The organism is Exiguobacterium sp. EA-TM-5 (assembly GCF_053878415.1).
Window position 1 is genome coordinate 170,255 of sequence record NZ_CM132670.1, and the last position, 56,964, is coordinate 227,218.

Consider the following 56,964-nt stretch of genomic DNA (forward strand, 5'->3'; position numbering starts at 1 on the left):
CTGCTGTTCGTTTAATTGGCGGATTTCACGAATCGCTTGGACACTACCCGCTGCATCATGTGCCAACTGTTGCATCGCCACATCAACCTGACTGAAAGAATCCTTCGCTGCGTCGACCGTCTCACTCATCTCTTCTGTGAACGTCGTTACTTCTGTTGCGGTTGCCGCCGTTTGCTCTAGGGCGACTTGAGACGTTGCCGCGTAAGCTTCCGACCGTTCTTGTTCTTGGCGGACTGCCAGCATGACGTTTCGTCCGAAGACGGCAACGAAGACAGCAGCCGAGAAAATCATCAAGTAGATGACATAGGCGACGATCAAGTCAAATGTATTCGAAAAGACGATGGTTCCAAGTATCGTGAACATTACTATCTCGAGAAGTCCTAAAATTCCAGCAAGAATGACGAGGCTTGGAATCAAATAGACGATTGAAATCGTCAAATAGAGATAAACGATCGTCCAGATACTCGGCGACGGTAATGTCGTCAAGACTAAGGCGAGTACGAAATAGGTTAACGTCACTTGGACGTACTTCCCACTCGGACGATGTCCGAGCAGACGGTTGCCACCAAGCAACGCGACCGTCAAGATCAAACCACCGACTAAAAACTGATAAAACACACTGATCGGAACATAATTCATTTGGGCAAATAAAAAAATCAATGGATGTGCAATTGTAATTAACGTTGCAATCAGGCGGGACAAAATCTTTGTACTTTGTTGCTCGAGGGCAGATACCATCTTGTTCAAACTCCTTCACCTTATTAAAGTCATACAGTTGTTCATCGGCAGGAGCGATTCAATCGTTAAGTACCTCGCGTGACTTTTTTTCTTGACGCTTTCTTGAGAACGGGAGTACGTTTAACGTAGACTTTTTTCAGAAAAGAGGATTCCTATGCTCTATGTACTCGTAGGTCTCGCAGGTGTTCTCGGTGCCTCTGCTCGTTATGGACTCGGGCTGCTGATTGGCGACTTGACGACCGGTCCTTTCCCATGGTCGACGCTCGCTATCAACTTAATCGGGAGCTTTCTCTTGGGCTATGCGACCCACTTTTTATTTCGAACGAAACTCTTACACCAGTATGCAATTACAGCCATCGGCACGGGCTTTATTGGATCATTTACAACATTTTCGACGTTCAGCGTAGAAACCGTGACCTTAATCCAAACACATCATATAGCAGATGCCCTTTTATATGTTCTCATCAGTCTGTTTGGTGGCTTATTCCTGTCTTATCTCGGTTATACGCTTGGGACAAGACGGCTGCGTCGCGTGACGAAAGGACGTGAGTGAATGGAATTAATCGCCCTCGCTATCGGTGCTTTTTGTGGTGCTATTAGCCGGTTCGCCGTCAGTCAATGGATGAAGACGTTTTGGAAACGTGAATTTCCACTAGCCACATTTCTGATTAACGTAATCGGTTCATTTTTGCTTGGACTCGTAATCGGGGCGCATCTCGATACGAGTTGGACCTTGTTACTCGGTACCGGCCTCCTTGGATCGTTCACGACGTTCTCGACGTTTAAGATCGAGACGTTACAACTCTTGCAAGATGGAAATCGAAAAGTACTCGTCCTCTATCTCGTCGCGAGCTATAGTTTCGGAATTATTGCAGCCTTCCTTGGAGTCACACTGACAGCTTGAACGAAAAAAAGGCGACGGATTTTCATCCGATCGCCTCTTGTTGTATCCATTTCAGCTTAGTCATTCATCCAGAACAAGCCGACTGTTTCTGCTCCAGCATGCGTTCCGATCGCAGGACCGAATGTCCCTTCAAGAATCGTCAAATCCGGGAACTTCGCTGCGACTTGTTGACGCAGTTCCGTCGCCATTTCCGGTGCCATCGTCGTCGCGACATAAATTCGATTTTTATAAAACGTGTGCTGGCGCATTGACTCATCGATTTGTTTGACCATTTCGATATAAGCTTTTTTCAGCGAACGTGCTTTTTTGAACGGAACGACTTTTCCAGCTTCATCCGTCGTGATGATCGGCTTGATGCTGAGCAAGTTCGCAAGGAATAGGTCTCCCGACGAAACACGTCCACCACGACGCATCGTCTCCATATTTCCGACGATCATATAGAAATGCGTCTTCTTTGTCAGCGCTTGTAATGCTGCTACGATTTCCTCGACGGATTTACCTTGTGCCTCGAGTTCCATCCCGTAACGAATGAATTCCTGCTGGTTCTCGAACGCTGTATGAGAGTCAATGATGTGAACGGGGAAGCTGGCTGCTTCCGCTGCAGATGCTGAACTTTGAACAGTACTTGAGAGTCCATTTGTACAATGCACCGCAATCGCACAGTCATAGCCTTCTTCTTTTAGCCGTTCATATGTTCCAACGAACTCACCAAAGATTGGTTGCGATGTCTTCGCAATCAGTTTCTTATCCGCGTCAAGCGCACGGAACAGTCGCTCGACTGTGATCGCATTCTCTTGATACGCCGTATCGCCGAGCAAGATTTGAATCGGTACGACATTGACGCCGATTGTTTCTGCCTCTTCCTTCGCGAAATAGGCCATACTATCGGTCACCCATGCTATTTTAGTCATTTCCCTAGCCTCCGTTAGATTCTTCTCGCTTTATCCTACCATATACAGAAGGGGAAATCGCAAGAAACGTCATGACATCACCTGAAAATGAAACGATGTGTGCTTATGATAACGCTCGCCAGCATGCAAGACGACAGAAGGGAAATTCGGTTGATTGATCGCATCCGGTAACCCTTGTGTCTCAAAACAGATTCCAAGGTATGGTGTCGCCCGGCGACCACAAATCGTGAAGTCGCCTGACAAGTGATTGGCAGTGTAAACGACGACTCCCGGTTGATCGGTCACAACCCGTAATCGTCGACCACTGATTGGTTCGTCAAGAACGATTTCCCCACCCTCTTTGAGCAAGAAGGGATGATCAACACCACTACCTGCTTGGCGTAGTTCTTCGTCTGGTGCGTGTGTCACTTCATGTAGCGGACGCGCTTCCGAAAAATCAAAGACAGTTCCTGCCACAGGGAGGATGTCACCAGTCGGTACAGCCTCTTTCGTCAACGGGACATAAAAAGGTGCATCCATTTGTAGGATATGCTGTTCGACCGTCGTTTTTGCTTCACCCGTCAAATTAAAATACGTGTGGTTTGTCGGACTGAATGGGGTCGACGCCGTCGTCTCCGCCTCATAATGAACCTGAAGAACATCCTCATCCGTCCATTTAAATGTCAGCGTGAACGACAAATGACCGGGGTATCCGTTCTCGCCGCTCGGACTATCTAAGCGTAGGATCAGATCGTTCTCGTTGATTTCGTGCGTGAACATCCGGTTCGCCCAGTTTTCGCTTCCACCGTGCAGATGATGTTCACCTTCATTTTGCTCAAGGACATATGTCATCCCCTCAAGTGCGAACGCTCCGTTCGCAATTCGTCCCCCGACACGTCCAATCGTTGCGCCTAAATGATGTGGATCATCCTGGTATTCCGACAGGTCATCAAATGCGAGTACGACGTTTTCAATCGTTCCTTGCTGATCCGGAACACGTATGGCAAGAATCTTCGCCCCTCGGTTCAAGATATCGATGCTATGTCCGTGCGTATTCTGTAAGGTGAAGCAGAGCAAGGACTCATCACCGAACTGTCCCACTTTAGTTGTCGTAATCATCATTCGTTTCCTCCTGTACGTTACATTTTCCTGTTTTCCTTTTTACCCTTGGAACGATACAAAAAAACAACAACGGCGAAATGCCATTGTTGTCATAGGGATGGAAGAGGTAATCGTACTTCGATCCGTGTTCCTTGATGGATGATCGAATGGACATGTAATGTTGCAGCCGGACCGTATGTCACGTCTAATGCACGTCGAATCAGGAACAGGTTCGAATCCCCCGCGTCTTTTTGATCTAGTTGTTGCATCACAGTAAACGGTACGCCTTGCCCATTGTCCGTGACTTCGATGACCCAGTCGGTTGTCGCCTTAAAGGCACGAACATCAATCCGATGATGCCGTCCTGCCTTTACGAACGCATGACGCAGCGCATTATCGACAAGCTGTGTCACGAGAAATGGAAAGACGAAATATTCCTCAACGGCAGTCTCGATATCGAGATCGACCGTGATATCAGCGGATGTCAGTTGATTCGGACGGCGTCGTGTTCCTTCGAGTGACAAGTATGCTTTTAAGGTCGCTAATTCTTCACGTAATGGATGTTCATCATGCCGCGTAGCTGCCGTCAGAAGCTCTAATAGTGCATTCAGTTGATGTTTCACAGGAGTTCCCGGATCAGCTGTCCGTTGAATCTCTTCGATGATTCCTTTGAGATAGGTCACATGTAACATCGGTTTCATTTTTCGTCCACTTACTCGGCTCAATTGCTCTTCCCGGTGTATATTCAGCTCTCGTACTAATAACCCGACGAGTTGTTCCGTCATCCGCTCCGCCGTGTCGTCAAATAAATCTTTGGAAAAGTAACAGATCACACCGGCTTTTTGACCGTTAATGCGCATCGGATGAAAACTCAAAATTTGTCCTGTTTGCTCATCTTCTTTTCGTACAGGTTCTTCTGCCTCGATCCATTGTTGTTCCTCACGTCTCGGCTGCTCGCCACAGACCGCAAGTTTCTGATTAGTCATATCGATAACGACCTCTGTCGCCCCGATCAATACGATCCGTTGCATCTTTGTTTCTTTTAATAACGTCGCCCCAATCTGTCGTGCCACTTCTGAAGTCAATCCCTGCTTCCGTAATGGTTGCAAAGCTTGCAGTAGGCGATCGGAACGTTCGGTTTGTTGGACGAAGAGCGCTCCTTCGAGTCGAAGCTGCGTTCGTAAAATCATGATGAACAGGACGACACCGCACGTGTTGGCGAACAGTAACGGAAAAGCGGCACGACTCATCAAATCAAGCGCTTCTGTCGTATCCGGTGCAAGTAATAATGTGATACCACTCTCAAACAATAAGGCCGTCAATACGATACCAACCGGTGGAACGAGCGCATGGTTATCCCGTAAACGCCATCGCTTTCGGTACCAGCCGCTCGCGAGTCCAGCGATCATCGCGATGATCCAGCCAGCTTCCGCCCCTAACGAACCAAGCACGTAACGGTGTAGACCGACTAAGCATCCCGTGATCCCACCGACCACCGGTCCACCAATCAATCCACTTGTCACAATGACAGCCAGTCTTGTATCGAGCACCAGGGCATCTTTTTCGACTGCTAATCCGAGTAATGGATCAATCGTCGTATCTTTCGAAAGTTCAATTCCTGCGTAGTTCATCAATATACCAGATGACACAAAAGCGAAAAGAAGTGGAAGATTCATCCCGCGGTCCATTTTAAATATGTATCGAGAAATGCGCCACTGGGATAATAAAAAGGCTAACAGTGCTAACATACCTAAACGACTTAGTAAAAATGGAATCTGCTCGAGCACGGAATACCTCCTCGTTTCATGGGACACCAATCAACAATAAAGTAATACTAGATTAGATTCCCGTTCACCTCGGCATTCTCCTATCACGACTGTCGAAAGTTCGCACAATCCGTCCATTCTTGATTTTTTGACTGATGTGATGCAAAAAAGCCGGCTCCTCGATGAGGAACCGACCATCTTATGCTTCTGCTTCTACCTGTTCAGCTGGATGCAACCAAATCTTGACGCGATTGATTTGATAATTCTCCATCTCCATCACTTCGACTGAAAAGTCTGGTGTGTCGATGTGTTCACCCGGTTGGAGATCGATGTTGTGCATCTGAATCCAGCCACCGATCGTATCGACATCTTCGACATTCGTAAAGCGAATATTGAAGCGGTCTTCTAAGTCAGCGAGCAGGACTGTACCGTCGAGTAGGAACTCATCCGATTTAACCTGTTCGATTTCCTCGATTTCATCCGCATCGAATTCATCACGAATCTCTCCGACGATTTCTTCAAGTAAGTCTTCCATTGAAACGAGGCCTGCTGTCCCACCATATTCGTCGACGACGAGTACGAGATGGGTCCGCGTTCGCTTCATCTTCCGCAACGTATCTTGAAGTGACGTCACTTCAGAAACGACTGGTAATTCTTTGACGTAGTGCGTGACAGGATGTTCGTTGCCGTTCGCATAATCCGTCAAGACTTCTTTGACATTGACGTATCCAAGGATACGGTCTTTATCGTTTTCTTCTGTGACCGGATAACGCGTATACGGATTATCCATGAAGATCTCCATTAATTCATTCTTCGTTAAACGTTCCGAGATCGTTTCCATACGCATCCGTGGGACCATTAAATCTTTGACGATATGCTCATCAAACGCAAAAACATTCTGCATGAGAGCAAGCTCCGTTTGGTTGATTTCACCACTTTGGAAACTTTGCGCCATGATGATTTTCAATTCATCTTCCGAGTGGGCTTGTTCGTGCCCTGCCGGTTTGACGCCAAACAGACCAAGGAACAAGCGAGCTGAACCGTTGAGTAACCAGATGAACGGATACATGATTTTACCGAACACATACAGCGGACGGGCAAATAGTAACGTCATCCGTTCTGCATACTGAATCGCAAGTGTCTTCGGAGCGAGTTCACCGATGACGACGTGTAAGAACGTCACGGATACAAACGCGATACCAAACGACAAGAGTGTTGAAACCGCAGCAGAGATACCGAAGTCATCGAAGACAGGATGTAAAATCTTTTCGACTGTCGGTTCACCAAGTGCCCCAAGACCAAGTGCTGTGACTGTGATACCGAGCTGACAGGCTGACAAGTAGTAATCGAGGTCACCGGCAATTTTCTTTGCAAGCACGGCACTTTTATTACCTTCTTGAATCATCTGATCCAAACGCGACATCCGAACTTTAACGACAGCAAACTCCGAGCCGACGAAAAAAGCCGTCAACACGATCAACAACACCACTAAAAATAAATTGATGAATAATATAGTATCCAAAATCCCCTAAACAGGGGTCACCTCCATTGTTTTGTATTAAAGCTGTGCAATCAAGGAAGCAATCAATGTGAGACGCCGTGACAGTTCTAAGCGGATCGCTTGTTTTTCGACGTCTGTCGAATTTAGCAAACGTTGCTCAAGTCCTTCAACCGTCGCCTGTAATTGTTTCACTTCCTGATAAATCGTCTCCCCTGTTTTTTCTTCCCGTTCCGTAAAAGAAGCAAGAATCTCTTGCAGGGAAAGTCGTTGAGACTTCAAATATTCAATCTGTTCGATTTGATGAATGACCGATTCGTCATACAAACGGTAACCAGATGCTGTACGCTCTGGTGTTAAGAGACCGAGTGATGTGTAATAATCGATTGTTCGTTTTGATAAGCCGGTGGTCTCCGCGACCTGACCGATTCGAAGTAACGCCTTCCCAAAAGATTCTCACCTCCTTTCCATAGCTAGTCCTTTTATCTTATCACGTCAAAACCATACAGTAAAACGTCGCGCTTTTTCGAAATAAAACGGCTACTCCCTTTTATTAAGAGAGTAACCGTCCATTGCTTTCCATTTTTTAGACTGTCGCAACTGGTTCTTCGACTGAAGTACCGACGATCGACCGTTCTAGCAGTTCGACGACGTCGTACGTGGCGACTGCCTCGTCCACTTCCTTCGCCTTCGTTCCGTCACTGAGCATCGTCAAACAGTACGGACATGCTGACCCGATGACAGAAGGTTGAACCGTCAGTAATTGCTCCGTCCGTGCAACGTTGACCCGGGCGCCGACTTTCTCTTCTTGCCACATCATCCCGCCACCAGCACCACAACACATTCCTTTTTCGCGATTGCGTTCCGTCTCGACGAGCGTGATGCCCGGAATCTTCTCGAGAATATAGCGCGGTGCGTCATAAATATCATTGTAGCGACCAAGGTAACACGAATCATGATAGACGACACGCTCCTTGACCTCGTGGAGCGGTGTAATCCGTTTCTCGTCAATCAAGCGTGCAAGTAACTCGGTGTGGTGATAGACTTCGACGTCCGGACTGAGTCCGAAGTCGGGGTACTCATTTTTAAACGTATTGTAAGCATGCGGATCGATCGTAACGATCTTTTTAACGCCATACTTTTCAAATGATTTGATGTTTGCTTCCGCGAGTTCTTGGAACAAGACTTCGTTCCCGATTCGACGTGGTGTATCGCCCGAGTTCTTCTCGTCATTTCCGAGAATCGCAAACGAGATATCGGCCTCGTTCAGAATACGCGCAAACGCCATCGCGATTTTTTGACTCCGGTTATCGTACGATCCCATCGCACCGACCCAGAACAGGTACTCGAAGTCTTCGCCAGCCTTTTTCTTCTCCTTCGCTGTCGGAACGACGAGTTCATCGCGGTTCTTACGCCAGTTTTCACGTTCTTTCCGGTTCATCCCCCACGGATTACCTTGACGTTCGATGTTTGCCATCGTCCGTTGCATCTCCGGATCCATCTTCCCTTCCATCATGACAAGATGACGGCGAAGATCGATGATTTTATCAACATGTTCGTTCATGACCGGACACTGATCTTCACAGTTTCGACATGTCGTACATGCCCAGATTTCTTCTTCCGTGATGACGTTCCCAATCAATGAATCGGGAACGATATCCATCTGTCCAGCTGCTGCGAGTGAAGCGATTTGATTGCCTTGCGATCCTTCGAACGCAAAGGCCGGTGCCCACGGTGAGCGTTGTGTGATTGCTGCCGTTTTCATGTTGAGATGATCTCGTAACTTGACGATTAAATCCATCGGCGACAACATTTTGCCTGTACCGCTCGCCGGACACATATTCGTACAGCGTCCACACTCGACACAAGCATACAAATCAACAAGTTGTTTCTGGTTGAAATCTTCGATTCGGTTAACGCCGAAGCTAAATTCCGCTTCGTCGTCTTCTGCTTCTTCCATGACTGATAGATCAATCGGTGCTAACCGTCCGACTTTCGACGTTCGACCAAGCCAAACGTTCGCTGTACCGGCAATCAAGTGAGCATGCTTACCTTGCGGGATATATACCATGAAGCTAAGTAAGAACAGCAAGTGCGCCCACCAGAAGAAGACGAATAATCCGAAAGCGACTGATTCTGGTACCCAGCTAAATAAGAACGCGATGCTTGAAGCGACCGGTTCTCCGAATGTCGAATGATTCTCATAGACAAGGAAGAATCCGTTTCCGAACAGGACGGCGACCATCAAGCCACCAATGAAGATTAACGCAAGACCTGCCATGAAATTTCGCTTTAAGCGAACGAGCTTCTCGACATACCGGCGATAAAATCCCCAAACGACGGCAATCAGGATGACGAGCATGACGATTTCTTGGAAGAATGTAAAAAACGGATAGAGCGGACCGAGCGGGATATGCGGAAAACGCTGACCGACAGCGAGTCCTTTCCAAATAAAATCAATCGCTCCGAATTGAACGAGTAAGAATCCATAGAACATCATGACGTGAATGGCGCCACTTTTCTTATCCTTTAACAATTTCTTTTGACCGAAGACGTTTACTAAGACCGCGTCTAGTCGTTCTTTGTTCGTCAGTGTCCACTCCGCCTTTTTCCCCCGTTTAATAGCAGTGTAACGACTTTTGACGAGTGATGTGAACAGATAGCCCGCATATCCGATAACGAGTAGGAAGGCAATCCAGTTGATGATTAAAAACGTATTCATGTTCGAACAAACCCCTTTCCCCCTAAAGCAGTTGTGTTGAAATGAGTATAGCACAGAATGAATGACTATTCATTCATAAAATTTCAAATAAATTTCCTCTTTATTTATTGACTTAATCTTACAAAAAATGATTACATCCATAAAAAGTAAGTCATCTTAGATATGGTTGTTTTATTTATATACATATTAGGAGGTTTCATCATGCAAGGTATTCTTCAACATCCAAGCGGTCTAGTCAAAGAAGTCAAAGCAGGCTTTTCTTGGACAACATTCTTTTTCGGCTTTTTTCCGTGGCGATTTTAAATGGGGATTGATTCAACTCGTTCTCGCAATCGTCGTCGGTACGGCTACTGTAGGTTTTGGTACAGGTCTCGTCAGTCTCGTTTTTTCCTTTATTTATAATAAAATCTATATCAACGAGTTGATTGAAAAAGGCTATCGTCCAATCGATACCTCATTCCAACAAGCATTAAAACAACGTGGTATCCATGCACGTCTACTATCTGAAACGTCTGCTCCTCAAGAAGCAGCATTCTAAGCAAAAAGAACGGATCGATCCTTTGCAGGAGCGAATCCGTTCTTTTTGCTTACCACTTCATCTCTTCAAACATATAATACCTCGTATATTGTTTTTCTAGATATGTACACAACGGAAGACGAATGTGCTCACTTGTGATGTACTCCGCTAGCTCTCTTTGGTTGATCCACTTCGTCTCGATGATTTCTTCATCAGGATCATTCGGATCAAGTACTCCGCTCACCTCACAATCAAAATAAGTCACGAGGCTGTGCGCTTGATGCGTTGGCATGAAGTTCTCCGTCAAAAAGGCAAGCGTTGACGCAGTGACCGTTAAACCAGTCTCTTCAGCGACTTCGCGACGAAGTGCTTGCTCGAGTGTCTCCCCGTCTTCAATCTGACCGCCGGGTAAGCTCCACCGGACATCCAGTCCCGATTGATTGTTGACGATGAGCAGTTGATCGCCCTTGCGGATGATTGCGACGATGATTCGATAAAGTGGATACATGACTCTTCCTCCTAAAAAGACCACCTTGCTAAAAAACAAGATGGTCTGATTAATTGTTTACTCCAAGCCGAGTGATTGTGGCAGACGGACGGCACGTGCAAAAGCATTTTTATAGTCTTTTTTCGCGACTAACTTTTCGACTTCACGGATTGCTGGATGCTGTTCGTCCGCGAATGCACCAAGGATCGTCAAGTAACGTTCGTATACTTGATCGTCTTCCTGACGTGCTTTCAAGAGCGCCGTATACAGCATGACGATATCTTCGCCGTATAAGACAGGTAGTTCTTCGTTGATTAAAAGAAGCGTATCAATCGCTTCCGGATCGACCTTCGGATTATATTCCGTGATGACCTGTTCTGCGAGTCCTTCAAGTTGATCACGCCATTCGTTGTAGCGCGGCTCATCGTTTTCGAGCCACTCGAACCACTCCTCTTCCATCATCTGTTCCATTTGACGTACTGTTTGTTCAAATGCCATTCGTCTCACTCCGTTTCCAAGTTAAATCAATCGTATACGTACCGACTGCTTGTCCATTCATCTTCAATGTATAGCGGAACTGCATCTGTTGTGGTTTCATCTCAATTGTCTTCGTGTCTGTTTCCATCAACATCTGACCGAATTGACTACCATACTGGCTTTTTGTCGTCTCCCCTAAAATGAAGACGTGATGCATCGCAACGGGTCCTTTTCGATTCAACGCAATTTGATCTTTCGACCATTTGATCGTCGTATCGATCGGTTGTTCATCCGGCTGAACGAACTTCACGGCAAAGCCGTCTTTTGTTTCGAACAGTGTTCCGTCCGCCTCAAGCTCGACCGATTCACGCATCGGACCGTCTTCAATCGTCGTCACTTGGCGTAACGCCACCGGGTACTGTGCTGGTTTCACTTTTATCACCTCACCGTTTAGCGTACACGATTTTTTCGTCTCATGCACCTTCTGCTTATGGACATCAAAAAAACGGATTCGATCTGTATCGAATCCGTTCAAAAAATAGCTTAATACTTAACGTACACGGTATAGACGTGCTTCGAATGGACGAAGTTCCAGTTCTGTTCCTTCGTGATGCATCGTCGGATAGTTGCCGAGCAACATATTTTCCGAATGCAAGATAATGTCCGTATCGATTTCTGCCGTCTCCCCTTTTAAGTTCGTGACGACCAAGAATTGCTCGTTACCAAGCGTCCGTGTATACGCGTAGACTTTCTTATCTTCCGGTAAGAGGAGATCGTATGCCCCGTAAATCAATGTCTCTTCCATCTTACGGATTTGAATCATTCGTTTATAGAAGTTCAAGATTGAATCTTCGTCTTGTTCTTGCGACGCAACGTTGATATCCGCGTAGTTCGGGTTAACGCCGAACCATGGGGATTGATTCGAGAACCCACCGTTTTGCTCGTTCGTCCATTGCATTGGTGTCCGTGAATTATCACGGGACGAGTTCCAGATGACTTCCATGATTTCTTCATGTGTTTTCCCGGAAGCGAGTTGCATCTCGTACATGTTCTTCGTCGCAACATCGTCATAATCTGAGATGTCCGGGAACTGAACGTTCGTCATGCCGATTTCTTGGCCTTGATAGATGAACGGTGTACCTTGCATAAAGAAATACATCATCGCAAGCGACTTCGCACTCTCTTTCCAGTACTGTTCTTCGTCACCCCAAAGGGAAACGGAACGTACCTTATCATGGTTTTCGAGGTACAGTGCGTTCCACCCTGTTGCTTCAAGTCCTTTTTGCCATTTCGTCAACACTTGTTTGAGTTTGACGACGTCAACGCCTTTTTCAGCATCAGCACGCCAAAGATCCATATGTTCGAACTGGAAGACCATGTTCATCTTGCCGTTCTCTTCTCCGACCCAAAGGTCTGCTTCTTCCGGTGTCACGCCGTTCGCTTCCCCGACTGTCATGATGTCGTATTTCGAGAACGTCTCATCCTTTAACTCTTCGAGATACGCATGGATCCCTTCAACGTTCATGTGCATATCGAATGACGGCACATACGGCATACCGAGTGGATTCGGGAGGTCTGCGAACGACTGATCTTTATTGATGTGACTAATTGCATCGATGCGGAAACCATCGATTCCTTTATCGAGCCACCAATTGATCATCGTATAGACCGCTTGACGCATGTCCCGATTTTGCCAGTTCAAGTCCGGCTGACGACGTGAGAAGACATGCAAGAAGTATTGCTCTGTCTTTTCATCATATTCCCATGCTGATCCACCGAAAATACTTTCCCAGTTATTCGGTTCACCACCATTAACAGCATCTTTCCAAATGTACCAGTCACGTTTCTCATTGTCTTTTGACGAACGCGATTCAAGGAACCACGGGTGCTCATCAGACGTGTGGTTGACAACGAGATCAAGCAAGACCTTAATATCACGTTTATGCGCTTCTTCCATTAAGAGATCGAAGTCAGCCATCGTACCGAATTCATCCATGATGTCTTCATAATCACTGATATCATATCCGTTGTCATCATTCGGCGATTTGAACATCGGACAAATCCAAAGCACGTCAACACCAAGATCTTTCAAGTAATCGAGTTTTGCGATGATACCCGGAATATCGCCGATTCCATCGTTATTTGCGTCATAAAAGCTGCGTGGATAGATTTGGTAAGCAACTGCTTCTTTCCACCAAGCTCGTGTAATTGTTTGTTGGGCCGTTTCAGGGCGCGGTATCATTTGTGTCATGTGTCATGAATCCTCTCGTAGGTCAGTCTTTTGGTGTTGTTTTCATCTGTCATTTAACATTTATGCATATAGCGCAACCGATTGCGCAAATCCTCTACCTTTATCTTATCAAATCCACTTCCAAAGTCAATGTTTCGGGGGTCATTCCACCATTTCACATCAACTGCTGTCACTCTTTGTTTACGCTGAATATTTCATCTCGTTTTACATTACATTTACTGAATTATCCTACACTGTTTATCGGTCGATTTCTACCCTTTTGCATAACCTTTCCTTCCCAAAGTGAATCTTTTTTTCGTCGTTCGGGTATACCCTTATCAATGCACGTAAAAAAAGGGGGATTTTTAGGATGAATGGACAATTTTTCATCGGTGGTCAATGGCTCGATCATGACCGTGAACGAACGGACGTTACAAATCCAGCGACCGGGGAAGTCGTCGGCAGCGTACCAAACGGCACGAAATCAGATGTCAACGATGCAGTCGAAGCAGCGCGAAAAGCATTTCCCGATTGGTCAAAGCGAACAGTCTATGAACGAGCTGAACTACTCGAAAAACTGTATGCGAAGATGATCGAGAAAAAGGATGAACTGGCCCGTCTGATGACACTTGAGATGGGGAAACCACTCGCCGAATCAGAAGGTGAAGTCCAGTATGCGGCAAACTTCGTCAAATGGTTCGCAGAAGAAGGAAAACGCGCTTATGGTCGTGTCATTCCGACTCATGATGCGGGCAAACGATTACAGGTCATCAAACAGCCGGTCGGTGTCGTTGCTGCGATCACACCGTGGAACTTTCCGGCGGCCATGATTACACGAAAGCTTGCTCCGGCACTCGCCGCTGGGTGTACGTTTGTCCTAAAACCACCAACAGCGACTCCGTTAACTGCCCTTCGTCTCCTTGAACTCTGTCAGGAAGTCGGTATTCCTGAAGGTGTCGTTAATGCAGTGACGGGCAGCGGGAAAGCACTCGGTGAATCGCTCGCAACACATCCACACGTTGATAAAATCACCTTCACCGGTTCAACAGAAGTCGGACGGACGTTAATGGCACAAGGAGCAGAGACGATCAAGGCGATGTCGCTTGAACTCGGGGGTCACGCACCGATTCTTGTCTTTGATGACTGTGACCTCGATTTAGCTGTCGCTGAGACGATTAAATCGAAGTTCCGCAATGGCGGACAGACATGTGTCTGCGGAAACCGGATTTATGTATCCGACTCGATTTATGACGCGTTTGTTGAAAAACTCGGGCAAGAAGCTGCGAAGTTGAAGACCGGAAATGGTCTTGAGGCTGAGACGAAGATTGGACCGATGATTAATAAGTCAGGTTACGATAAAGTCAAAAAACACGTTGACGATGCGACATCCGCTGGTGCCCGAGTCGTCACGGGTGGCACCGGTAATGCCGATGAAGACAATGACGTCTATTACTATGAAGCAACCGTTCTAGCTGATGTCACACCAGGCATGTTGATTATGAACGAAGAGACGTTTGGTCCGGTCGCACCAGTACAACGTGTCAGTTCAGATGAAGAAGCGGTCCATTATGCGAACCAGACTCCATTCGGTCTCGCTTCCTACGTCTTTACGAAGGATTACGCACGTGCGATTCGTGCGATTGAGGGACTTGATTACGGCATTGTTGGTTGGAATGATGGGGTTCCTTCAGCAGCACAAGCACCATTCGGTGGCATGAAGCAGTCAGGTGTCGGTCGTGAAGGTGGTAGCGAAGGTCTAGAAGCCTATCTTGAGACGAAATACATCTCAATTGGCGGTCTAGCATGAACGCGGCAGACTGGTTCGTCCAATGTTTAGAAGCAGAGGGTGTCACGCATATTTTTGGTGTTCCTGGAGAAGAAAACATCACATTGCTCGAATCACTCAGTCGTTCATCGATCACCTTCATTACGACACGCCATGAAACGAACGCTGCTTTCATGGCTGCGATGTTTGGTCGTCTTAGCGGGCGCCCGGGTGTCTGTTTATCGACGCTTGGTCCTGGTGCAACTAATATGATGACCGGTATCGCGAGTGCAACGATGGACCACTCCCCTGTCGTCGCGATTACAGGACAAGGTGCAACGGCACGGCAGCATAAGGCATCACATCAAATGTTTGATCTCGTTGATCTGTATCGTCCCGTCACGAAATCAAGTACGTCCGTCCTGACGCCAGAGATCATTCCGGAAATCGTACGTCGTGCCTTTGCGACAGCAAGCAGTGAAAAGCCGGGAGCAACACATATTTCTTTTCCGGAAGACATCGCAAAACAAGAACGCGATCAACCCGTGACACCGCTGCAAAGTGATAGTGCGCCGACCTATCTTCATTCCTTAACGATTGATGATCCTGATGTTTTACGTCTGATTGAGCGAGCAAAACAACCGGTTATCATTGCCGGCTTCGGTATCCACCGGCAACAGGCAATCGAGTCGTTTCGAGCATTCGCTGAAAAACTACAGGCTCCTGTCGTCGAGACAATGATGGGCAAAGGGGCGATTTCCTCACAGCACCCACTTGCTGCACATACAATCGGCTTACCCGACGTCGACTACAATCAGCAAATTCTTGAGATGAGTGACCTCATTATTACGGTTGGCTACGATATTACTGAGTTGCCACCACAAAAATGGAACCCAAAAAAGACACCTGTTGTTCATCTCGATACGAATCCACATGAAATCGATGCGCACTACCCGGTCGTCGCAAACTTAGTTGGACCACTTGCCGAATTACTGACTGTGTTGACTCCGTTACTTCCTGAGCGCGCGTGGGACGGCTGGCAACATGATCGCGATAAATTACGCGAAGAAATCCAAGAAACGTATTCGCTCGCTCTTCCTTTACACCCGCAAAGTATCGTTCGAGAACTCGAGCGAACTGTCGGAGAGAATGGCATGGTCTTCTCAGACGTCGGTGCCCATAAGGTCTGGCTTGCGCGTCATTATCAAACGACGCGTCCAGATCAATTATTCATTTCGAACGGTTTTGCTTCGATGGGCTATGGTTTATCGAGTGCACTCGCAGCCAAACTGTTATATCCAGATCGGCGCATCGTCTGTGCCGCTGGAGACGGTGCTTTCTTGATGAATGGACAGGACCTAGAAACTGCCGTTCGTTTGAAACTTCCGCTCGTCGTACTAATTTGGCGTGACGGCACCTACGGACTAATCGAATGGAAACAGCAACAAGCTTACGGACGTTCATCCTATATCACGTTTGATAATCCGGATCTCGTTCAACTGGCTCATGCCTTCGGGGCACTTGGTCTTCGTGTCGGTGAAAATGGTTCCCTTGCACACTGTCTTGATCAAGCATTTGCGAGCGATGGACCCGTTTTAATTGACTGTCCGGTCGATTACCGGGAAAATCTAAAGTTAAGTGAACGTCTCCGGACGTATGGAGGGTGAAAATATGACACAACCACGTAAACTGCAATCGATTTCTGATTTTGATCAATTTGCTTCCGAACACACAGCGTTCGTGATCTGCAAACACAGTACGACTTGCCCGATCAGCGCTGCTGGCTTTTCTGAGTATACGAAGTTCGCAGATGTAACATCTGTCCCAACAGCATATCTCTTCGTTCAAGAAGCTCGGACATTGTCGAACCATATTGCCGAACATTACAACGTTCGACATGAATCACCCCAAGTCTTATTCATTCAAGATGGTAAGTCTGTTTGGACAGCATCTCATTATGACATTACGAAAGATGCGCTCGAAACGAACGTCCAATAACGTCGAATATGAAAACAGCCTCCAGGCTGTTTTTTTTATTCTCTTTTCATAAGAACGCTTTCAATGCTACACAAAAAATAAAATTATCTTTCTTAGCTATTATTATTTGTAATTCGAACTAAATCAGATTAAGATAAACTACAGATAGAACGACCGTATAGAAATCTGTACCGTTAGTTTAGTTAGGAGGATACTCATGCAACAAAGCGCTACTCACACAGCTCGACCTCCCTACGGCATCCTTGCCGTTTTGATGATCGGGGCATTCATTGCTTTCTTAAATAACACCTTGCTTAATATCGCTCTTCCTTCGATCATGAAGGACCTAGCGATTGAACCATCGACGGCTCAATGGCTCTCGACTGGTTTCATGCTCGTCAACGGTGTCTTGATTCCGACATCGGCTTTCTTGATTCAAAAATATTCGGTCCGTCGTCTCTTCTTACTCGCGATGACCCTCTTCTCGACCGGAACGATTCTCGCAGGATTCGCTGAAGTCTTCCCTGTTCTTCTCGCAGGACGAATGATTCAAGCGTCCGGTTCTGCGATCATGATGCCATTACTCATGAACGTCATGCTCGTCAGTTTCCCGATTGAAAAGCGCGGAACCGCGATGGGGTTCTTCGGACTGATCATGATGGGAGCTCCGGCAATCGGACCGACACTGTCTGGTTGGATCATCGAAAATTATGACTGGCGGATGTTATTCCACTTCATCACACCAATCGCCTTGATTGTTCTTGTCGCTGGTTTCTTCTTACTTCGTGACGTTAAGGAACGGTCTGCAGCTCGTATCGATCTCGCTTCCGTCGCGCTGTCGTCGCTCGGCTTCGGTGGCTTATTGTACGGATTCAGCTCTGCCGGTTCTAAAGGATGGGATAGCTTCCACGTCTACGGAGCTCTAATTGTCGGTGTGATCGCACTCGTGACATTCATTTACCGTCAACTCTATATGGAACGTCCGATGCTCAACTTTAAAATTTACCGTTATCCGATGTTCGCCTTGTCTTCTGCCATCTCGATGGTCGTGACGATGGCGATGTTCTCCGGGATGTTATTACTGCCGATTTATGTTCAGACGATTCGCGGTATCTCACCACTTGATGCCGGTCTCATGTTGTTGCCGGGTGCGATCTTGATGGCGGTCATGTCACCAATCAACGGAAAACTGTTCGATAAAATCGGTGGTCGTCCTCTTGCGTTGACTGGTCTGTTCATCACAGTCGTCACAAGTTATTACTTCAGTCAACTTGAGATGGATACGACGTATACGCATCTGATTGTCCTCTATTCACTGCGGATGTTCGGGATGTCAATGGTCATGATGCCGGTTTCAACGAACGGTTTGAATCAGTTACCAACGCGCTACTATCCACACGGAACAGCGATGAATAATACGTTGCAACAAGTATCCGGTGCGATTGGAACAGCATTGCTCGTTACGATCATGTCGACGCACGCGAAGACACGAGGAACGGAACTCGCAGCGGACGCGGCAAAAAACATGACGAGTCAACCGACTGCCGAAGCGGCTGCTGCTTTGAAACAGCAGATCACGATGCAGGCAACGCTTGACGGAATCAACTATGCTTTCTTCATCTCGACGTTCATTGCTGGTCTCGCATTCGTCCTTGCTTTCTTCATTAAGCGCGCTTCACAAGCAGAGGACATCATCAGCGATCAACGCTCATTGAACGAAACCATCGTCAAACCGCAAGTTTCCAATCAATGAGAGTAAAAGCAATCGCCTACGTGCGATTGCTTTTTTTATTAAACAGTTTAAATACTGGTACCCCCTATACCTATATGTTAGAATGAGAGTAACCAAGATAAACATTAAAGGAGGTACGCTCATGACACACGATCATCCCGTCGTTCCACGAACGAACGAAGAACAAGATGCCTTAATGAAACGATTAAAGCGCATCGAAGGACAAGTCCGTGGCATTGCCAATATGGTTGCTGAAGACCGGTATTGTATCGATATCTTAACGCAAACGGCATCGATTCAAGCAGCACTTCGACAAGTCGAACTACAAATCATCGAACGCCATGTCAAGATGTGCATGCATGAAGTCGCGACTCGTCAAGATAGCACAGATGATTACGTCGATGAGTTGATGGCAGTCATTGCCCGTCTGAAAAAGTAAGGAGGGTTTTCTGATGTCACAAACGATTGAGTTTGATATTGAAGGGATGACATGTGCTGCCTGCTCCGCTCGGATCGAAAAAGTTCTCAATCGGATGGATGGCGTTGAAGCAACGGTCAACTTACCACTTGAAACCGCTCGTGTCTCGATTTCCGATGCCTATGACGATCAGGCAATCATCGAAAAAATTCGAAAAATCGGCTATGGAGCAACAGTCAAACAAGCACCTCATGAAACGAAGACGAATCGTCGCATGCTTTACCGATTCATCATCGCAGCCATTCTATCGCTACCGTTACTTGCGAGCATGTTGACACATATTCCGAACAGTCCGTTCCATCTTCCATTCTTGATGAATCCATGGATACAGTTCGCTTTAGCGACACCGGTTCAATTCATCATTGGTGCACCGTTTTATAGCGGAGCGTATAAAAGTTTACGAAGCGGTAGCGCAAATATGGACGTCCTTGTCGCGCTTGGAACATCGGCTGCCTATTTCTATTCCGTTGCCGAAATGCTACTTGTCTCTGACATGCCGCACCTCTACTTTGAGACGAGTGCGATTCTGATTACACTCGTCTTGCTTGGTAAGGTTCTTGAAGACCGCGCCAAACAACAAACGACAGGAGCAATTAAAAGCCTGCTTTCCTTGCAAGCGAAGGAAGCCGTCGTGTTAGAAGATGGACAGGAACGAACTATCTCTATTGATTCGATTCAGACCGGTATGATCTTACTCGTAAAACCTGGAAATAAAATTCCGACTGACGGTATCATTCGTGCAGGCGATGCGTATCTCGATGAAGCGATGTTGACGGGTGAATCCATCCCTGTTCACAAGACGATTGGTGCATCTGTCATTGGCGGTACGTTGAATACAAATGGATCGTTACAGATCGAAGCGACAAAAATCGGACAAGCAACGGTGCTTTCACAAATCATTCGCGTCGTCGAACAAGCGCAAACGGAAAAAGCACCGATCCAGCGACAAGCCGATCGTATCTCTGGTGTGTTCGTGCCGATTGTCGTCGCGATCGCGCTCTTGACATTAGCCGCTTGGTGGATGATCAGTGGATCCTTCGCAGAAGCGATTCGTCCCGCCATCGCGGTCCTTGTCATCGCCTGTCCGTGTGCGCTTGGACTTGCGACACCGACTTCCATCATGGTCGGTACCGGAAAAGGTGCGGAGCGAGGCATCCTCTTTAAAGGCGGTGCTCAACTTGAGAACCTTCAACATGTCGACGCCGTCGTCTTTGATAAAACCGGAACGTTAACGGTCGGTCGTCCCGTCGTCGTCGAGACATTCGGTACAGATGCTGCACTCGATTTTGCTGCTGCGCTCGAACGTCAATCCGAACACCCACTTGCTCGCGCCATTACAGCAGAACGAGATGTCGTCTTTGATATCGAGCAGTTTCACGTCGAGTCTGGACGAGGAATCACGGGGCAGATCATGGGACAAGATATTATCGTCGGCTCAGCCCGCATGATGCAAGAGCGTGGGCTCACGCTTCCCGACTGGACATCCCTTGGGGCAACACTCGTGTACGTCGCTGTCGACGAGGAAGTTACAGCAGGATACGCGATTCGTGATGCCTTGAAAGACTCAGCAAAAGAAACAATTCATCGATTGCGCCAGACAAAAGAAGTCTATTTGCTGACAGGTGATCGTCGTGAAGTTGCTGATCATCTAGCGAAAGAACTCGGTTTGGACCCAGCGTTCGTTTTTGCTGACGTTCTCCCCGTTGAAAAGGCAGATGTCATTCAATCTCTTCAACAAACGAAACGTGTTGCGATGGTCGGAGACGGTATCAATGATGCGCCTGCTCTCGTAACTGCGGATGTTGGCATCGCGCTTGGTAGCGGAACGGATGTTGCGCTTGAAGCAGCCGATGTGACGTTACTCGGACACGATTTAAAGCAAGTATTGCTTGCAATCGAACTCAGTGAGCAGACAATGAAAAACATTCGCCAAAATCTCGTCTTCGCACTCGGTTACAACACGATTGGTATCCCGGTCGCTTTTCTCGGTCTTCTTGCCCCATGGCTTGCGGGTGCAGCGATGGCATTCAGCTCTGTCTCTGTCGTAACGAATGCGTTACGATTAAAACGTACCCCATTATCTGAAGGAGGAACATCATCATGAAAGAAACAACGTTATCTGTTATCGGTATGACATGTAATCACTGTAAAGCGAGTGTCGAATCTGCTTTATCTGAAGTCGAAGGTGTACACAGTGCTTCTGTTTCACTCGAGCAAAATCAAGTCACCGTTCAACACGAAGATGTTGCGCGCGAGCGTCTCGTCGATGCAATCGAAGAGATCGGCTACGATGTACCAACTGCATAATTTTTTACGCCAAGCTGCTTCTAATACGCAGTTTGGCTTTTTTATTTTTTGAAAATCGGGAATGTACGGAGTAAGGAGGGGTTCGTATGGTACCGAAAATCGAATTCGTAGAACACTTCGACGACAACAAAGGAAAACGATTTAAAATCGAACTTTGGAATCTCGGAACCTTCACATTCAGTGCCGAGTCAGCTCGTGGACCTGTCACCCGTTTTACCTCCATTGACATTCAATTCGTTCAAACCTGCGTTCAACGGATGCGTTCGATCGTGGACGCCAAAAAAGCATTCCAGGAAGATCAACCGGTCTAATCCTGTCCTTTTTCTATTCTCCTCATGGCACTTGCTGCCATGAGTTTTTTTGTTTCGGGTCAATGTTTTTCAATATTCCCGTCTTTTTTTCGAAAATTGATATCACTTTACTGAGATGAACCGATAAGAAAGAGACATCTTTTAATTCACATCTTGAGTACTGGAGGCAACTACGTGCGCAACCCTTTCAAAAGTAAAATGACTTCAACTTATGAAGCTACCATCGGTTTTCCTGATTCCCGTCTTATCACGAAGACGGCTGATCCTGCTTTAACGTCCCGTCTCGTTTATATGGGCTATACGGAAGAACAATTGCAGACACTCAAAACAATGGCACCTGTCGTTCAAGGTATACTAGATGAGGTACTTGAACAAGTCCTCGATCATCTCCTATTGAATCCGGAGATGGCAACCATCGCAAAACAATCGTCAACACGCGAACGCTTGAAAAAAGTCTTCGCAGACTATTTTACGAGTTTATTGACTGGGAATATGGACGAGTCGTTCCTCGCGATGCGAACACGGATGGGACAAACGCATAAACACAATTTTGTTCCGGTCACATGGTTCATCGCCTCTTACGCAGCGTTTCAGACGTTGTTGATTCCTAAAATCGTCGAGCATTATCAACATGACCCAGCACAACTGACGACAGCCGTGCTTGCTTTGACACATGCGATGAATTTAGATGCTCAGATCGTGACAAGTCAGTACGTCGACTCCCGTCTCAATGAAGTAACGGCTGCTAACGAGTCACGCCGTCAACTTTTAACAGACGTCGTTCGTGTCAGCCAAGAAGTCGCAAGCTCGGTCGAACATACGGATCATGCCATCGTTGAAACGAGTCGTCGGGCTTCTCAAGTATTAGCAGAAACAGCTCAGACAGAACAAACGAGTCAGCAACTCGTCCAAATGACGATTGCAAACGAACGACAAATGCAACAGATGGAGCAACAATTCGCACAATCAACGCAACAAGTCGGTACATCGCTCGAAAGCATTCATGAATTGAAGACGACATCAGACGATATCGTCCAGATGACACAAAGTATCGAAGCGATCGCCAATCAGACGAATTTGTTAGCATTGAATGCTTCGATTGAAGCAGCTCGTGCGGGTGAGCATGGTAAAGGATTTGCCGTCGTTGCGACAGAAGTCCGGAACCTCGCTGAAAATGCGAAGTCGTTGAGTAGTAGCATCAACGGTCTGATTCAAAAGAACAATGGCAATATCACACAATTGGTGTCTCAAATGGAAGATATCACACGTGCGAATACAGCTTCCCAACAAGAGCTGCAACAAGTCAAACAAGGAATCCAGACAGTCAAGAGCGAGATGGAGAACTCCCTCACCTTGTTTGGTCGCAACAAAGAAAACCTCGGCCAAATCGTCGATACGATTCAAGGTCTTAGTAAAACGACGCAAGGCTTGACGACACTGACGACAGATCTTGTCGCTGCTTCTGAAACTCATTAAAAAATAGGCATTTCTTATTCTCGGTTCTAACCGAAATAAGAAATGCCTATTTTGCTCTACTCGTCTTGTTCTGCTGTGACGACAAGACGCTGATCGTATCCTTTTGATGTTGTGAACGTACCAATGCATGAAATGAGCGTCAGTTTATTCATGACGGTCGCACCGAAGATCGATCCGACAGGTGCTTCATCGACAGGATAGGACATGACGTTCGTCACCACGTATGACACCTGTTGTCCTGCTTTTCCCGTCACTTCAATCCGTTGCCCTTTTTTCAGCTTGGCTAAATCATAAAAAACAGCGGGACCTTCTTTATCATCCAAGTGTCCGGCTAGTACGACATTTCCGGTTTGTCCAGCTTTTGCACCGTACTTATACCAAGCAACTTGATCGGTTTGTTTCGGAACATCCATCCGTCCTTGTTTATCCTTCCCAACGACTTCGATGTTCGCTTTCACATCGAGCGTCGGAATTGTAATACGCGTTGGTACGAATGCTTCTTCATCCACCTTTTCGGATGGAGTGGACGAAGAAGAAGGTGTTGTTTCGGTTTGTTTTGGTTTTTCCGGCTTTGTAGCATCTGGAGGTGATCCTGATTGACATCCGGCTAATACGAGTAAGAGAAGAAGACTACTCTTAAGCGTTTTGTTTACGACGGACGACATACGCTGTACCTACTAACAAGGCAGCTGCTGCTGCGACTGCCCATGGTGTAGCAGAAGTCGTATCAGATGAACCACCAAGTCCCGTTTCTGGCATCGATGCCATTTCACCACCGTCTGGGATCAAGAGGACATCAAATGCTGGTTCACCTTCAAGTAATCCGATTGCGAGTGCTGTATAGTTTTTACCACTGTCAAGTTTGATACCATCAAGTGCTTTAACGACATCTGTTGCGCCTGCAGGACGGACTTCAAGGTCATACGTTCCTGCATCGAGTGTACCGTAGTCAGAGACTTTCGAGAATTCAAGGTTGCTGAAGAGTGGATCTCCACCTTTTGGTGCAACATCAACAGCTGGTGCATCTGGTGCAAAGTGTGCGACACGAACCATTGATTTTCCATCTTCACCTTTACCGTTGTCTTCCATGACTGCGAGTTTGATATCAGCTAATTTGCCGATTGCTGCAACTGAATAGAATTTACCAGCTTCAACGTTGAGTGTTTGAGAGAGCACAGGATCTTTTGTTGTTCCTGCAGCGAATACTTCTACTTTATGTTCGCCAGCTGGTAGTGTGAGGTAATCTGTGACATCTTTGAATTTTGCTCCTGATACCGCTTTTTTGCCATCGACCGCGATATCAACTGCCGGTGCATCTGGTGAAGCATGAATGACACGAACCATTGCGTCATCTGCTGCGCCTACTGGTAGCACGAATAGTGCAAACAGCAACGTAGCGGTCACAAACGATAAGAGTTTCTTCATCTTTTTTCCACCTTTCTGATTGTCAAATGTACATCGCTCTCAAACCAATATTCTTACACTTCAGAACATTTCCTTCGTGGTGACATCTTAAACTTAAGATACTTCCGTAAATGTGTAAAGATTTCAGTGTGCTATGAACTTGTTTCGAAAACACATTGACATTTACTTTCTTTTGGAAATAAAATATGAAATAAAACAATCGAAAAGAAGGTTTAAAATGAATGATTCTTACGATTTAAAAATTATTGAATTATTGAGAAGTGATGCTCGGATGAAATGGTCAACACTTGCACAGCACATTGGCTTATCAGCACCAGCAGTGGCAGAACGTGTTGCACGTTTACAAGAACAAGGTATTATTCGTCAATTGACGACAGTCTTAAATCCCGTTTCTTTCAACTATAGTCTTGCTGCGTTCGTCGCTGTTTCACTCGAACGACCGGAACATCGGGCACCGTTTCTTGAACGGATTCAACAGCTCGAACATGTACTTGAATGTCACCATGTTGCGGGTGATGATGATTATTTGCTCAAAATCCGCTGTCGCGATACGGAACAGCTTGATGAAATCATCACCTACCAAATCAAAGGGCTACAGGGGATTTTACGAACGAAAACGACAATCATCATGCGGACGGAAAAGGAATCGCTTCATTTTCCGTTACCTGAGGCCGACTAATGTTTTTAAACGGTTTTGGAATCGGATTTGCACTAGCGGCACCCGTCGGTCCGATTGGACTCCTATGTATGCAACGAACACTTCGATATGGACGAATTACTGGTATCGTTTCAGGACTCGGAGCCGCAACGGCAGACTTCACTTACGGATTGCTCGCGTTGTCCGGTTTTTCGCTCGTCCAATCTTTACTAACTCAAGCATCCTGGATGCAACTGATTGGTAGTCTATTTTTGTGTTACATCGGCTGGTCGATGTTTCAATCTTCTTCGAAAACAACGATTTCCGATACGGCTTCTTCACGTAGAAGTGCCTACCTATCCGTCTTATTGCTGACATTCTTAAATCCGATGACAATCACACTGTTCCTCGCGTTGTTTGCACGGTTTGAATTGACGATGACGAACGGGCAAGATGCCGTTTTATTTTTGATCGGTATTTTCCTCGGTTCTGCCGCCTGGTGGATCACCTTGGCGAACATCACACATTTGCTCAAACATCAGCTCGCGACACCCGTATTACGAGTCATTCAGTGGACGTCTGCTAGTTTGATTGTTGGATTCGGTGTATTCGGGATGATCCAGTTCTTCCTCTGAGCAAAATAAAAGAGACCGACAGCAAGTATCGGTCTCTTTTTGTCTATTCACTTATTTGATGAATCCGATCATCATTTCGCGTAGTACTTTTGCTGCTGCGATTGCTGTCATATCCGACTGGTCGTACGCTGGGCATACTTCTACCAAATCAGCACCGATGACGTCGACATCTGCTCGCGCGATCATGTGCACGACTTCGAGTAATTCCTTCGTCGTCACCCCACCGATTTCTTGCGTCCCTGTTCCTGGTGCAGCTGACGGATCGAGAACATCGATGTCGATCGTGACATAGACCTTTTTACCAGCCAGTGTCGGAAGGACTTGACGAAGCGGCTCGACGATCTCGTATTTGAAAAGGTTGTAGCCTGATGTCTTCGCCCATTCGAACTCTTCTTTCATCCCTGAACGAATCCCAAACGAATAGCAGTTTTCTGGTCCGATCAAGTTCGCGATTTTCTTGAGCGGTGTCGAGTGCGATAATGGCTCTCCTTCATACTCGTCACGCAAGTCCGTATGCGCATCAAAGTGAAGTACGACGAAATCATCATAGTGTTTATCGAATGCTTTGACGACCGGCCATGTAACTAAATGTTCGCCACCCATACCGAGCGGGAATTTACCTGCCGTCAGTAACGAATCAACGTATTCTTCGATCATATCGAGTGATTTTTGGGCATTCCCGAACGGTAACGGGATATCTCCTGCGTCAAACAATTTTGCGTCCGCGATATCGCCATCTAAGTACGGGCTATACTCTTCTAAACCAAGTGAGACTTCACGGATACGCGCTGGACCGAATCGTGAACCTGGGCGGAAACTGACCGTCCAGTCCATCGGCATGCCGTATAAAACTCCTTTTGCATCTTCGTGAGTCGATTGACTCGCGATAAAGACTTTTCCTGAATATGCTTCATCAAAACGCATGATCCATTCCTCCTGTTCATCTGTCGTTTGTCTATTCAAACGCCTGTTTACCTAACAACAGAGCGATTTCGAAAATCGAAACCGCTCTGTTCGTGTATGCTATAGTGACTGAACTCAGCCGTTCGTCAAATCTTTAACGAACTTCGGAAGCGCGAAGGCTGCCGTGTGAAGCTCAGGCGTGTAGTACTTCGTATCGATCTCGTGGAAACGCTCTGGTGCAACAGCAAGCGGATCATGTTTCTTTGATCCAATTGTAAACGTCCAAAGACCACTTGGGTACGTTGGCACGTTAGCAATGTAGAGCTTCGTGATCGGGAAGATTTCTTTGACGTCACGTTGGACATCACGGATCAAGTCTGGTGTGAACCATGGGTTATCCGACTGTGCGACGAAAATACCGTCTTCTTTTAACGCTTTTGAAATACCAGAGTAGAAGCCTTTCGTGAACAGGTTGACCGCCGGGCCAACTGGTTCTGTCGAATCGACCATGATGACATCATACTCGTTTTCTGCTTCTGCGATATGCATGAATCCATCCCCAACGATGACTTCGACGCGTGCATCGTCCAATCCACCTGCGATGTTCGGGAGGTATTTTTTCGAATACTCGATAACTTTACCGTCGATTTCAACTAAAACCGCTTTTTCAACGGACGGGTGTTTCAAGACTTCACGGATGACTCCGCCGTCTCCTCCACCAACGACCAGAACCGATTTCGGATTCGGGTGTGTGAACAATGGGACGTGCGCGACCATCTCGTGGTAAACGAACTCGTCCTTATCTGTCGTCATGACCATTCCGTCAAGTAACAACATCGTACCGAACTCGTCCGTTTCAACCATCTCTAGGCGTTGAAACTCCGTTTGTTCGCTCTCATAAACGTGGTTGACACGGAATGTGATACCGTAATCTTCCGTTTGGTGTTCCGTGAACCATAACTTTAATTTTTGTTCCATTTGCGATAGAACCCCTTTCTTTCATCAAGACAAAAGTTGTTCGTATGCGAGTGGCGTTTACGGCGCTTCTTAATCATACAAATGCGAGTATACCGAATTTCGAAAGAAACTTCTATATAATTCGAAAATTTTTGTCTTCCATACTTACTCGACAAACGTCACGATTTCATCAAGCGGACGACGTTGTTTATCACGTTTTGGTTCGTCTGCTCGGTAACCGAATGCAACCATAACGGGAACCGTAAAAACAGAACGATCTAATAACCCACGATCGACGAGCAATTGCTCAACTGCTTGTTGGTCGAATCCTTCGATTGGACAGGAATCGATCCCGATTTGTGCAGCCGTCGACATCATGTTTCCGAGTGCGATATACGCTTGTTTTGCTGCCCAGTCTTCCATTGCTTTTGGGTTATTACCGATTGCAAAATCCTCTTCTAAGAACAGTCCATATCGTTTCGTCCGTCCAGCTTTCGCTTCTTCTGATAACCCAAGGAAATCCATCATCTGCGTGACATGCGGACCGTCTGCCTGCATCTGTTCTCCTGTCCGAGCGAGAAACAAGACGAAATGACTCCCTGTTGGTAATTGTCCTTGTGCACCCCACGAAATTTCTTTTAACGCTTCGCGGATTTCTGGATTTTGAATGACGAGCATGTTCCATGGCTCATATCCGAACGAGCTTGGTGACAGACGCGCTGTCTCTAAAATAAATCGGAAATCGTCTTCTGGGATCACCTGACCGTTAAATTCTTTTGTTGCATGACGAGCTTGAAACGCTTCGAGAATCGCTTGTTTTTTCTGTTCTTTTTCCATGAGAAATGCCTCCTTTGAATTAATGCTGCCTTTGTTATAACAAATCTGATTTCCGCCTGCTTCTAATTTGCTCATTTGAGGCTTCGCGTTAGTTTTAAGATAAAACGGGAAATAACAGTATTAACGTTTCCTCTTTCTTTATTTCCAAATTATTTTAAGAACGCATGAATCCACTCTTTCTTAAGCTCTTCTTCCTGTAAACCAATGGTTTCTTTGTTCTCATTTCCCGGTTGATTTGCTTTTTCACCCAAGTATTTGTTACGGTAGTACCCTGCGTGATTAGGTTTTGTTATCGGATAAGCAGGGAATCATTAATGTCGTTGTTATCATTCGATTCAAAACAACCATGTAAAATTCGAAAGAAGGTGTGGAACACGATGGAAAATAATCGAAAAAGTAAGATCACAAAAGTCTTTATGGTATCCGTCATTTTCTGTGTGCTCTTTACCATATGGGGAATCTTACCGGAATCCCTAATCGGTGCAGCTAGTCTCGGAAATGTCACAGCCAAAGCGCAGTCTTTTATCTCTAATGGATTCGGATGGCTCTATCTTCTCGGCATGAGTGCCTTTTTAATCATTGCTATCTTTTTAATCTTCTCCCGCTTCGGTTCCATCCGACTCGGTAAAGATTCAGACCGCCCTGAATACGGTCTTATTTCTTGGTTTGCCATGCTCTTCAGTGCTGGTATGGGGATCGGTCTTGTCTTCTGGGGTGTCTCAGAGCCATTGACGCACTTCCATACACCGCCGGTCGCAACAGACGATCCGACGGAAGCAGCACGTCTTGCGATGCGCTATTCATTCTTCCACTGGGGATTACACCCATGGGCATTGTATGCAATTGTCGCGCTTGCGATTGCTTACTCCACATTCCGCAAAGGACGTCCCGCTACAATCGGTGACACTGTCGCTTCATTAATGAAGCCGCGTTTCGCATCTGCCGGTAAAGGTACCGTCGAAGTACTCGCCATTGTCGCAACAGCATTTGGTGTCGCGACGTCACTCGGTCTTGGTGCGCAACAAATCTCAGGTGGACTGAACTTCCTATCAAGTAGCATTCCGAACTCATTCACAACACAGATCATCATCATCGTCGTCGTCTCTGTCCTTTATATGATGAGTGCTGCGTCTGGTCTCGATAAAGGGATTGTTCGTCTCAGTAATGCCAATATCGTCTTGGCTGTTCTATTGATGATCGGTGTCCTGTTCCTTGGACCATTCAGTTTCATCATGGACTTATTCGTCCAAACCACAGGTGCCTACTTGCAAAACCTACCGGTCATGAGTTTCCGAGCATCTGCCTTCAACCCAGATGAACGTGAATGGATTAACGGCTGGACGATCTTCTACTGGGCATGGTGGATTTCATGGTCACCATTCGTCGGTACATTTATCGCCCGTGTCTCAAAAGGGCGGACGATTCGTGAGTTCGTTATCGGAATCATGCTCGTCCCAACGATTTTTGGTCTTCTTTGGTTCTCCGTCTTCGGTGGTTCAGCGATTTGGAACGAACTGTTCCAAAACGTCGACTTAATCTCGACTGTTAACGATAAAGGGGTCGAAACTGGTATGTTCGCCTTATTTGAGACATTCGGTGGTTTAGGAACGTTCCTCAGTATCGTTGCCGTCTTCTTGATCACGACGTTCTTCATCACTTCAGCCGACTCCGCGACATACGTCCTTGGTATGTTATCGTCTGGTGGTAGTCTTATGCCAAGCTTACGTATTAAGCTCGCTTGGGGAGTCATTCAGTCTTCGATTGCTGCCGTCTTACTTTATGCGGGTGGACTAAGCGCCTTACAGGCAGCAGCTGTTCTGGCCGCTTTTCCGTTCATCTTCGTCGTTGGAATGATGGTCATCGCTTTGTTCAAAGATTTATCACAAGAGCCTGATGCCCAAAAAGAAGTCACAGACTTAAAACAAGACGCATAAAACGTTTTGAATTCCTCCTTCCGTCGCATACGGAAGGGGGTCTTTTTTGTTATCCTGAATTATGCTTAGTAGAAGAAATGAGGTGGCTTATGCGTAAACGTACACGCTGGTTGGTATCCCTCAGCATCCTAGCCCTAGGAAGCTGGTTTTTATATCGTGAGAATAACGTCATTGATGTCTCGCGGATGACCGTCACGTCGAATCGTTTACCGGAAGCGTTTGACGGCTATCACGTAGTTCAGGTCGCCGATTTACATGGCAAAGCGTTTGGATCTGAACAACAACGATTATTGAAAAAAATTGATCGTGCCAAGCCAGATCTCGTTGTCATGACAGGTGATTTGATTGACTCCAGGCGAAACGGTGAAGAAGCTGCTCTTACGCTCATGAAATCCCTCGTCGATCACTACCCTGTCTACTTCGTCACTGGGAATCATGAGGTTCGACGTAATCTAACGATCTTACCGAAGCTTGAGCAACTCGGTGTCACTATCCTTCGGAATGAATCGCGCATCATTGAATATAAAGGTCAATCAATTTCGTTACTCGGTATTGATGATCCAACGACGACACGATGGCGCGAAGGACTCTCGGAACCGGATGGTATTCGTCAAAGCCTCGATCAAGTACTGCAAGACGTCTCACCTGACACGTTCCAGCTCTTGCTCGCGCATCGTCCAGAATATAAAACGTTATATGCAGAACGATCCATTGATCTCGTCTTATCTGGTCATGCCCATGGCGGACAGATTCGTCTGCCGTTCACAGAAGGCCTGTATGCGCCCGGTCAAGGCTTCTTCCCACAAGTAACTGCCGGTCGCTATCGAGAAGAAAAAACGGAATTAATCGTCAGCCGCGGTCTCGGGAACAGCCTATTTCCGTTTCGCCTGTTCAATCATCCGGAACTCGTTGTCGTAACGCTGAAACGACCATAAAAAAAGAACATGTGCCGCGGCACACGTTCTTTTTTTAGACCAACGCTTCATGTAAAGCAGCGTCAGCGTTTTCCCACATCTCGGGTTTATGCGTCTGCAAGAAATCACGTAACAATTCTTTTGAGCGTTCATCCATGTGATCGACGACAATCCGCCCTTTAAGTGATTTGTCCATCTTGTTGACGTGATCAGCAAGAATCTTGAAACCACGACGCGCTTCTGCATCGACTAACAGATCGCACGCAGCCACACCACCGTAATAGAAGCCTTCTGGTTTACGACCGACCGTCACCCAGACGATCCAGTACAGTTTTCCGTTCGGTGTATCGGCTTTGTCCGTCGTGAACTTGACGCGTTTCTCGATGGCTGCTTTCGCGTGCATCGCGCCCATATCGATGTAGGCTTCGCCGTCTTCTGGAGAAATGATGACTGGTGACATACTGTTTAAACTAAGTGTTCCGACACCGAATCCACCGTGACCATCTGTTGAGTTATCTGAAATGATATTGAAGTTAATCTTTTTTTCCATCGTGTTTTGTCCCCTTTTAATCCTGTTGCTTCTATCATACCGTATTACGAGGTGTCTGCAACCAGTCACTCATAACGAAGCGTCTGTAATTGTTCTTCTGTTGCTCGACGAATCGTTGGGAGACGATAACACGTCATAGACGCAATTTCTTCATGTGCCGGGGGATTGACCTCTTCAAGATGAAGCAAAGCGCGGTCAAATAAGGTTTGCGCCGCACGTCCGAATAAAAAGAGACGCTCTAGGGAAGAACACCGCGATCGAATCGCACGTAATTGATGCGCCAGTTCCCGTACCTTCGCTTCGACCTCCTCTTCCATGTCGGCTGTCGGCTTCCGATTTTGAAACAGTGGTTTAAAACGCACATCATCCTCAAGAAGCGTCAACATCCCGTATCGCTTCGCTTCTTTTTGATTCAATAGTTGTGCCAATTCTTTATCCGTCACGAGTCGTCCGAACGGAATATTCTGTCCAAATACGATTTCAGCGACCTCGAGTCCTTTTGCACCAGACAACGGATAATCCGTATCCTCTGGTAACGTGCGATCGAAAATCAGTAGCGTATGAATCTTCTTTCGTATGATTACGTCCATTATGTCTCTCCTTTTCTGTCGTATGTGTATGACTGCCTTCGCTTCCGACTATAATAGCTCCTTCCTTATACCCTTCTTTTCCGAAAACGATGTTCGAATTGACGAATCCCCTATTGAATGCGCTATACTGATGGCGTATCGTCATCATGCTAGAGGGGGAAATGAAGTCATGCCATATGTTACGGTTAAAATGTTATCGGGTCGTACAGTCGAACAAAAACGTGCGTTGATTGAAAAAGTCACGGAAGCGGTGTCGGAAACGACAAATGCACCAAAAGAAAACATCACGGTCTTCATCGAAGAGATGGAAAAAACGGATTATGGTCAAGCTGGTGTCATGTTTGCTGATAAATAAAAACAAGAGACGTCCGGTCGCTGCCGTACGTCTCTTTTTCCCATCTACTTGATTTTCTAAGGAGGAAAACTTATGACTACTGTTACTGTACTCGGTGCGACTGGTCGAACGGGTCGCCCTTTAATTGATCGTTTACTTGAAAACGGCTACGATGTTCGCGCACTCGTTCGTTCCGCGTCACCGGACTTACCAGTTCACGATCATCTTCGTGTTTTGACGGGAGATGCGACAAACCCAGAGGATCTCGAACAGGCACTCGCAGGAAGTGCGGCTGTCTTTAGTTGTCTTGGAACCGATCAACAACAAGTCCTCTCGACAGCGATTCCACATCTCGTCACGAAGATGAAGGAAGCAGGCATCGAGCGCATCGTCTTCATTGGTACAGCGGGTATTCTCGATGCGTCAGAAGAACCGGGGAAGTATCGCTTCCAATCGAGTGAATCACGTCGACGCTCGACGATTGCAGCAGAAGATCACTTAAAAGCTTATTTGACTTTAAAGGATGCAGACGTCGACTTCACCGTCATCTGTCCGACGCAACTAACAGAAGACAACGCACTTGCGGCTGACGACTTGTTGATCGAGACGACACGTTTTACTGAACCAACGGGACCAATCCCTCGGGAAAATGTCGCCCAGTTCGCCTATGACGTCTTCCGTGACGGAACACATCATCGGGTGCGTGTCGGCATTGCTTCGCATGGTGAAACGAAATAATAGACAAAAAGAGCAATGGATCTGCTAATCCATTGCTCTTTTACATGTGTAACGATTACAGCAAGACGCTGACGACGATAGACGTCAAGACACTAACAAGTGTTGCGCCGTAGAGTAACTTCAAACCGAAACTCGCCGCAACACTTCCTTGGCGATCGTTCAATCCTTTAACCGCACCAGCGATGATTCCGATCGACGAGAAGTTCGCGAATGAGATCAAGAAGACAGACACGATTCCGAGTGTACGCTCCGAGAACTCTTTCGTGTACTCAGGAAGACTTAACATCGCGACGAATTCATTCGTGATCAATTTCGTTGCCATGACACTACCGGCACTGACAGCTTCCGCCCATGGAACACCCATGATGAAGGCGAAAGGCGCAAAGATATATCCGAGGATTTCTTGGAACGAGATATTTAGAACCATCAAGAAGATATCGTTGACCATACCAATCAAGGCATTGTAACCGATCAACATCGCACCAACGATGATCGCGACTTTGAATCCATCCATGATGTATTCGCCGAGCATTTCGAAGAACGTTTGCTTTTCTTCGACGATTTCAAGAATATCTTCTTTCGGGTCAACCGTATATGGGTTGATGATCGAGACGATCATGAAACCACCGAACAAGTTCAAGACAATTGCTGTGACGACATATTTCGGTTCAACCATCGTCATGTATGCACCGACGATTGACATCGAAACCGTCGACATCGCTGACGCACACAATGTGTAAAGACGGTTTGCTGGTAATTGACCGATTTGTTTTTTGACTGTGATGAATACTTCTGATTGTCCAATCGCAGCTGAAGCAACCGCGTTATAAGACTCAAGACGTCCCATCCCGTTAACTTTCGAGAGGACAAAACCGATACCGCGCATTAAGATTGGTAAAATCTTCGTGAATTGTAGAATCCCGATCAAAGCAGAGATGAAAACGATTGGGAGCAAGACGTTGATGAAGAACGGTTGTGCGCCTTCGTTTGCTAAACCACCGAAGACGAAGTTGATTCCGATTGCCGCATAACTCAGTAGTTTTTCAAAGACTTTCGCGACGCCACGAATGATGATGTAACCGAACGATGTATTGAGTAACACATACCCAAGTACGAGCTGAAGAACTAGCATGACCGCAAGCGGTTTCAATTTGATGCCTTTACGGTTGCTGCTGACAAGGAGTGCCAAGCCGAAAACGATAGCCAGTCCGAGTAGTGCGATAAGATATTTCATGAAGTACCCCTCTATCTATTAGTTGTTTATCAGTTGTACATTCGTACGATGTCTGACGTTTAATCTCTTTCCAAGTAATAGAATAATCAATATTTCAAAGAACTACAAGAGGAAAAGTTCATTTAGTAACCGCTTTCGTCATTTTCATGAACTTTCAAGACAAACTTTTCCAAGCGTTCCCGAACATTGTCCTGACTAAGGTTTTGCCTTCCATATGCTTTCCACCCCGGATAGACGTCGATCGTCTCCGGTCCAAAATCAAAAACAGCCCGAATATCCCACGCGTGATCGTAGGAACGCTTCGTCTGTTTGAGGTAACTTTTTAAAAAATGATCTGCAATCTCGACAGATTCGAGTAAGGCAAGATTTAGCCGGCAATGGGCAAGGTCAACTTCAATGGGTCCTACACAAGCATTAATCCAATCAATCGTATGACACGTTCCATCTATTTCGTATAACACATTAACCGGATGAAAATCCCGATGAATAAAACGGATACTTTGACTTCCAATCGGTTCGACAGCTAACAGCTGACGCCATTTCTCCGGATGCTGCGTCCACGTCGGTATACAGCGTTCCGTCGCATACGGCCGATACACGAACCGGGACTCTGGTACCGGTAATGCGTGGATTGCCGCAAGCATCTGCGCTAATCGCTCAACATATCGCTCATCTACCTGATCAATCCGGATTTTTCCTGGTGAGCAGGTCATGTATAACCATGGTGGTAGTCCGTCTCTAATGTCTGCTTGATAGTCTAGTATATCTGGTGCCAAGTTACCTGCTGCTTGTAACGCAAATACTTCATGCAAGACGAGATCAGGTTCTTCTCGTAGCCAATCTCGATTCGTATGGATACGAAGAATCCCCTCGCCAACTCGCAACACAAGGGAGGAAGTCGCACCTTTTAAGACTTCGACCTCGCTCCCCTCCTGTCCAAGCTGTCGTAAGATTTTTGTAAGAGTAGTGGACGATATCATGATGTCACGCTACCAATCAATAATTGGTCGATTTGCATCTTCTCGTTCGCATGTTCACGCAAGTCGTGCAAAATCTCTTGCGGGAAGAACAGCTTCTCATCCGTTTGGCGTGATGTAGCGATTGCTTGGACGAGTGGCGAAACTTGCGAAATCTCTTTCATCTGTCCATCCTTCATCTGCAACATGATCGGTTGTTTACTGATTTCACCGTTATCTCCGTACAAATCATAAGGAAGACGACTCAGTTTATCTTCAAGCAGGTAATACGCCGGATTCAGACCAATCGCTTCAAACAACTCGCATAACTTATCGTGGACGAGTTCGCGCTTTTCCGATGGGTAATCGACATACTTGAACAACTTTCGGTCAACGAATCGCCCGGATAAATCAGAAAGAATTGGATCTTGTTCGTTCGCCCACTGCTGAAAATAAAAGTAGACGATCGTCTCATCGAGTCCTAAGAAATCGCGTAACTCCATTTTCTGATCAAACAACGGCATCAAATGGATTGGTGCAATCGCAAACGGATAACCAGACAGATACAGTTCCTGTGCCCGTTCGAGAATGGCTTTTAATAGGTAATCACTCGATCGTGTCACCGGATGCAGGTAGACTTGCCAATACATTTGATATCGGCGCATGATATAGTCTTCGATCGAATGCATCCCCGACTGTTTGACGACCATTTGATTCGGTGCCGGACGCAACACCCGAAGCATTCGCTCGAGATCGAATTTCCCGTAGCTGACACCGGCGAAGTGTGCATCACGCAACAAGTAGTCCATCCGGTCGACGTCGAGTTGTGAACTAATCATCGTGACGAGCAGTTGATTCGGGTGCGTCTTATTGATGATCGAGGCTACTTCTTCTGCAAACCCGTCTCCGACTTGATCGAGGACTTTCTTGATTTCTGTATCCCCGAGGATGATTCGCTCCGTCCATTTCTCGTGATTCACACCAAAGACATTCTCAAACGCATGCGAAAACGGACCGTGCCCGACATCATGCAATAGTGCTGCAGCGAGCGTCAACTCCCGGTATTGATCGTCCCAGTCGGCGCGACCGTTGAAGACGTCGATCAGTTGCCGCGTGATTTCGTAGACACCGAGCGAATGATGGAATCGTGTGTGCTCCGCCCCGTGAAACGTCAAAAAGGATGTTCCTAGTTGCTTGATTCGGCGCAGTCGCTGAAATTCACGTGTCCCGATCAATTGCCAAATCAACTGATCGCTGACATAGATATACCGATGAACGGGATCTTTGAAGACCTTCGTTTCCTTTAATTGTCCTAATGATTGATACATATGTGTCTCTCCTTTAAATCGAGTCTATGTCGTTGTTGTTCGGTTTTGTTTCCAAGGATTCCTGTCTCCTGCGGCGCTTCGCACAGAAACTTTACACACCCTGTGCTATAATGATGTCGCAAATCTACAATAAAGGAACGAGCTTATGGGAATCGAACTCTTAAAACAAGAACATTATCGTATTTTTGATCAAACGTCACTCGGAACTGCTTTCCATGCGACACAATCGTTTGCGATGGACGACACATTATGTGCTTCCGTTGCGACAGAAGGAGCAGCACTCCGCTCTTGGATTCACCACGAAACCGTCGTCCTCGGCATCCAGGATGCCCGTCTTCCTCATCTTGCTGACGGTGTAGCCGTGTTGCACGAACATGGATTTTCACCGGTCGTCCGTAACTCAGGTGGTCTTGCTGTCGTCCTTGACGCCGGTGTCTTGAATATTTCGCTTGTCCTACCAGAACGCAGTGGGATCGATATCGACAGTGGTTACGAAGCGATGCTTGCGCTCGTTCGCCATATGTTCGCACAGGAAACAGACGCGATCGTCGCCGGTGAAGTGGTTGGATCGTATTGTCCCGGCTCTTATGACCTGTCAATCGCCGGTAAAAAGTTCGCTGGTATCTCGCAGCGCCGTGTCCGCGGTGGCGTTGCCGTTCAAATCTACCTCTGCGTCAACGGAAGTGGGAGTCAACGTGCCGCGTTAGTCCGTGACTTTTACACGGCAGCGCTTCAAGGTGAGACGACGAAATTCGTCTATCCGACCGTCGTACCGGAAACAATGGCTTCGCTTGAAGAATTACTCGGTACCTCATTGACGATTGAGGAATGTTTACGTCGTGCCTATGAGGCATTACTTGCGCTCGGCGCTGATTTAACACCAGCGACTTTGACGGAACTTGAGAACGAGCGGTTCGGTGTCAACTTGAGTCGAATGCTTGATCGAAATGAAAAAGCCCTAGGTTAAGAAAGGAGAGAACGTGATGATCCGATTGATCACAGACAGTGGTGCTGATGCACCAAAAGACATGTTAGATGCTTATGATTTTACGATCATGCCGTTCGGCGTATTGATCGACGAAGACACGTTCTTCGATGGAGAATCGATATCTCCAAAACAACTGTATGATAAAATGCGTGACGGCGCAGCACCAAAGACATTCCAAGTAGAAGTCAGCCGGATGGTCGAGGTGTTCACGCGTCACTTCGAACAAGGTGATCCCTTCCTTTATCTCGCTTTTTCAAGTGAGTTATCTGGAACGTACCAAACAGCGAAGATGCTCGCAGATGAACTCGCAGAAAAATATCCGAACGTCCCCTATCTCGTGCTCGATACGAAAACAGCTTCAACGGGACAAGGACTATTCGTTCTCGATGTCGCAGAATACTCGAAGTCGCATTCGTTCAAAGAAACAGCAGCTTATGCTGAAGCCAAGGTGAATACGATTCGCCATCTCTTCACGGTAGAATCACTGGAATACTTGATGCGCGGTGGACGCGTTTCACGAGCTAGCGCCTTCATTGGTGGTCTTCTATCGATTTTGCCACTGTTGACTGTCGAAGATGGGAAGTTGATCCCAAAAGAAAAAATCCGAGGTCAGAAGAAGGTCATGAACCGGATCGTCGAGTGGATGGAAGAAGCTCGTCCAGCGATTGATGGACACCGGATCATGATTGGTCACGGAGACTCGATGGAACGAGCAGAACAGTTAAAACAATTGATTGAAGCACATTTCTCACCAAGCGAAGTCATCTTGACGATCGCTGGCGCAGCCATCGGTTCACACACCGGACCAGGACTTGTCGTCATTGGATACGATCTTCCACGTTAATGGCATTCATTCTTACTTTATTTAAAACGGGACAGACTCTGTTTAGAGCCTGCCCCGTTTTTCTATGATTATGAGTTATAACCGAAGAACAGTAGTGAAACACTTAAAACGAGCGAAGAGACGATGAACACGCTCGCCATTCCTCCCATTCCGAAGAACAGCATCTTCGGTAAATCACGTCGCTTCTTGAGAAGGGCTGTCAATAATCCAACGTTGATCAAGAACACGACGAGGAACGGCAGCAACAGCATCCAGCGCTCTTGCAATAGAAATACTACACTATCCATTTCTTTGCTCCCTTCCTTCCGATACCGAGAACGGTCGGAATAGATTCAGACACAGGAAACGGAATAAGAAATAAGCGAATAAAATCGTCGACACTACTTCGAACCCAACGTATCCGACGTCACGCCACGCGATTCCTGTCGTCATACCGGCGTACCAATACGGGAAATCGACTGTCAACAGGCTACACATCAGAGCGAGAACGGCTTCCTGACGTGTTTGTCGATCGTGTAACGAATAGGACACTTTCTTCAAATTAAAAATATTGACGATTCCTTCATCCGATGTATACCCCTTAATGCCTCCAATGACGCTACCTAGTACAAGAAGTATATACCAGGGAAGCGGCCAAGCGACATGAAATAGCAGGAGCGCGAATACGATCAATAAGACGCGAATCTGCATGATCAATCTTCTGTTTTCGACGCTGCCACCGCATCATGAGAATTCAGGTTGACCGTCAACGGTTTTGCTGTTCCTTTACCGGAGAAGTTCTCAATCAACTCTTTGACATCGAGTCCTGACGACGCTTTTAACGTCTCTTGCAGTGATGCCATCAAATCTGTCGCGTAACCCGTGACACGGTTCGCGCCGCCACCTTCACCGCTACCTGTATCGACGACTGTGATCTTATCGATGTTGCCGAGTGGTGCCGCAATCTCTTTCGCGTATTCTGGCATCATCCGAATGACCATATCAAGGATCGCTGCTTGTCCGAATTGTTCGAACGCCTGCGCGATTTTTTCTTTCGCTTCTGCTTCGGCAAGACCTTTCAAACGAATGATCTCTGCTTCTGTTTCCCCTTGTGCACGCTCAGCATCGGCTTTCGCAAGACCATCAAGACGAATTCGTTCTGCATCGGCTTTTGCTGATGCTTCAATCCGGTATTTTGTTGCATCTGCTTCTGCGTATTGCTTCGCACGGTCCGCTTGGGCTGCTTGTTCGATTGAGTAACGATCCGCATCGGCACGTTTTTTGACTTCCGCATCGTATTGTTTCTCACGACGCAGAATTTCGCGTTCTTCGAGTTCAATTTGTTTTTGACGCTCGATGATTTTGATTTGCATCTGTTGCTCCGTAACTTCTTGTTGCGCACGTGCATTCTCGAGATCATACGCTTGGTCGGCTTTTGCCTTCGCGATATCTTGTTCGCGACGATAATCTGCCATTTTCAACTGATTTTCTTTTTCCGCTTCAGCGATTTCCGTTGCACGTTCGAGCTCTGCTTTTTTCGCATCCTTTGAAGCTTCCGCTCGTTTGATACGTGTCTCTTTTTCCGCGTCTGCCGTTGCGATGTCGGCATCACGGCGAACCTGAGCGATCCTCGGTTTCCCAAGTGATTCTAAGTATCCGTTCTTATCACGAACGTCTTTGATCGTAAACGATACGATGATGAGTCCCATCTTTGCAAGATCTTGTGACGCGACTCGCTGGACTTCTTGCGAGAATTTATCCCGGTTCTTATAGATTTCTTCGACGGTCATCGAGCCAAGAATCGAACGTAAATGTCCTTCGAGGACTTCACGCGCTTCCCCTTCACGCTCTTCTTTTGATTTTCCGAGGAATTGCTCCGCTGCCGTCGCAATTTCAGAAATCGAGCTCCCGATTTTAATGATTGCTGTTCCGTCCGCCATGACCGGCACACCTTGCTCCGTGTACACTTCTGGTGTCGTGACTTCGAGTTTACTTGATAACAAACTCAGTGGTGTTGCCTGTTGGAAGACAGGCAGTACGAACGTTCCGCCTCCGCGAATGATCTTCACTCGGTTACCGGATTCATCCGTATTGACGTTACGTCCTCCGAGATAACTACCGGATACGATCAATGCTTCCTCTGGACCGACAGTCCGGTACTTCGTAATGAACAACACGATCAAAGCAACGATCAAGGCGACCGCGACGATTGATACGATTAACACTGGATTCATAAAAACATCTCCTTTTTCCATTGATGGGGATACGTCACAACAGATGCGACTCCTTGTTTGATCTCGATGACGAGCACCTTCGTGCCTTGTGGTAAGGCTGGTCCTTCGAATAATACAGCTGACTTCGATACGCGTCCTGACACATCATCGAGTAAGATTTCACCATACCCTTCAGTCGGGATCGGCACGATGACGGTTGCGCTGCGTCCTTCTAGCATCTGTTCCGAAAAACCAAGCGACTGTTCCGCTTGCGCCATTGGAACGAACAAGAAGATATGCATCAGCGTCGTCACTAATAACGCGATGACACAACTGATAATTAAAATCAACATAGAACCAAATGGACTAAGCTGTTCGAGTCCGAAGCCGATTGCTGACGTAATGATGACAAAAGATAAGATCAACGTGGGATGGAAGATTTGATCGACGCCGGGAATGACGTCCGAGAATAGGATGGACACAAACACACCACAAGCGGCGGCCGCTAATGCATATAAATAAAGTGTACTAACGTCCATCTTCGTTCACCTCGATGTAAGAATGTGAGCCATACAGTTCATGGTAAGCCCGCTGATAGGCAGTCCGGTTTTCCTCAAACAATAAACGAGCCAACTCTTTGTCTCGCTGGTCGGTCGCCTCTTCTTGACGACGTAAGTATTTTTTTTGCGCGGCAAAATGACGTGCTAACCTTCCTTCGATCGACGGTTCTCGTTCACGCGGCAACTCCGGTTTCATCGTTCCACTCCTTTCTGAAGTAATGGCTTTCTTTCTCTTCTACGCAAAAATTCTAGAAAATGTTTCAAAATGAATTCCATTTCTTTTCCTTTCATTAAAGAAAAAAACGTTCGTCCCATAAATAGGACAAACGTTTTTGAATAACTCACGTTTATGAACGATTTGGTCGGCGAACAATTAGTCCGTAATAGAGGACGAGCGCTAGACAATCGAGTGTCATGATGATCAGCCCCATCGGAACAGCCGATTGTTCCCCCATGATCCCGACGAGTGGTGAGACAAGTGAGCCAACGAGCATCGGTAACAGTCCGAGAAGGGCCGAGGCACTCCCAGCCGTTGATCCGTAGTTTTGCATCGCTAAGGTGAAACCAAGCGTTGAAATCAACCCGACACTTGAGACGACGAAAAACAGTGGAATCATGACGAAAATTAGTTGGTCCGTTAACGTCAAAGCGAGGAACAACAAGATACTGGCACTCGCAACGACGGTCAAACTGATTCGCATCAACCGTTCTGAGTCGACACGACCAGCAAGACGACCAGCGATTTGAGCCGCTAAAATGATCCCGATTCCGTTTAATCCAAACAAAAAGCTAAATTGTTGTGGCGAAGCGCCATAAATATTTTGTAAGACAAACGGGGAGCCGGAGATATAAGCAAACATCCCGCCCATGACGAACGCTTGTGCGAAGGCATATCCGATAAAGATACGGTCCGTCAATAGGCGACCGAACGTCTTCAACGTCGTCGTCAGATTTCCTTCGACACGTCTCTCGAGCGGAAGTGTTTCCGGCAAGCGTAGTGCAACGGCAAGTAACATCAACGTGCTTAAAATTGCTAGCAAGTAAAAGACGAAATGCCAGTCGCCAAACCGAAGTAATTGTCCACCGATGACTGGTGCGAGAATCGGTGCCGTTCCGTTGACGAGGGACAACGCCGCAAAGAACCGCGTCAATTCCGGACCTTCGAATAGATCCCGAACGATTGCCCGGGAAATGACAATCCCCGACGCTCCGGCTGCCCCTTGGATGAATCGGAGCGCGATCAACACTTCAATCGTCGGTGCCATGGCACAGGCAATTGAAGCGAGCAGATACGCGAGCAGAGCAATCATTAACGGACGTTTGCGTCCGCGAACATCACTGAGCGGTCCAACAATCAACTGTCCGAGTGCCATTCCAAGCATACATGCCGTTAAGCTCAATTGAATCAAGGACGCACTCGCATCAAACGAGCGCGACATATCTGGAAAAGCAGGTAGATACATGTCGATCGAGAGCGGTCCAAGTGCAGCAAGTGAACCGAGGATCAAGATCAACGTCAGGCGGCGTGGCGTCATGGTTGTCTTCGTCATGACGTCACATAATCCAAATCATGAAGGACATAGGCGAGGAAAAAGACGACCGATGGATTTTCATACGTCATTTGCACCTTTTTGAGTTGTGCGCGATAACCGGTCTCGTACTCGACACCGTTTAACTTCCGTTCCATATTCATCTTGATTAACGCATCGAGTTTATCAATCACATCGACCATTTGTCCTTCGTACGTCTCGTCTTTTGCTTCAACAACGAATCGACGAAATGGCGCTCGGATGTCTTCCGGTAATCCATTGATCAACGCCTCTCCTTCTGCCCGTTCGTATGCTTCAAAAGCTGCTGCCGTAATTGGTGTCGCATGTTTGACCGGTCCAAGAACATCTCCCGTTGTTCCTTCAACGAGATCATGACACAACAGACGTGAGACGACTTCTTCGATATCAATCGTGACGCCGTATTTTTCTGATTCAATCAAGCCATTGAAAATACCAAGTGATGCTGCTCGAAATGCATGCGTTGCATCGTTATCATCAATCGTGTTGAAACGCCCTTTCCAGCGTCGAATCGTATCCATCATTAAAATGTTTTCAATAAAGTGAGACATCTCGTCTTCTTCGATGACAGATCGTGTCAAGCGACGAACAGAAATGAGTGGGTGTCGTTCGAGAACCGCCTGTAATTCTGCTGCTTTTTGTTCAAAAAAAAGTGACTCCGTCATCCGCGCTTCCCGGCGAGCATACAACATCGCATCGAACGTATCGATTGCTTCGACGATCCGTCCTTCTGGTGAACCATCCTCCGCATGAACAAGATACGTCGTAAAGGCTGGTTGCAACGACTTTGAGAGCAAGGCGACGAGCTGTTCACTCGCCTGTTGTTCCATTGCCTGAATATGCGCGTGCAACGTCGGCTCTTTTTTCGTACGGTGTTTAATTGGTCCTGTGATCACCTCGTTCATGTCATGAAACAGTGCTTTTCCGAGCAATGTCAGGCGGTCGACTGGTGTTTGCCCGTCCACTTCTTCTAAATAGCTTGCCATCAAGCTGAATAAAGCGACGCGAAAACTGTGACTTGCTGCGTTATCCGGAAAACGTGGCGCATACTCATCCCACCGTGGAACGTTTTGCATCCGCGTCAGCATGCGAATGAAATTACCGTTTTGCATAAAATCTCTCCTAACGAAAGACGGACAGAGAGTACCCTGCCCGCCATTGTATTATTTTGCTGATTTGGTTGAACTGTTCCCACTACGGAACCAACCAATGATTAAAATCAGGGCAAGCACGACCCAGAAGATCGTTTGCCATAGTGTACTCTCTGGAAACTCATGCGGCAAGACGTCGATCGAAGGATGCGCAAGTGTCATGACGACGAGTTTTACACCAACCCACGCGACAAGCCAAAACGCTGCTTCTTCGATGCCAGGTCGTTTTTGTAATAAGACGACGAACCAGCTTGCGAAGTAACGCATGATGACGAGACCGATGATCCCACTGAAGAAAACGACCCAGAATTGTCCTGTATTCAGACCACCGATCGTTCCACCAATCATCGGTAATGTCGTTGCCATCGCGACAGCTGCAAGCGTCGAGTCAACCGCAAACGCTAAATCGGAGAACTCGACTTTAACGACTGTCCACCAAAAATTTGGTGAGGCTTTTTGTGACGCGATTGAATCCGGTACTTGGTGTTTATTCGATCGTGCCTCGACGATTCCTTTAAACGCAACGTAAAAGAGGTATATCGCTCCGAGTGCTTGAAGTTCCCAAATCGTCGCTAGGTACGAAGCAAAGAAGATTGCCACGAAACGTAAGACGAGTGCTCCGACGAGACCATAGAAAAGTGCTTTTTTGCGCTGATCGTCCGGTAACGGTCGGACTAGGACCGCCATGACCATCGCATTGTCGGCAGATAGTAACCCTTGCAAAATAATCAGTACGAGCCCGACGGTCGCATACTGTGTAATTAATCCAATATCCATACTAACGAATCCCCTTTTTTGTTCAGTCTATTTATTATATGCCGGTCAATCGGAAAGAAAAAGATGAAAGCTCGACTCAAGTGCTTAACCTTGTGTTTTATTCCCATTGTTTAAGAAAAGCTAACACAAAAAAACGACCCGTCATCGACGGATCGTTCCATTTCTTATAAGTTTTGATCAACTTTCTTTTCAGCATCTGGATTTGGTTTCGTTTTTGGTGAAGAGAACCACCCCCAAAGTGCGAGACCGACCATGACTGTCCAGAAGAATGCCTGCCACGGTGTACTGTGGGCGAATCCTTCAGGAAGTTTTAAGGCTTCAAAGATTGTTCCTTCGATTGATGCGTGGTATTTCGGGTGTTCGAGCGCAAGAACGGCTAGTTTCACACCAACCCAAGCAACGATTGCAAAGGCTGCTGTCTCAAGACCTGGACGCTCTGCGAGCAACTTCACGAAGACACGTGCCGCGAAACGCATGAGGACAACCCCCATCAAACCACCCGTTAAGATGACGATGAAGTGACCTGTGTTCAAACCACCGATTTCGCCTGCTCCCCAGTTCGGAAGTGCGACTGCTAAAGCAACGGCAGCAAGAATCGAATCGACAGCAAATGCTAAGTCAGCGAATTCAATCTTCGCGACTGTCCGCCAGAATTCACCTTTAGAAACGGGCTCTTCCGACTTCGGTTCTGCATCGAGCTCGTTTTCAGCACCATGGTTCTCACCAAGTTTCCTCGCTTTGGCGGTCTTATAAATATGCCGTAATCCCATGATGAGCAAGTAGGCCGCTCCGAGTGCTTGGATTTGCCAAATATCGACGAGGAACGAAATCGCGAATAATGCTGCGAATCGTAAGACGAATGCTCCAGCTAATCCATAAAAGAGTGCTTTCTTTTGTTGTTCTCCTGGTAAGTGCTTGACCATGACCGCGAGTACGAGTGCATTATCCGCTGAAAGTAATCCTTCAAGCGCGATCAAGACGAGTACGACCCAGGCATACTGTATTAGTAACTGCCAATCCATCTCTGTCATCCCTTTCTCTAACTACCTGTAAAATAAAAAATTTCAATTATTGACTATGACAAAAAAACAACGATTACACGTTCACCTGAACATATACTATAGGATAATATACCCGATTGCAAGTAAGTTATTCCTATAAAGATGGAAACTGTCGATATTGAGTCGTGCGAGTTTCGTTTATCGGACGTTCATGATAAAATTCAAGACAATACTTCTAGCGATGAAACGATGAAACACATTTGCGGAATCATCAGACTTGCTCGTCTCTAGCATTCCTGTCATGTTATTACTATTGAAACACTACAAAAGGACAAAGGGGCCAATGAATATGTCTACCTACCCGATTACGTTACCAACGAAAGAAGAGCGCCATAAGCTGTTCGGATCGGTACCACCAATCAAAGGAACAAAACCGACTGAAAAAGATAAGATGGTCGACTTGCAAAATACACCGAAGAACTTCCTGTTCGCACTTGATGCTGTCGGCATCTCAAACGTCAAACATCCTGTCGTCATTCAAGACGGGGACCAAACACAAGCGACAGTTGCGACGTTTGAACTATCAACATCACTCGTCCAAGACCGTAAAGGGATCAATATGAGCCGCTTAACGGAACAACTTGATCAATACCATAACGAAGGTTGGACGGTCACGAATGAGTCACTTATTCAATTTGCGCGTGACTTAGCGGACCGCATGGAACAAACGGAAGGTCAATTGACGATCCGTTATCCATGGTTCTTCACACGTAAAGCACCTGCAACAGGTCTTAGCGGTTTGATGAATGCCGAAGTATGGCAAACGGTCAGCGTCAACACAGAGACAAACGAAGCGACATTGTCTGTCGGTTTGACGATCAATGTCACGACACTTTGCCCATGTTCGAAAGAAATCAGTGAGTACAGCGCCCACAACCAACGTGGTTACGTCACTATGGAAGCATCGTTACGTGACGAAGCAGAAGACTTTGACTGGAAACAATCATTGCTTGATGCTGCGGAATCAAATGCCTCGGCACCACTTCACCCGGTTCTCAAACGTCCGGATGAAAAACGCGTGACAGAGATGGCATATGAAAATCCACGTTTCGTAGAAGATATGGTTCGCTTGATTGCTGCGGATCTGTACGAAATGGATCCAATCGCTTCGTTCTACGTCGAATGCCGTAACGAAGAAACGATTCACCAACACGATGCGATTGCACGCATCACGTTCGATAAAGACGCACAATAATCAAGTTTGCCGTACTCCCTCTTCATTGAGCGAGTACGGCTTTTTTGTGTACCGGCATTGCTCTCCGTTTTGCGAGCGTTTACACTTAACTCGAATGGAGGAATGCACATGTTGGAATTGATTCCTTTTTTACTCGAACGACTCGGTATCATGATCATCTTGGCGTTCATCCTCGCTCAGTGGGGACCGACACGTCGGCTACTGCGTCAACCGGAAGCAGGTTGGCAATTTCGTGTGCTTGTCCTATTTTTTGCGACATATGGCATTTTAAGTAACTATACAGGAGTCAAAGTCAACTTAGCTGAATTCTTGCCACATGCCTGGCTTGAAGAAGTCAATGGGACTTCGGCGATTGCGAATACGCGAACGATGATCGTCGTCATCAGCGGACTACTTGCTGGTCCGCTTGGTGGATTGATGACCGGACTGATTGTCGGAATTCATCGTTATTCCCTCGGCGGCTTTACAGCATTTGCTTGTGCGCTTTCGACCGTCATCGCCGGTGGCGTCAGTGGATTACTTCGCCCTTACTGGCGCGATCGACTCGGGAGCCAAGCCTTATTGCCGGTTTGTCTGACCGCCTTCTTGATGCTCTTTGAAATGTCATTGATTTTACTATTCGCCCGTCCCTTTGATGCGGCCGTTGAACTTGTTCAATTCATCTTTTTACCAATGACACTGATCAACGTCCTTGGTGTCTGGTTGTTTTTATCGATCATCCGCCTTGCTGCGCGAGAAGAAGAAACGGTTCGCGCACGAGAGGCGGAACGTTCTCTCCACATCGCCGATTTGACACTTCCTCACCTGACACGTGGTCTACATATCCACACAGCTGAAGCCGTTGCAGAGATTCTGTTGCAACAAACACGAGCGGAAGCCGTCTCGTTAACGGATCAATCCGTTATTCTTGCCCATATCGGTATCGGGAGCGATCATCATCAAGCGGGTAGTCATTGGACAACGAAACCGACCGAGCATGTCTTACAGGACGGGCAAGTCCGACTCGTCACGGAACAACATGACATCGGCTGCCCTGTACAGGATTGTCCACTCCAAGCAGGAATCATTGCCCCATTGATTGTCGGGGAAACGACGATTGGGACGTTAAAAGTCTACTATCCGCATGCTGAATCGCTTGATGCTGTCGAAGTCGAACTAATCGAAGGACTAGCGAAACTGTTCTCGACACAACTGGCACTCGGTAATGCTGAACGTCAAGCTGGTTTACTGAAGGATGCCGAGATTCGGGCACTTGAAGCGCAGATTCATCCACATTTCCTGTTTAATGCCATCAATACGATTTATGCGCTGTGCCGGACAGATGTTGAACAGGCCCGCACGTTATTGCTCGAATTATCGACCTTCTTCCGCAGTAACTTACAAGGAGCACGTTCGACGAAAATCCCGCTCCAAAAGGAACTCGAGCACATTGAAGCATACACTTCTCTTGAAGCAGCCCGTTTTCCCAACCGTCCGTTCCTCGATATCGATTTAGCAGAAGAGACGACGTCCTTACTCGTCCCACCGTTCATCTTACAACCATTGATTGAGAACGCATTCCTTCATGCTTTTTCAAATGAACAGACAGGATATGTCGGTGTGACGGCATGGTGTGAGGCAAATCAACTTTGCCTCGAAGTCGTCGATAATGGACGCGGAATTGAAGCCTCTCGCCTTGCTCGGCTCGGTCGAGAAGTCGTTCCGTCCACTGGTACCGGTACCGCATTATTTAATACCGCAGAACGGATTCGTAGCCTGTATGGTGAAAAAGGACAGTTTACGATTACGAGTGACGGTCAAACTGGGACGACGATTGCGATTCGTCTCCCGATTGAAGTCAGAAAGGAGATCCAGCATGCGCACCTTATTGATTGAAGATGAACCGCTCGCACGTGATGAGCTCCGTTATCACGTGACCGCAGCCGGTCTTGACGTCGTCGGGGAAACTGGCAGTGTCGAAGAAGCGGAACGACTCGTTCGATCCCTTCAACCCGATTTAGTCTTTCTCGATATCGAACTGACGGATGGAAGTGGTCTTGAAGTCGCTAAACGCTTGAAGTCGATGCCGCGTCCACCTGCTTTATTGTTTGTGACAGCATACGACGCTCATGCACTTGAGGCTTTTGAACTCAACGCTTACGATTACATCTTAAAACCATATGATCCGGCACGAATTGTTCGTGCTATTGAAAAAGTCGCGCGTCCAATGCCGAAAAAAGCACCCCGGATCGAACGATTAGCAGTCGAGACCGGCGAGCGACTCAAACTATTGTCTCCACAAGATATTGATTACATCGTCGCTGAAAACGGGAAGACGAAAATCGTGACGGAACATGACGCCTATCCTTCGAATGAGACCTTACTGGAACTCGAACGAAAGCTTCAAGATCATCGGTTTTTACGGGTTCATCGCTCGTATCTCGTGAATTTATCGGCAATTGATGCGATCGAACCTTGGTTCAACGGTGCCTACAACTTAAAGATTCATCAGATCGACGTGCCGGTCAGCCGGACGTATGTCAAACTATTGAAAGAAGCGCTTGGTATTTGAGCGCTTCTTTTTTGTAGTTCAGGTTCCGTTTTCAACCTTTCGTCGGACAAAAACGACGACTTATCTAAAAAATAAAGAAAGCGCTTCCACAACTTGTATACTAATTCCATCATAGTTCATTCAAGAGGAGGAATTTTAGATGAGCGCTACTCCCATCGTTATTGCTGTCATCTGTATCTTATTAATTGCATATCGTCTCTACGGTACGTTCATGGCTGCGAAAGTCTTAAAAATCAAAGATGATCGTGAAACGCCTGCTCATAAACTAGCGGACGGAAAAGATTACGTACCAACAAACAAATGGGTCTCATTTGGACACCACTTTGCGGCAATCGCTGCTGCTGGTCCACTCGTCGGACCTGTCCTTGCTGCTCAGTTCGGCTACCTACCCGGCTTACTGTGGCTCTTGATCGGTGCCGTCATCGGGGGAGCGGTCCATGATATGGTCGTCCTGTTTGCCTCGATGCGCCAAGATGGTCAATCGTTATCTGAAGTCGCTAAAAAGGAACTTGGTCCAGTCGCAGGCTTTTGTGCTGGTCTCGCGATGCTCTTCATCATTACGATCACGATGGCGGGTCTATCAATGGTCGTCTTGCATGCGCTTGAACACAATCCATGGGGCACATTTGCTGTCTTCTCGACGATTCCGATCGCGATGCTCGTTGGGATTTACTTACGTAAAGGTGGTAATCTAGCCCTTGCTTCAACAGTCGGTTTTCTACTCATCTTAGCTGCGATTGGTTTTGGTCCTCAGTTGACGGAAACATTCATCGGTGACTGGTTCGACCTGTCATCTCGCCAGCTTGCAATCGCTCTACCGATTTATGCATTCTTCGCTGCGGCACTGCCTGTATGGCTCTTGCTCGCACCACGCGACTATCTATCAAGCTTCATGAAGATCGGTGTTTTTCTCGCCTTGATCGTCGGTGTCTTCATCATCAACCCGGATATTCGTTTTCCAGCGTTCACGAAGTTCGTTGATGGTGGCGGTCCAATCATCGCTGGTCCGGTCTGGCCGTTCATCTCAATCACGATTGCCTGTGGTGCGATTTCTGGTTTCCACGCCTTCGTGGGTTCCGGTACGACACCGAAAATGATTAATCGTTGGAGTGACATCAAACCGGTTGCTTTTGGTGCCATGCTTGTCGAATGTCTCGTTGCCGTCATGGCATTGATCGCTGCGACATCTCTTGAAGTAGGGGATTACTTCGCTATCAACTCAACACCTGAAGTATTCGCGACACTTGGTATGAGCACAGTTTATCTCGATGAGCTCTCGCGTGAAATCGGACTCGACCTTGCAGGTCGAACGGGTGGTGCCGTTTCACTCGCCGTCGGTATGACGTTCATCTTCCGCGCCATCCCATGGTTCAAAGAGATTGCCGGTTTCTTCTTCCAATTCGTCATTCTGTTCGAAGCGGTCTTCATCCTAACTGCGATCGATGCAGGGACACGTGTTGCCCGTTACTTGATCCAAGATTTCTTCGGAGAGTTCTATAAACCTTTAAAACGTGTCGACTGGATTCCAGGTGCCATCTTCGCCTCAGCGCTCGGTACGTTCTTCTGGGGATATCTCTTGTTCTCAGGCGACATCGGTTCGATTTGGGCATTGTTCGGTGTATCGAATCAGCTGATGGCTTCGATCGGCTTGATCATCGGTACGACGATCATCTTGAAAATCGCTGATAAAAAAGTCTATGCCCTGACGACGTTCATTCCGCTCGTCTACCTCCTGATCACGGTAACGTTTGCGGATATCTGGATGGTCGCAAACGTCTATGCGAATCCCGATTCTCCAGGGTTCAGCATCTTGAATACGGTCTTGTCCGTAACGATGGGACTACTTGCGATCGTCATCACGATCTCAGCCGTCAAGAAATGGATTGAACTGTTGAATTCACCACGTTGGGAAAATCAAAAACGATCTGCGTAAGCGGATTGATCATATGACAAAAGGCAGTGGACGCATCCACTGCCTTTTTCGTATAACGTTTTTAAAACGGATTATAAAATCGATTGCCATCATGAAAGGTGACGACAAACGAGAAAATCGTCAAAAGTACTACACAACTGATGGCGACATAATTGATTCGTGTCATCGTCTGTTGGTTGTACCACGTCCGCTTTCGTCCCGCACCAAATCCACGAAGATCCATTGCATTGCTGACCGTTTCAATCCGCTCGAGACTCGTAAACAGTAACGGGAGTAAAATCTGTACGCTATTACGTGCCCGTTGCCAAAGCAAACCATGCGAGACGGCAATTCCCCGCGCTTCCTGAGCGTTCGCAATCGTCCGAAAGTCTGCTTGTACATCCGGGATGTAACGTAACGCTAATGAGACAGCAAACGCGATCTTATAGGGTATACCGATCCGGTTCAACGAAGAAGCGAACTCCGTCGGGTGGGTCGTGACGAGAAATAAGACAGCAATCGGAACAATCACACTATATTTTAGGATTAGATTGAACAAATAAAATAATTGTTCTGACGTCACCGTAAATCGTCCAATCCCTTCAAGTAACACATGACGCGATCCGTAGATTTCAACGCCCTGCTCTGGTTCAAAGAGATAAACGGCGAGCGCATTGACCAGGACAAAAATCGCTGTAAAGATTAAGACGAACCGGACTTCCCGAAACTGAATACGCGACAATCGGAATAACACAATACTGACTAACCCCAGTACAAGCAAGACCCGTGTGTCATAAGTGAACATCGTTGCCGTCGTAAATAACAGGAAGCCAATCAATTTCGTCGTTCCCGTCAAACGATGAATCGGTGAGGCTTTTTCAATATAACCAAGCATTTCTACAGCCATTGTTCTCGCTCCTTTCGCTCCGTCGTAATCACGGACTCGACGAATCGTTCCGGATCGACTTCGAGATGCTTCGCAATCGTAAAGAGCGACGTTTGTTTTAAATGCGCATGATGAAGCAACTGTTCTTGATTGAGCAGTCCAAATGACGTTCCAGCGTAACGAATGCGACCGGCTTGAACGAGACAGACTTGATCGCTGTATTCTAAGACGAGATGCATGTCGTGTGTAATGATGAGTAACGTCATCCCGTCCTGTTTCAAGCCTTCCAAAAAGTCCATCATATCTGAATAATGCCGGTAATCTTGACCTGCTGTCGGTTCATCGAGAATTAAAATATCTGGTCGTCGGACGAGAATCGAAGCGATCGTCACCCGTTTCTTCTGACCAAAACTCAGTGCTTGAATCGGCCAATTACGAAACGGATACAATCCGCAACGACGTAATGTCTGCTCGAGTCGCTCGTTTTCTTCCACCTCACTTAATCCGAGTGCCTGCATCCCGTAGCGAATCTCTTCTTGCACGAGATGTTTTGAAATCATATGATTCGGATTTTGTAGGACGAATCCAATCGTCCCTGCCCGCTCTCCGATCGATTGGGTCGTGATATCATTTCCGTTCAGTAGGATTCGACCACTCGTTGCCCGTTGATAACCACTCAACACTTTCGCAAGCGTGGATTTTCCTGCACCATTCTGACCGACGATTGTCGTCAGTGTTCCTTTTTGAAAAGTCGCTGTCACATTCTCAAGCACCGGTTCTCCTTGCCGGTAGTGAAATGCCAACTGCTCAAGTTCAAGCAATGAATTAGATGTTGTAGTCTCTTTTTGAGGAGCTTCCTCTAAACGCTCTAACACGTCCATCTGGTTGAAACGCTTTAAAAAGGGATCGATGCGGCTAGGCTGGTCTGAAGATTGTACAGCAAGCCCAGCCCAGCGTGCGGCACTGACGTAGAGCGGTTCACGCAAAATCGCTTGTTGAAGTACTCCATTGCTTAAGATAACATCCGGATGATCGTCCGCAATGATTTCCCCATCGACCATGACAATGATGCGGTCAAACGGGATGACAAGAACATCTTCGATCCGGTGTTCGACGACAATCAACGTTCGATTCGTATCACGCTGCAAACGATCCATCAACAACATTGCCTCTTGTCCCGCGACTGGATCGAGATTTGCGAGGGGTTCATCAAATAACAAGATATCCGCATCTTCGACGAGGACCCCAGCTAATGCAGCCCGTTGTCGCTGTCCTCCTGATAAATCATTCAATCGTGATTGCAGTAGTGTCTCAACATCCGTCATCCGTGCGACGCGTTCGACGATCTCCTGCATTTCCGGTCGCCCTGTCTGTTTATTTTCGAGCGCAAAGGCAATATCTTCACCGACTGATAAACCGACGAACTGCGCATCCGGATCTTGTAACACCGTACCAATATGCAACGAACGATCAAACAACGATAACTCCCGCGCGTCCTGACCTTTGATCAGGACCTGACCTTCCCACGTTCCCGGATACGAGAACGGAATCAACCCATTGATGCACTGGGCGAGCGTACTTTTCCCTGAACCCGACGGTCCGACGATTAAGATCCGTTCGCCTGCTTGAATCGTTAACTGAATCTGGCGAAGCGTCGGTTCCGACTGACTCCGATATGTAAATGAAAAATCCTGAAATTCAATCACGTTTGTCATGTTCTTCTCCCCCCAAGCTAAATGAGCTATGTCCCTGTCGTCTCTTCGCACAGGTTCATAGCTCATTCGGTCAAGCTTCGCGTTTTAAGCTGCCTGCTTTACTTCTTGTTTTGGCATATGTGACGAGCAATAACGTGCCGATGACTCCGACCGTCAAGATATTTGATGTCGCGGCAACAGCCCCTTGAACAAAGACTTTGTTCGCTGGCTCTGCATAAATCAAGATATCGAGTACTGGTGCGAGGATGATCCAGCCGATCGCTTGAACGATGGCTTGTGTGGCATTGAATAAGATGATTTTGCGCGTCGTCAATCCGCCTTCTTCTAAACGAATCCGGTTAGCAATCAACCCGATTCCAAAACCGACGAATCCAGAGACGATGACCCAACTCCACCACGGGGAACCGTATAAAATCGCATCTTTTAATCCGTGACCAATCAGACCGATCAAACCGGCTGTAACCGGTCCAAATAAGACTGCCATGAATGCGAGAAACGCATAGGCTGTCTCGATTGACGTGTTCGGTACGCCCGTCGGAATCGCAGCGAATCGACTTAAAATGATGAATACAGCTGCTCCGATCCCGGTTGCGACGATCTGTTTTGTCGTAAATCCTTTCATGTTCGATCTCCTCCTTTGATTTGTTGTACGTTAACACTCCAATCATTTCCGATTCCAACTTCAAATGCATGCGCAAACGAACCTTGATTCAAGGCGAGCGCAATCTGATCCAGCGAGTTGATGTAGACAACGCCTGAACCGACTGGGACATCCGCAAACGAATGACCAAAGAGCAGTGTTTGTTCGTAGACGATCCGGTTCCGGTATGAAATCGTCACGGTGACTCGACTCCCGATATCAAGACCGGCCTGACGGACGAGGGCGACCGGAATGTTCGTCCAAACATTTCCGAAACGGACGTCGAGAATCTCAACAATTCCCGTGACACCGGTGTCTGATGACGAAGCAGGTGTACGGTCGAGTAAGACGAGTTCCTCAGCCGGTAAAAGTGGTCCCACCTCTTCGAACGTGATGACATGACTTGATAGCCGAGCTCCGGTAAAAGCAAAGATATCTCGTCCGTGAAACGTATACGATTCACCCATCCGTGGCAGGCGATGGCGCTGATCATCAAGTTGGCGAACTTCGGCAATATATCCAGCTTGCCAAAGGTGCGTCAACGTTCCGTTATCCGGTGTGATGATGTATTGATTGGCATGCGTCCGTGCGACGACACTCTTTCGCTTCGACCCGACACCCGGATCAACGACAGATACGAACACCGTTTGCTCCGTCCAGTACGGTACCGTTTGTAGTAATCGATAGGACGCTTCCCAAATGTGAAACGGCGGAATATCATGCGTCAAATCAAAAATCCGAATCTCCGGATTGATGCTATGCGCGACTCCATACATCGCACTGACTGCCCCGTCACTTACACCAAAATCTGATTGCAATACCAATGCCTCTGCCATCTCGTCATCCTCCTCCTGCGTGAACGTCTCCACAAAAAAGACACCACGCCCTTATCTCTCAGGACGTGATGTCTGATCACGTGGTACCACCTTCGTTCATGGCTCAACTCGCGTTCAGCCACCTCTAGGAGTACGAGACTCCATGGAATGCTAACGGTATCCTTCCTACCGGTCGGTTCTACTAATGAACACGGTTCACGTTCTTCCGACTGCTCTGGGACCATCTTCAAATGACGAAATCGTCTCATTTCCAGCAACAGAGACTCTCTATCGATTTCTAATCACTTTACTCTTCCCATCTACGCATGCAGATTCAGTTGTCTGAAAATTTAAATTAATCGTACATCCGTTTCATTCTTGACGCAAGGTTTTTTACTCAGAAATTTTTAAATCCGTCGTCCGAATTGTTCCCCACGGTGACACATCCGCTCGGACTTCAAGTGCTTTTGCTTTTTCATATTGTTTTCCGCTTCCCTGTTCGACATAATACTGCGTCAACTGTGGAATCGACACGTATTGATCGTAATAATCGCCGGCGACACTTCCGAAGAACCGTTCATTCGAAATCCGGTCAATTTGAGCATAACCGGAAGCATCCGTCTTGAAACTGACATAGACACGACCATTTTGAACTGTTGCATCTGGTTTTAAATCTGGATATTGAAGCATCACGTATTCACCGTAAACAGGATCAAATGGATCAAACGGCTCTGCCCGAAAACGATACGATGTCCCGAACC

58 protein-coding genes and 1 pseudogene (2 of these 59 only partly in view) are annotated in these 56,964 nt (G+C 47.0%); 24 read left to right on the plus strand and 35 right to left on the minus strand.

Annotated features, from left to right (window positions below):
• On the minus strand, positions 1–738 hold the 5' portion of the coding sequence (locus tag ACV3PA_RS00885) for a methyl-accepting chemotaxis protein (RefSeq protein WP_456125395.1). 732 nt of this gene lie to the left of the window's left edge; the window shows 738 of its 1,470 coding nt (coding positions 1–738); the start codon lies at positions 736–738; its stop codon lies off the left edge, out of view.
• Between the two features lie 154 nt (positions 739–892).
• Here ACV3PA_RS00885 and crcB (ACV3PA_RS00890) point away from each other — a divergent pair, with 154 nt between their 5' ends.
• Positions 893–1,291: a fluoride efflux transporter CrcB gene (crcB, locus tag ACV3PA_RS00890; RefSeq protein ID WP_456125396.1), complete on the plus strand. Its 399-nt coding sequence runs from the start codon at positions 893–895 to the stop codon at positions 1,289–1,291.
• On the plus strand, positions 1,292–1,642 hold the full coding sequence (gene crcB / locus ACV3PA_RS00895) for a fluoride efflux transporter CrcB (protein WP_456125397.1): 351 nt from the start codon (positions 1,292–1,294) through the stop codon (positions 1,640–1,642).
• 56 nt (positions 1,643–1,698) lie between these two features.
• Here the strand turns inward: crcB (ACV3PA_RS00895) and ACV3PA_RS00900 are convergent, their stop codons facing one another.
• The 6 genes from ACV3PA_RS00900 to ACV3PA_RS00925 all read right to left on the minus strand — a co-directional run bounded on the left by ACV3PA_RS00900 (position 1,699) and on the right by ACV3PA_RS00925 (position 9,619).
• On the minus strand, positions 1,699–2,553 hold the full coding sequence (locus ACV3PA_RS00900; RefSeq protein WP_456125398.1) for a DegV family protein: 855 nt from the start codon (positions 2,551–2,553) through the stop codon (positions 1,699–1,701).
• A gap of 69 nt (positions 2,554–2,622) precedes the next feature.
• The gene (locus ACV3PA_RS00905) at positions 2,623–3,654 is read right to left on the minus strand and encodes an aldose epimerase family protein (protein ID WP_456125399.1); all 1,032 of its coding nucleotides are present in this window, start codon (positions 3,652–3,654) and stop codon (positions 2,623–2,625) included.
• An 89-nt stretch (positions 3,655–3,743) separates the two neighbouring features.
• Positions 3,744–5,420: a LytS/YhcK type 5TM receptor domain-containing protein gene (locus ACV3PA_RS00910; protein ID WP_456125400.1), complete on the minus strand. Its 1,677-nt coding sequence runs from the start codon at positions 5,418–5,420 to the stop codon at positions 3,744–3,746.
• A gap of 178 nt (positions 5,421–5,598) precedes the next feature.
• Complete coding sequence (locus ACV3PA_RS00915; RefSeq protein WP_456125401.1) at positions 5,599–6,921, minus strand: hemolysin family protein; 1,323 nt, start codon at positions 6,919–6,921, stop codon at positions 5,599–5,601.
• A 36-nt stretch (positions 6,922–6,957) separates the two neighbouring features.
• The gene (locus ACV3PA_RS00920; protein WP_456125942.1) at positions 6,958–7,326 is read right to left on the minus strand and encodes a MerR family transcriptional regulator; all 369 of its coding nucleotides are present in this window, start codon (positions 7,324–7,326) and stop codon (positions 6,958–6,960) included.
• 157 nt (positions 7,327–7,483) lie between these two features.
• Positions 7,484–9,619 (minus strand): (Fe-S)-binding protein, encoded by a 2,136-nt coding sequence (locus ACV3PA_RS00925; RefSeq protein WP_456125402.1) that lies wholly within the window; start codon positions 9,617–9,619, stop codon positions 7,484–7,486.
• Positions 9,620–9,820: 201 nt separating this feature from the next.
• On the opposite strand from ACV3PA_RS00925, the pseudogene ACV3PA_RS00930 reads away from it, so the two are divergent.
• Positions 9,821–10,157, plus strand: a pseudogene (locus ACV3PA_RS00930) (DUF2628 domain-containing protein).
• Positions 10,158–10,206: 49 nt separating this feature from the next.
• Here ACV3PA_RS00930 and ACV3PA_RS00935 read toward each other — a convergent pair.
• The 4 genes from ACV3PA_RS00935 to ACV3PA_RS00950 form a co-directional block, all read right to left on the minus strand.
• On the minus strand, positions 10,207–10,644 hold the full coding sequence (locus tag ACV3PA_RS00935) for an NUDIX domain-containing protein (protein ID WP_456125403.1): 438 nt from the start codon (positions 10,642–10,644) through the stop codon (positions 10,207–10,209).
• 57 nt (positions 10,645–10,701) lie between these two features.
• Positions 10,702–11,121: a hypothetical protein gene (locus ACV3PA_RS00940; RefSeq protein WP_456125404.1), complete on the minus strand. Its 420-nt coding sequence runs from the start codon at positions 11,119–11,121 to the stop codon at positions 10,702–10,704.
• Entirely contained in the window at positions 11,111–11,533 is a 423-nt protein-coding gene (locus ACV3PA_RS00945; protein WP_456125405.1) for a YwiB family protein, read from the minus strand. The genes ACV3PA_RS00940 and ACV3PA_RS00945 overlap by 11 nt, the downstream gene beginning before the upstream one ends.
• Before the next feature lie 117 nt (positions 11,534–11,650).
• Positions 11,651–13,309, minus strand: coding sequence for a glycoside hydrolase family 13 protein (locus ACV3PA_RS00950; protein ID WP_456125943.1), 1,659 nt, complete (start codon positions 13,307–13,309; stop codon positions 11,651–11,653).
• 391 nt (positions 13,310–13,700) lie between these two features.
• Between ACV3PA_RS00950 and ACV3PA_RS00955 the strand changes: the two genes are divergently transcribed.
• The 9 genes from ACV3PA_RS00955 to ACV3PA_RS00995 all read left to right on the plus strand — a co-directional run bounded on the left by ACV3PA_RS00955 (position 13,701) and on the right by ACV3PA_RS00995 (position 23,376).
• Positions 13,701–15,137: an NAD-dependent succinate-semialdehyde dehydrogenase gene (locus ACV3PA_RS00955; protein WP_456125406.1), complete on the plus strand. Its 1,437-nt coding sequence runs from the start codon at positions 13,701–13,703 to the stop codon at positions 15,135–15,137.
• Positions 15,134–16,762, plus strand: a complete 1,629-nt coding sequence (locus ACV3PA_RS00960; protein ID WP_456125407.1) for an acetolactate synthase large subunit — start codon at positions 15,134–15,136, stop codon at positions 16,760–16,762. The genes ACV3PA_RS00955 and ACV3PA_RS00960 overlap by 4 nt, the downstream gene beginning before the upstream one ends.
• A 4-nt stretch (positions 16,763–16,766) precedes the next feature.
• Complete coding sequence (gene ytxJ / locus ACV3PA_RS00965; RefSeq protein WP_456125408.1) at positions 16,767–17,093, plus strand: bacillithiol system redox-active protein YtxJ; 327 nt, start codon at positions 16,767–16,769, stop codon at positions 17,091–17,093.
• A gap of 196 nt (positions 17,094–17,289) precedes the next feature.
• A complete protein-coding gene (locus ACV3PA_RS00970; protein ID WP_456125409.1) occupies positions 17,290–18,825 on the plus strand; it encodes a DHA2 family efflux MFS transporter permease subunit in 1,536 nt (511 codons plus the stop codon).
• Positions 18,826–18,946: 121 nt separating this feature from the next.
• Positions 18,947–19,243, plus strand: coding sequence for a metal-sensitive transcriptional regulator (locus ACV3PA_RS00975; RefSeq protein ID WP_456125410.1), 297 nt, complete (start codon positions 18,947–18,949; stop codon positions 19,241–19,243).
• Between the two features lie 13 nt (positions 19,244–19,256).
• A complete protein-coding gene (locus tag ACV3PA_RS00980) occupies positions 19,257–21,386 on the plus strand; it encodes a heavy metal translocating P-type ATPase (protein ID WP_456125411.1) in 2,130 nt (709 codons plus the stop codon).
• On the plus strand, positions 21,383–21,589 hold the full coding sequence (locus ACV3PA_RS00985; protein ID WP_456125412.1) for a cation transporter: 207 nt from the start codon (positions 21,383–21,385) through the stop codon (positions 21,587–21,589). The genes ACV3PA_RS00980 and ACV3PA_RS00985 overlap by 4 nt, the downstream gene beginning before the upstream one ends.
• A gap of 86 nt (positions 21,590–21,675) precedes the next feature.
• Complete coding sequence (locus ACV3PA_RS00990) at positions 21,676–21,900, plus strand: hypothetical protein (protein WP_294739435.1); 225 nt, start codon at positions 21,676–21,678, stop codon at positions 21,898–21,900.
• Between the two features lie 174 nt (positions 21,901–22,074).
• Entirely contained in the window at positions 22,075–23,376 is a 1,302-nt protein-coding gene (locus ACV3PA_RS00995; RefSeq protein ID WP_456125413.1) for a protoglobin domain-containing protein, read from the plus strand.
• Positions 23,377–23,432: 56 nt separating this feature from the next.
• Here the strand turns inward: ACV3PA_RS00995 and ACV3PA_RS01000 are convergent, their stop codons facing one another.
• Both ACV3PA_RS01000 and ACV3PA_RS01005 read right to left on the minus strand, forming a co-directional pair.
• Positions 23,433–24,041 (minus strand): class F sortase, encoded by a 609-nt coding sequence (locus tag ACV3PA_RS01000; RefSeq protein WP_456125414.1) that lies wholly within the window; start codon positions 24,039–24,041, stop codon positions 23,433–23,435.
• Positions 24,013–24,801, minus strand: a complete 789-nt coding sequence (locus ACV3PA_RS01005; RefSeq protein WP_456125415.1) for a DUF4397 domain-containing protein — start codon at positions 24,799–24,801, stop codon at positions 24,013–24,015. Before ACV3PA_RS01005 ends, ACV3PA_RS01000 begins: the two co-directional genes overlap by 29 nt.
• Before the next feature lie 217 nt (positions 24,802–25,018).
• Between ACV3PA_RS01005 and ACV3PA_RS01010 the strand changes: the two genes are divergently transcribed.
• Both ACV3PA_RS01010 and ACV3PA_RS01015 read left to right on the plus strand, forming a co-directional pair.
• Entirely contained in the window at positions 25,019–25,480 is a 462-nt protein-coding gene (locus tag ACV3PA_RS01010) for an Lrp/AsnC family transcriptional regulator (protein ID WP_456125416.1), read from the plus strand.
• Complete coding sequence (locus tag ACV3PA_RS01015; protein WP_456125417.1) at positions 25,480–26,073, plus strand: LysE family translocator; 594 nt, start codon at positions 25,480–25,482, stop codon at positions 26,071–26,073. The genes ACV3PA_RS01010 and ACV3PA_RS01015 overlap by 1 nt, the downstream gene beginning before the upstream one ends.
• Before the next feature lie 51 nt (positions 26,074–26,124).
• Here ACV3PA_RS01015 and speB read toward each other — a convergent pair whose 3' ends face one another.
• From speB to ACV3PA_RS01030, 3 genes are all read right to left on the minus strand, one after another.
• Positions 26,125–26,997: an agmatinase gene (speB, locus tag ACV3PA_RS01020; RefSeq protein WP_456125418.1), complete on the minus strand. Its 873-nt coding sequence runs from the start codon at positions 26,995–26,997 to the stop codon at positions 26,125–26,127.
• Between the two features lie 114 nt (positions 26,998–27,111).
• Positions 27,112–27,954: a polyamine aminopropyltransferase gene (gene speE, locus ACV3PA_RS01025; RefSeq protein WP_023466799.1), complete on the minus strand. Its 843-nt coding sequence runs from the start codon at positions 27,952–27,954 to the stop codon at positions 27,112–27,114.
• Between the two features lie 144 nt (positions 27,955–28,098).
• Complete coding sequence (locus ACV3PA_RS01030) at positions 28,099–28,770, minus strand: NAD(P)H-dependent oxidoreductase (RefSeq protein WP_456125419.1); 672 nt, start codon at positions 28,768–28,770, stop codon at positions 28,099–28,101.
• Between the two features lie 377 nt (positions 28,771–29,147).
• Between ACV3PA_RS01030 and ACV3PA_RS01035 the strand changes: the two genes are divergently transcribed.
• Both ACV3PA_RS01035 and ACV3PA_RS01040 read left to right on the plus strand, forming a co-directional pair.
• Positions 29,148–30,704, plus strand: coding sequence for a BCCT family transporter (locus ACV3PA_RS01035; protein WP_456125420.1), 1,557 nt, complete (start codon positions 29,148–29,150; stop codon positions 30,702–30,704).
• Positions 30,705–30,793: 89 nt separating this feature from the next.
• Entirely contained in the window at positions 30,794–31,639 is an 846-nt protein-coding gene (locus ACV3PA_RS01040; protein ID WP_456125421.1) for a metallophosphoesterase, read from the plus strand.
• A 34-nt stretch (positions 31,640–31,673) separates the two neighbouring features.
• Here the strand turns inward: ACV3PA_RS01040 and ACV3PA_RS01045 are convergent, their stop codons facing one another.
• Positions 31,674–32,168 (minus strand): YwhD family protein, encoded by a 495-nt coding sequence (locus tag ACV3PA_RS01045; RefSeq protein ID WP_023466794.1) that lies wholly within the window; start codon positions 32,166–32,168, stop codon positions 31,674–31,676.
• A 65-nt stretch (positions 32,169–32,233) separates the two neighbouring features.
• Positions 32,234–32,758, minus strand: coding sequence for a hypothetical protein (locus ACV3PA_RS01050; protein ID WP_456125422.1), 525 nt, complete (start codon positions 32,756–32,758; stop codon positions 32,234–32,236).
• Between the two features lie 169 nt (positions 32,759–32,927).
• Here ACV3PA_RS01050 and ACV3PA_RS01055 point away from each other — a divergent pair, with 169 nt between their 5' ends.
• Both ACV3PA_RS01055 and ACV3PA_RS01060 read left to right on the plus strand, forming a co-directional pair.
• Entirely contained in the window at positions 32,928–33,113 is a 186-nt protein-coding gene (locus ACV3PA_RS01055) for a 2-hydroxymuconate tautomerase (RefSeq protein WP_023466792.1), read from the plus strand.
• Between the two features lie 72 nt (positions 33,114–33,185).
• Positions 33,186–33,830 (plus strand): NAD(P)-dependent oxidoreductase, encoded by a 645-nt coding sequence (locus tag ACV3PA_RS01060; protein ID WP_456125423.1) that lies wholly within the window; start codon positions 33,186–33,188, stop codon positions 33,828–33,830.
• A gap of 55 nt (positions 33,831–33,885) precedes the next feature.
• Here ACV3PA_RS01060 and ACV3PA_RS01065 read toward each other — a convergent pair whose 3' ends face one another.
• From ACV3PA_RS01065 to ACV3PA_RS01075, 3 genes are all read right to left on the minus strand, one after another.
• A complete protein-coding gene (locus ACV3PA_RS01065; RefSeq protein ID WP_456125424.1) occupies positions 33,886–35,064 on the minus strand; it encodes a NupC/NupG family nucleoside CNT transporter in 1,179 nt (392 codons plus the stop codon).
• A 122-nt stretch (positions 35,065–35,186) separates the two neighbouring features.
• Positions 35,187–36,044, minus strand: a complete 858-nt coding sequence (locus ACV3PA_RS01070) for a phosphotransferase family protein (protein WP_456125425.1) — start codon at positions 36,042–36,044, stop codon at positions 35,187–35,189.
• Complete coding sequence (locus ACV3PA_RS01075) at positions 36,041–37,348, minus strand: HD domain-containing protein (RefSeq protein ID WP_456125426.1); 1,308 nt, start codon at positions 37,346–37,348, stop codon at positions 36,041–36,043. The genes ACV3PA_RS01070 and ACV3PA_RS01075 overlap by 4 nt, the downstream gene beginning before the upstream one ends.
• Positions 37,349–37,493: 145 nt before the next feature.
• Here ACV3PA_RS01075 and ACV3PA_RS01080 point away from each other — a divergent pair, with 145 nt between their 5' ends.
• Positions 37,494–38,315, plus strand: coding sequence for an octanoyl-[GcvH]:protein N-octanoyltransferase (locus ACV3PA_RS01080; protein ID WP_456125427.1), 822 nt, complete (start codon positions 37,494–37,496; stop codon positions 38,313–38,315).
• Between the two features lie 16 nt (positions 38,316–38,331).
• The gene (locus ACV3PA_RS01085; protein WP_456125428.1) at positions 38,332–39,180 is read left to right on the plus strand and encodes a DegV family protein; all 849 of its coding nucleotides are present in this window, start codon (positions 38,332–38,334) and stop codon (positions 39,178–39,180) included.
• 68 nt (positions 39,181–39,248) lie between these two features.
• Here ACV3PA_RS01085 and ACV3PA_RS01090 read toward each other — a convergent pair whose 3' ends face one another.
• The 9 genes from ACV3PA_RS01090 to ACV3PA_RS01130 all read right to left on the minus strand — a co-directional run bounded on the left by ACV3PA_RS01090 (position 39,249) and on the right by ACV3PA_RS01130 (position 46,450).
• Entirely contained in the window at positions 39,249–39,467 is a 219-nt protein-coding gene (locus ACV3PA_RS01090) for a hypothetical protein (protein WP_456125429.1), read from the minus strand.
• Complete coding sequence (locus tag ACV3PA_RS01095; protein WP_456125430.1) at positions 39,460–39,870, minus strand: hypothetical protein; 411 nt, start codon at positions 39,868–39,870, stop codon at positions 39,460–39,462. The genes ACV3PA_RS01090 and ACV3PA_RS01095 overlap by 8 nt, the downstream gene beginning before the upstream one ends.
• 2 nt (positions 39,871–39,872) lie before the next feature.
• Positions 39,873–41,393: a flotillin lipid rafts scaffold protein FloT gene (locus ACV3PA_RS01100; protein ID WP_456125431.1), complete on the minus strand. Its 1,521-nt coding sequence runs from the start codon at positions 41,391–41,393 to the stop codon at positions 39,873–39,875.
• The gene (locus ACV3PA_RS01105) at positions 41,390–41,911 is read right to left on the minus strand and encodes an NfeD family membrane protein (RefSeq protein WP_456125432.1); all 522 of its coding nucleotides are present in this window, start codon (positions 41,909–41,911) and stop codon (positions 41,390–41,392) included. Before ACV3PA_RS01105 ends, ACV3PA_RS01100 begins: the two co-directional genes overlap by 4 nt.
• Positions 41,901–42,128 (minus strand): hypothetical protein, encoded by a 228-nt coding sequence (locus ACV3PA_RS01110; protein WP_456125433.1) that lies wholly within the window; start codon positions 42,126–42,128, stop codon positions 41,901–41,903. The genes ACV3PA_RS01105 and ACV3PA_RS01110 overlap by 11 nt, the downstream gene beginning before the upstream one ends.
• Before the next feature lie 151 nt (positions 42,129–42,279).
• Entirely contained in the window at positions 42,280–43,482 is a 1,203-nt protein-coding gene (locus ACV3PA_RS01115; RefSeq protein WP_456125434.1) for a Bcr/CflA family multidrug efflux MFS transporter, read from the minus strand.
• Complete coding sequence (locus tag ACV3PA_RS01120; protein WP_456125435.1) at positions 43,479–44,612, minus strand: YfbR-like 5'-deoxynucleotidase; 1,134 nt, start codon at positions 44,610–44,612, stop codon at positions 43,479–43,481. The genes ACV3PA_RS01115 and ACV3PA_RS01120 overlap by 4 nt, the downstream gene beginning before the upstream one ends.
• Before the next feature lie 51 nt (positions 44,613–44,663).
• On the minus strand, positions 44,664–45,428 hold the full coding sequence (locus ACV3PA_RS01125) for a TerC family protein (protein WP_456125436.1): 765 nt from the start codon (positions 45,426–45,428) through the stop codon (positions 44,664–44,666).
• A gap of 164 nt (positions 45,429–45,592) precedes the next feature.
• Positions 45,593–46,450 (minus strand): TerC family protein, encoded by an 858-nt coding sequence (locus tag ACV3PA_RS01130; protein ID WP_456125437.1) that lies wholly within the window; start codon positions 46,448–46,450, stop codon positions 45,593–45,595.
• 328 nt (positions 46,451–46,778) lie between these two features.
• Between ACV3PA_RS01130 and folE2 the strand changes: the two genes are divergently transcribed.
• From folE2 to ACV3PA_RS01150, 4 genes are all read left to right on the plus strand, one after another.
• The gene (gene folE2 / locus ACV3PA_RS01135; RefSeq protein ID WP_456125438.1) at positions 46,779–47,684 is read left to right on the plus strand and encodes a GTP cyclohydrolase FolE2; all 906 of its coding nucleotides are present in this window, start codon (positions 46,779–46,781) and stop codon (positions 47,682–47,684) included.
• Positions 47,685–47,792: 108 nt separating this feature from the next.
• Positions 47,793–49,559, plus strand: a complete 1,767-nt coding sequence (locus ACV3PA_RS01140) for a LytS/YhcK type 5TM receptor domain-containing protein (protein ID WP_456125439.1) — start codon at positions 47,793–47,795, stop codon at positions 49,557–49,559.
• A complete protein-coding gene (locus tag ACV3PA_RS01145) occupies positions 49,540–50,235 on the plus strand; it encodes a LytR/AlgR family response regulator transcription factor (RefSeq protein WP_456125440.1) in 696 nt (231 codons plus the stop codon). Before ACV3PA_RS01140 ends, ACV3PA_RS01145 begins: the two co-directional genes overlap by 20 nt.
• Positions 50,236–50,374: 139 nt before the next feature.
• Positions 50,375–52,168, plus strand: coding sequence for a carbon starvation CstA family protein (locus tag ACV3PA_RS01150; protein WP_294739492.1), 1,794 nt, complete (start codon positions 50,375–50,377; stop codon positions 52,166–52,168).
• Positions 52,169–52,229: 61 nt separating this feature from the next.
• Here the strand turns inward: ACV3PA_RS01150 and ACV3PA_RS01155 are convergent, their stop codons facing one another.
• The 5 genes from ACV3PA_RS01155 to ACV3PA_RS01175 all read right to left on the minus strand — a co-directional run.
• The gene (locus ACV3PA_RS01155) at positions 52,230–53,054 is read right to left on the minus strand and encodes an energy-coupling factor transporter transmembrane component T family protein (protein ID WP_456125441.1); all 825 of its coding nucleotides are present in this window, start codon (positions 53,052–53,054) and stop codon (positions 52,230–52,232) included.
• Entirely contained in the window at positions 53,045–54,748 is a 1,704-nt protein-coding gene (locus tag ACV3PA_RS01160; RefSeq protein ID WP_456125442.1) for an ABC transporter ATP-binding protein, read from the minus strand. The genes ACV3PA_RS01155 and ACV3PA_RS01160 overlap by 10 nt, the downstream gene beginning before the upstream one ends.
• Before the next feature lie 70 nt (positions 54,749–54,818).
• Positions 54,819–55,370: an ECF-type riboflavin transporter substrate-binding protein gene (locus ACV3PA_RS01165; protein ID WP_053452429.1), complete on the minus strand. Its 552-nt coding sequence runs from the start codon at positions 55,368–55,370 to the stop codon at positions 54,819–54,821.
• On the minus strand, positions 55,367–56,224 hold the full coding sequence (locus tag ACV3PA_RS01170) for an SAM hydrolase/SAM-dependent halogenase family protein (protein ID WP_456125443.1): 858 nt from the start codon (positions 56,222–56,224) through the stop codon (positions 55,367–55,369). Before ACV3PA_RS01170 ends, ACV3PA_RS01165 begins: the two co-directional genes overlap by 4 nt.
• Positions 56,225–56,596: 372 nt before the next feature.
• Positions 56,597–56,964: the 3' portion of a GDYXXLXY domain-containing protein gene (locus ACV3PA_RS01175; protein ID WP_456125444.1), read on the minus strand. The gene runs 76 nt beyond the window's last position; only the last 368 of its 444 coding nucleotides appear in the window; its start codon lies off the right edge, out of view; it ends in the stop codon at positions 56,597–56,599.

What these genes read in the sequence shown, in the direction of transcription:
- crcB (WP_456125396.1), top strand. Translation starts at nt 893, where the DNA reads ATGCTCTATGTACTCGTAGGTCTCGCAGGTGTTCTCGGTGCCTCTGCT.
- crcB (WP_456125397.1), top strand. Translation starts at nt 1,292, where the DNA reads ATGGAATTAATCGCCCTCGCTATCGGTGCTTTTTGTGGTGCTATTAGC.
- ACV3PA_RS00900 (WP_456125398.1), bottom strand. Translation starts at nt 2,553, where the DNA reads ATGACTAAAATAGCATGGGTGACCGATAGTATGGCCTATTTCGCGAAG.
- ACV3PA_RS00905 (WP_456125399.1), bottom strand. Translation starts at nt 3,654, where the DNA reads ATGATGATTACGACAACTAAAGTGGGACAGTTCGGTGATGAGTCCTTG.
- ACV3PA_RS00925 (WP_456125402.1), bottom strand. Translation starts at nt 9,619, where the DNA reads ATGAATACGTTTTTAATCATCAACTGGATTGCCTTCCTACTCGTTATC.
- ACV3PA_RS00935 (WP_456125403.1), bottom strand. Translation starts at nt 10,644, where the DNA reads ATGTATCCACTTTATCGAATCATCGTCGCAATCATCCGCAAGGGCGAT.
- ACV3PA_RS00940 (WP_456125404.1), bottom strand. Translation starts at nt 11,121, where the DNA reads ATGGCATTTGAACAAACAGTACGTCAAATGGAACAGATGATGGAAGAG.
- ACV3PA_RS00955 (WP_456125406.1), top strand. Translation starts at nt 13,701, where the DNA reads ATGAATGGACAATTTTTCATCGGTGGTCAATGGCTCGATCATGACCGT.
- ACV3PA_RS00960 (WP_456125407.1), top strand. Translation starts at nt 15,134, where the DNA reads ATGAACGCGGCAGACTGGTTCGTCCAATGTTTAGAAGCAGAGGGTGTC.
- ytxJ (WP_456125408.1), top strand. Translation starts at nt 16,767, where the DNA reads ATGACACAACCACGTAAACTGCAATCGATTTCTGATTTTGATCAATTT.
- ACV3PA_RS00970 (WP_456125409.1), top strand. Translation starts at nt 17,290, where the DNA reads ATGCAACAAAGCGCTACTCACACAGCTCGACCTCCCTACGGCATCCTT.
- ACV3PA_RS00975 (WP_456125410.1), top strand. Translation starts at nt 18,947, where the DNA reads ATGACACACGATCATCCCGTCGTTCCACGAACGAACGAAGAACAAGAT.
- ACV3PA_RS00980 (WP_456125411.1), top strand. Translation starts at nt 19,257, where the DNA reads ATGTCACAAACGATTGAGTTTGATATTGAAGGGATGACATGTGCTGCC.
- ACV3PA_RS00985 (WP_456125412.1), top strand. Translation starts at nt 21,383, where the DNA reads ATGAAAGAAACAACGTTATCTGTTATCGGTATGACATGTAATCACTGT.
- ACV3PA_RS00990 (WP_294739435.1), top strand. Translation starts at nt 21,676, where the DNA reads ATGGTACCGAAAATCGAATTCGTAGAACACTTCGACGACAACAAAGGA.
- ACV3PA_RS01000 (WP_456125414.1), bottom strand. Translation starts at nt 24,041, where the DNA reads ATGTCGTCCGTCGTAAACAAAACGCTTAAGAGTAGTCTTCTTCTCTTA.
- ACV3PA_RS01005 (WP_456125415.1), bottom strand. Translation starts at nt 24,801, where the DNA reads ATGAAGAAACTCTTATCGTTTGTGACCGCTACGTTGCTGTTTGCACTA.
- ACV3PA_RS01010 (WP_456125416.1), top strand. Translation starts at nt 25,019, where the DNA reads ATGAATGATTCTTACGATTTAAAAATTATTGAATTATTGAGAAGTGAT.
- ACV3PA_RS01015 (WP_456125417.1), top strand. Translation starts at nt 25,480, where the DNA reads ATGTTTTTAAACGGTTTTGGAATCGGATTTGCACTAGCGGCACCCGTC.
- speB (WP_456125418.1), bottom strand. Translation starts at nt 26,997, where the DNA reads ATGCGTTTTGATGAAGCATATTCAGGAAAAGTCTTTATCGCGAGTCAA.
- speE (WP_023466799.1), bottom strand. Translation starts at nt 27,954, where the DNA reads ATGGAACAAAAATTAAAGTTATGGTTCACGGAACACCAAACGGAAGAT.
- ACV3PA_RS01030 (WP_456125419.1), bottom strand. Translation starts at nt 28,770, where the DNA reads ATGGAAAAAGAACAGAAAAAACAAGCGATTCTCGAAGCGTTTCAAGCT.
- ACV3PA_RS01035 (WP_456125420.1), top strand. Translation starts at nt 29,148, where the DNA reads ATGGAAAATAATCGAAAAAGTAAGATCACAAAAGTCTTTATGGTATCC.
- ACV3PA_RS01040 (WP_456125421.1), top strand. Translation starts at nt 30,794, where the DNA reads ATGCGTAAACGTACACGCTGGTTGGTATCCCTCAGCATCCTAGCCCTA.
- ACV3PA_RS01045 (WP_023466794.1), bottom strand. Translation starts at nt 32,168, where the DNA reads ATGGAAAAAAAGATTAACTTCAATATCATTTCAGATAACTCAACAGAT.
- ACV3PA_RS01050 (WP_456125422.1), bottom strand. Translation starts at nt 32,758, where the DNA reads ATGGACGTAATCATACGAAAGAAGATTCATACGCTACTGATTTTCGAT.
- ACV3PA_RS01055 (WP_023466792.1), top strand. Translation starts at nt 32,928, where the DNA reads ATGCCATATGTTACGGTTAAAATGTTATCGGGTCGTACAGTCGAACAA.
- ACV3PA_RS01060 (WP_456125423.1), top strand. Translation starts at nt 33,186, where the DNA reads ATGACTACTGTTACTGTACTCGGTGCGACTGGTCGAACGGGTCGCCCT.
- ACV3PA_RS01065 (WP_456125424.1), bottom strand. Translation starts at nt 35,064, where the DNA reads ATGAAATATCTTATCGCACTACTCGGACTGGCTATCGTTTTCGGCTTG.
- ACV3PA_RS01070 (WP_456125425.1), bottom strand. Translation starts at nt 36,044, where the DNA reads ATGATATCGTCCACTACTCTTACAAAAATCTTACGACAGCTTGGACAG.
- ACV3PA_RS01075 (WP_456125426.1), bottom strand. Translation starts at nt 37,348, where the DNA reads ATGTATCAATCATTAGGACAATTAAAGGAAACGAAGGTCTTCAAAGAT.
- ACV3PA_RS01080 (WP_456125427.1), top strand. Translation starts at nt 37,494, where the DNA reads ATGGGAATCGAACTCTTAAAACAAGAACATTATCGTATTTTTGATCAA.
- ACV3PA_RS01085 (WP_456125428.1), top strand. Translation starts at nt 38,332, where the DNA reads ATGATCCGATTGATCACAGACAGTGGTGCTGATGCACCAAAAGACATG.
- ACV3PA_RS01090 (WP_456125429.1), bottom strand. Translation starts at nt 39,467, where the DNA reads ATGGATAGTGTAGTATTTCTATTGCAAGAGCGCTGGATGCTGTTGCTG.
- ACV3PA_RS01095 (WP_456125430.1), bottom strand. Translation starts at nt 39,870, where the DNA reads ATGCAGATTCGCGTCTTATTGATCGTATTCGCGCTCCTGCTATTTCAT.
- ACV3PA_RS01100 (WP_456125431.1), bottom strand. Translation starts at nt 41,393, where the DNA reads ATGAATCCAGTGTTAATCGTATCAATCGTCGCGGTCGCCTTGATCGTT.
- ACV3PA_RS01105 (WP_456125432.1), bottom strand. Translation starts at nt 41,911, where the DNA reads ATGGACGTTAGTACACTTTATTTATATGCATTAGCGGCCGCCGCTTGT.
- ACV3PA_RS01110 (WP_456125433.1), bottom strand. Translation starts at nt 42,128, where the DNA reads ATGAAACCGGAGTTGCCGCGTGAACGAGAACCGTCGATCGAAGGAAGG.
- ACV3PA_RS01115 (WP_456125434.1), bottom strand. Translation starts at nt 43,482, where the DNA reads ATGACGAAGACAACCATGACGCCACGCCGCCTGACGTTGATCTTGATC.
- ACV3PA_RS01120 (WP_456125435.1), bottom strand. Translation starts at nt 44,612, where the DNA reads ATGCAAAACGGTAATTTCATTCGCATGCTGACGCGGATGCAAAACGTT.
- ACV3PA_RS01125 (WP_456125436.1), bottom strand. Translation starts at nt 45,428, where the DNA reads ATGGATATTGGATTAATTACACAGTATGCGACCGTCGGGCTCGTACTG.
- ACV3PA_RS01130 (WP_456125437.1), bottom strand. Translation starts at nt 46,450, where the DNA reads ATGGATTGGCAGTTACTAATACAGTATGCCTGGGTCGTACTCGTCTTG.
- folE2 (WP_456125438.1), top strand. Translation starts at nt 46,779, where the DNA reads ATGTCTACCTACCCGATTACGTTACCAACGAAAGAAGAGCGCCATAAG.
- ACV3PA_RS01140 (WP_456125439.1), top strand. Translation starts at nt 47,793, where the DNA reads ATGTTGGAATTGATTCCTTTTTTACTCGAACGACTCGGTATCATGATC.
- ACV3PA_RS01145 (WP_456125440.1), top strand. Translation starts at nt 49,540, where the DNA reads ATGCGCACCTTATTGATTGAAGATGAACCGCTCGCACGTGATGAGCTC.
- ACV3PA_RS01150 (WP_294739492.1), top strand. Translation starts at nt 50,375, where the DNA reads ATGAGCGCTACTCCCATCGTTATTGCTGTCATCTGTATCTTATTAATT.
- ACV3PA_RS01155 (WP_456125441.1), bottom strand. Translation starts at nt 53,054, where the DNA reads ATGGCTGTAGAAATGCTTGGTTATATTGAAAAAGCCTCACCGATTCAT.
- ACV3PA_RS01160 (WP_456125442.1), bottom strand. Translation starts at nt 54,748, where the DNA reads ATGACAAACGTGATTGAATTTCAGGATTTTTCATTTACATATCGGAGT.
- ACV3PA_RS01165 (WP_053452429.1), bottom strand. Translation starts at nt 55,370, where the DNA reads ATGAAAGGATTTACGACAAAACAGATCGTCGCAACCGGGATCGGAGCA.
- ACV3PA_RS01170 (WP_456125443.1), bottom strand. Translation starts at nt 56,224, where the DNA reads ATGGCAGAGGCATTGGTATTGCAATCAGATTTTGGTGTAAGTGACGGG.